This window comes from Streptomyces albicerus (assembly GCF_008905045.1).
Lineage (GTDB): Bacteria > Actinomycetota > Actinomycetes > Streptomycetales > Streptomycetaceae > Streptomyces > Streptomyces albicerus.
This window is the reverse complement of record NZ_VWMY01000077.1, coordinates 1-44024: the sequence shown is the minus strand read 5'-3', so window position 1 is coordinate 44024 and position 44024 is coordinate 1. Positions and strand designations below refer to the sequence as shown.

The 44024-nt window shown below is 69.8% G+C and carries 38 protein-coding genes, 1 tRNA gene and 1 riboswitch; of the genes, 21 read left to right on the top strand and 18 right to left on the bottom strand.

Annotated features, from left to right (window positions below; genetic code table 11):
• The first annotated feature begins 172 nt into the window (after positions 1–172).
• The 3 genes from cysS (at position 173) to GAS53_RS45355 (ending at position 4444) form a co-directional block, all read left to right on the top strand.
• The gene (gene cysS, locus GAS53_RS45365) at positions 173–1573 is read left to right on the top strand and encodes a cysteine--tRNA ligase (RefSeq protein ID WP_151483637.1); all 1401 of its coding nucleotides are present in this window, start codon (positions 173–175) and stop codon (positions 1571–1573) included.
• A gap of 111 nt (positions 1574–1684) precedes the next feature.
• Positions 1685–2629, top strand: a complete 945-nt coding sequence (gene rlmB, locus GAS53_RS45360; RefSeq protein WP_151483636.1) for a 23S rRNA (guanosine(2251)-2'-O)-methyltransferase RlmB — start codon at positions 1685–1687, stop codon at positions 2627–2629.
• Positions 2630–2779: 150 nt separating this feature from the next.
• The gene (locus GAS53_RS45355) at positions 2780–4444 is read left to right on the top strand and encodes a DoxX family protein (protein WP_151483635.1); all 1665 of its coding nucleotides are present in this window, start codon (positions 2780–2782) and stop codon (positions 4442–4444) included.
• A gap of 120 nt (positions 4445–4564) precedes the next feature.
• Here GAS53_RS45355 and GAS53_RS45350 read toward each other — a convergent pair whose 3' ends face one another.
• From GAS53_RS45350 to GAS53_RS45340, 3 genes are all read right to left on the bottom strand, one after another.
• On the bottom strand, positions 4565–5296 hold the full coding sequence (locus GAS53_RS45350) for a nucleotidyltransferase family protein (protein WP_151483634.1): 732 nt from the start codon (positions 5294–5296) through the stop codon (positions 4565–4567).
• A gap of 197 nt (positions 5297–5493) precedes the next feature.
• Positions 5494–5976 (bottom strand): hypothetical protein, encoded by a 483-nt coding sequence (locus GAS53_RS45345; RefSeq protein WP_404829412.1) that lies wholly within the window; start codon positions 5974–5976, stop codon positions 5494–5496.
• A 199-nt stretch (positions 5977–6175) separates the two neighbouring features.
• Positions 6176–7312 carry an ABC transporter ATP-binding protein gene (locus GAS53_RS45340; protein WP_151483633.1) on the bottom strand — a complete coding sequence of 379 codons (1137 nt, stop codon included), beginning with the start codon at positions 7310–7312 and terminating at the stop codon, positions 6176–6178.
• Between the two features lie 268 nt (positions 7313–7580).
• Between GAS53_RS45340 and GAS53_RS45335 the strand changes: the two genes are divergently transcribed.
• Positions 7581–7654, top strand: a tRNA-Thr gene (locus GAS53_RS45335).
• Positions 7655–7697: 43 nt separating this feature from the next.
• Here the strand turns inward: GAS53_RS45335 and GAS53_RS45330 are convergent.
• Positions 7698–8426, bottom strand: coding sequence for an alpha/beta hydrolase (locus GAS53_RS45330; RefSeq protein WP_151483632.1), 729 nt, complete (start codon positions 8424–8426; stop codon positions 7698–7700).
• Between the two features lie 15 nt (positions 8427–8441).
• Positions 8442–10052 (bottom strand): FAD-dependent oxidoreductase, encoded by a 1611-nt coding sequence (locus GAS53_RS45325; protein WP_225859504.1) that lies wholly within the window; start codon positions 10050–10052, stop codon positions 8442–8444.
• Positions 10053–10150: 98 nt separating this feature from the next.
• On the opposite strand from GAS53_RS45325, the gene GAS53_RS45320 reads away from it, so the two are divergent.
• Both GAS53_RS45320 and GAS53_RS45315 read left to right on the top strand, forming a co-directional pair.
• The gene (locus GAS53_RS45320) at positions 10151–10972 is read left to right on the top strand and encodes an aminoglycoside phosphotransferase family protein (RefSeq protein ID WP_151483631.1); all 822 of its coding nucleotides are present in this window, start codon (positions 10151–10153) and stop codon (positions 10970–10972) included.
• A 78-nt stretch (positions 10973–11050) separates the two neighbouring features.
• Positions 11051–11527 carry a GNAT family N-acetyltransferase gene (locus tag GAS53_RS45315; protein ID WP_151483630.1) on the top strand — a complete coding sequence of 159 codons (477 nt, stop codon included), beginning with the start codon at positions 11051–11053 and terminating at the stop codon, positions 11525–11527.
• 260 nt (positions 11528–11787) lie between these two features.
• Here GAS53_RS45315 and GAS53_RS45310 read toward each other — a convergent pair whose 3' ends face one another.
• The 3 genes from GAS53_RS45310 to GAS53_RS45300 form a co-directional block, all read right to left on the bottom strand.
• Positions 11788–12975, bottom strand: a complete 1188-nt coding sequence (locus tag GAS53_RS45310) for an RNA-guided endonuclease InsQ/TnpB family protein (protein WP_225859503.1) — start codon at positions 12973–12975, stop codon at positions 11788–11790.
• 111 nt (positions 12976–13086) lie between these two features.
• The gene (locus GAS53_RS45305; protein ID WP_151483629.1) at positions 13087–14079 is read right to left on the bottom strand and encodes a zinc-binding dehydrogenase; all 993 of its coding nucleotides are present in this window, start codon (positions 14077–14079) and stop codon (positions 13087–13089) included.
• Positions 14080–14265: 186 nt separating this feature from the next.
• Positions 14266–15438 (bottom strand): NAD(P)-binding protein, encoded by a 1173-nt coding sequence (locus GAS53_RS45300; protein ID WP_151483628.1) that lies wholly within the window; start codon positions 15436–15438, stop codon positions 14266–14268.
• A 192-nt stretch (positions 15439–15630) separates the two neighbouring features.
• Between GAS53_RS45300 and GAS53_RS45295 the strand changes: the two genes are divergently transcribed.
• On the top strand, positions 15631–16287 hold the full coding sequence (locus GAS53_RS45295) for a pentapeptide repeat-containing protein (RefSeq protein WP_151483640.1): 657 nt from the start codon (positions 15631–15633) through the stop codon (positions 16285–16287).
• A gap of 396 nt (positions 16288–16683) precedes the next feature.
• Here the strand turns inward: GAS53_RS45295 and GAS53_RS45290 are convergent, their stop codons facing one another.
• The gene (locus GAS53_RS45290; protein WP_151483627.1) at positions 16684–17184 is read right to left on the bottom strand and encodes a hypothetical protein; all 501 of its coding nucleotides are present in this window, start codon (positions 17182–17184) and stop codon (positions 16684–16686) included.
• Between the two features lie 7 nt (positions 17185–17191).
• On the opposite strand from GAS53_RS45290, the gene GAS53_RS45285 reads away from it, so the two are divergent.
• A complete protein-coding gene (locus GAS53_RS45285) occupies positions 17192–18625 on the top strand; it encodes a M1 family metallopeptidase (protein WP_151483639.1) in 1434 nt (477 codons plus the stop codon).
• A gap of 71 nt (positions 18626–18696) precedes the next feature.
• On the opposite strand, the gene GAS53_RS45280 is transcribed toward GAS53_RS45285, so the two are convergent.
• Together GAS53_RS45280 and GAS53_RS45275 are read right to left on the bottom strand one after the other, a co-directional pair.
• A complete protein-coding gene (locus tag GAS53_RS45280) occupies positions 18697–19209 on the bottom strand; it encodes a GNAT family N-acetyltransferase (protein ID WP_151483626.1) in 513 nt (170 codons plus the stop codon).
• A 176-nt stretch (positions 19210–19385) separates the two neighbouring features.
• Positions 19386–19961, bottom strand: a complete 576-nt coding sequence (locus tag GAS53_RS45275; protein WP_151483625.1) for a TerD family protein — start codon at positions 19959–19961, stop codon at positions 19386–19388.
• A gap of 274 nt (positions 19962–20235) precedes the next feature.
• On the opposite strand from GAS53_RS45275, the gene GAS53_RS45270 reads away from it, so the two are divergent.
• The 4 genes from GAS53_RS45270 (at position 20236) to GAS53_RS45255 (ending at position 23936) form a co-directional block, all read left to right on the top strand.
• Positions 20236–20931 (top strand): ABC transporter ATP-binding protein, encoded by a 696-nt coding sequence (locus GAS53_RS45270; RefSeq protein ID WP_151483624.1) that lies wholly within the window; start codon positions 20236–20238, stop codon positions 20929–20931.
• 40 nt (positions 20932–20971) lie between these two features.
• Positions 20972–22297, top strand: coding sequence for an ABC transporter permease (locus tag GAS53_RS45265; protein WP_151483623.1), 1326 nt, complete (start codon positions 20972–20974; stop codon positions 22295–22297).
• A 105-nt stretch (positions 22298–22402) separates the two neighbouring features.
• Positions 22403–22831: an alternative ribosome rescue aminoacyl-tRNA hydrolase ArfB gene (gene arfB, locus GAS53_RS45260; RefSeq protein WP_151483622.1), complete on the top strand. Its 429-nt coding sequence runs from the start codon at positions 22403–22405 to the stop codon at positions 22829–22831.
• A gap of 100 nt (positions 22832–22931) precedes the next feature.
• A complete protein-coding gene (locus GAS53_RS45255; protein WP_151483621.1) occupies positions 22932–23936 on the top strand; it encodes a sigma-70 family RNA polymerase sigma factor in 1005 nt (334 codons plus the stop codon).
• Between the two features lie 137 nt (positions 23937–24073).
• Here the strand turns inward: GAS53_RS45255 and GAS53_RS45250 are convergent, their stop codons facing one another.
• The gene (locus GAS53_RS45250) at positions 24074–24637 is read right to left on the bottom strand and encodes a flavin reductase family protein (RefSeq protein WP_151483620.1); all 564 of its coding nucleotides are present in this window, start codon (positions 24635–24637) and stop codon (positions 24074–24076) included.
• Positions 24638–25013: 376 nt separating this feature from the next.
• Here GAS53_RS45250 and cdgB point away from each other — a divergent pair, with 376 nt between their 5' ends.
• Together cdgB and GAS53_RS45240 are read left to right on the top strand one after the other, a co-directional pair.
• Positions 25014–26696 carry a diguanylate cyclase CdgB gene (gene cdgB / locus GAS53_RS45245; protein ID WP_151483619.1) on the top strand — a complete coding sequence of 561 codons (1683 nt, stop codon included), beginning with the start codon at positions 25014–25016 and terminating at the stop codon, positions 26694–26696.
• A gap of 117 nt (positions 26697–26813) precedes the next feature.
• On the top strand, positions 26814–27776 hold the full coding sequence (locus tag GAS53_RS45240; protein WP_151483618.1) for a CBM35 domain-containing protein: 963 nt from the start codon (positions 26814–26816) through the stop codon (positions 27774–27776).
• Positions 27777–27973: 197 nt separating this feature from the next.
• Here GAS53_RS45240 and GAS53_RS45235 read toward each other — a convergent pair whose 3' ends face one another.
• From GAS53_RS45235 to GAS53_RS45225, 3 genes are all read right to left on the bottom strand, one after another.
• Positions 27974–28903, bottom strand: a complete 930-nt coding sequence (locus GAS53_RS45235; RefSeq protein ID WP_151483617.1) for a 1-phosphofructokinase family hexose kinase — start codon at positions 28901–28903, stop codon at positions 27974–27976.
• Between the two features lie 161 nt (positions 28904–29064).
• Positions 29065–30210, bottom strand: coding sequence for an N-acetylglucosamine-6-phosphate deacetylase (gene nagA / locus GAS53_RS45230; protein ID WP_151483616.1), 1146 nt, complete (start codon positions 30208–30210; stop codon positions 29065–29067).
• Positions 30210–31160: an ROK family protein gene (locus GAS53_RS45225; RefSeq protein ID WP_151483615.1), complete on the bottom strand. Its 951-nt coding sequence runs from the start codon at positions 31158–31160 to the stop codon at positions 30210–30212. Before GAS53_RS45225 ends, nagA begins: the two co-directional genes overlap by 1 nt.
• A gap of 164 nt (positions 31161–31324) precedes the next feature.
• On the opposite strand from GAS53_RS45225, the gene GAS53_RS45220 reads away from it, so the two are divergent.
• The 3 genes from GAS53_RS45220 to otsB all read left to right on the top strand — a co-directional run bounded on the left by GAS53_RS45220 (position 31325) and on the right by otsB (position 33924).
• Positions 31325–32593, top strand: a complete 1269-nt coding sequence (locus GAS53_RS45220; RefSeq protein WP_450165138.1) for an ABC transporter substrate-binding protein — start codon at positions 31325–31327, stop codon at positions 32591–32593.
• Positions 32594–32723: 130 nt separating this feature from the next.
• A complete protein-coding gene (locus GAS53_RS45215; protein ID WP_151483614.1) occupies positions 32724–32963 on the top strand; it encodes a DUF3263 domain-containing protein in 240 nt (79 codons plus the stop codon).
• Between the two features lie 94 nt (positions 32964–33057).
• A complete protein-coding gene (gene otsB, locus GAS53_RS45210) occupies positions 33058–33924 on the top strand; it encodes a trehalose-phosphatase (protein WP_151483613.1) in 867 nt (288 codons plus the stop codon).
• A gap of 66 nt (positions 33925–33990) precedes the next feature.
• Here the strand turns inward: otsB and GAS53_RS45205 are convergent, their stop codons facing one another.
• Positions 33991–35397 carry an alpha,alpha-trehalose-phosphate synthase (UDP-forming) gene (locus GAS53_RS45205; RefSeq protein ID WP_151483612.1) on the bottom strand — a complete coding sequence of 469 codons (1407 nt, stop codon included), beginning with the start codon at positions 35395–35397 and terminating at the stop codon, positions 33991–33993.
• Positions 35398–35578: 181 nt separating this feature from the next.
• Positions 35579–36526, bottom strand: coding sequence for a glucosyl-3-phosphoglycerate synthase (locus GAS53_RS45200; protein WP_151483611.1), 948 nt, complete (start codon positions 36524–36526; stop codon positions 35579–35581).
• 235 nt (positions 36527–36761) lie between these two features.
• A riboswitch (SAM riboswitch) is annotated at positions 36762–36919 on the top strand.
• Positions 36920–36937: 18 nt separating this feature from the next.
• On the opposite strand from GAS53_RS45200, the gene thrC reads away from it, so the two are divergent.
• The 4 genes from thrC to groL all read left to right on the top strand — a co-directional run bounded on the left by thrC (position 36938) and on the right by groL (position 41178).
• Positions 36938–38239, top strand: coding sequence for a threonine synthase (gene thrC / locus GAS53_RS45195; protein ID WP_151483610.1), 1302 nt, complete (start codon positions 36938–36940; stop codon positions 38237–38239).
• Between the two features lie 106 nt (positions 38240–38345).
• A complete protein-coding gene (locus GAS53_RS45190; protein WP_151483609.1) occupies positions 38346–38621 on the top strand; it encodes a MoaD/ThiS family protein in 276 nt (91 codons plus the stop codon).
• Between the two features lie 430 nt (positions 38622–39051).
• Positions 39052–39258, top strand: coding sequence for a cold-shock protein (locus GAS53_RS45185; protein WP_007493268.1), 207 nt, complete (start codon positions 39052–39054; stop codon positions 39256–39258).
• 297 nt (positions 39259–39555) lie between these two features.
• Positions 39556–41178: a chaperonin GroEL gene (gene groL, locus GAS53_RS45180; protein WP_151483608.1), complete on the top strand. Its 1623-nt coding sequence runs from the start codon at positions 39556–39558 to the stop codon at positions 41176–41178.
• 123 nt (positions 41179–41301) lie between these two features.
• On the opposite strand, the gene GAS53_RS45175 is transcribed toward groL, so the two are convergent.
• Positions 41302–43797, bottom strand: a complete 2496-nt coding sequence (locus tag GAS53_RS45175) for a phospholipase D-like domain-containing protein (protein WP_151483607.1) — start codon at positions 43795–43797, stop codon at positions 41302–41304.
• Between the last annotated feature and the right edge of the window lie 227 nt (positions 43798–44024).

Below are 44024 nucleotides of genomic sequence, written 5' to 3'. Positions count from 1 at the left end.
GGCCCCCGAGAACGGGGTCTGGGGCGGAGCCCCAGAAGGATGGGACGGATAGGGGCGGCGGGGGCGAAACACGCCCGGACGGTGGCACCGTCGGCGCCCAGATGTCACGAATAAGTGGCCCATGTGCCAGAAGGGTCGCGGGGCACTGGTCACCGCCCACTACCCTGGAGTGGTGACCATTCGCCTGTACGACACCAGCGCCCGGCAGATCCGTGACTTCACCCCGCTCACGCCGGGTTGTGTCTCGATCTACCTGTGTGGCGCCACGGTGCAGGCGGCCCCGCACATCGGGCACATCCGGTCGGGGCTCAACTTCGACATCATGCGCCGCTGGTTGGAGTACCGCGGCTACGACGTGACGTTCGTCCGGAACGTGACGGACATCGACGACAAGATCATCAAGAAGGCGGCCGAGCAGAACAGGCCGTGGTGGTCGATCGGTTACGAGAACGAGCGCGCGTTCAGCGACGGCTACACGGCCCTGGGCTGCCTGCCGCCCACGTACGAGCCCCGCGCCACCGGCCATATCACCGAGATGGTCGAGATGATGCGCACGCTCATCGAGCGCGGGCATGCGTACGAGGCCGACGGCAACGTGTACTTCGACGTGCGCTCGCTGCCCGGGTATCTGTCGCTGTCCAACCAGGATCTGGACGATCTGCGCCAGCCGTCCGAGGACGGGGAGACCGGTAAGCGCGATCCACGGGACTTCGCGATGTGGAAGGCCGTCAAGCCCGGTGAGCCCTCCTGGGAGACGCCCTGGGGACGCGGCCGGCCGGGCTGGCACCTGGAGTGCAGTGCGATGGCGCACAAGTACCTGGGCTCCGCCTTCGACATCCACGGCGGCGGGATCGATCTGATCTTCCCGCACCACGAGAACGAGATCGCCCAGGCCCGGGGCTTCGGGGACGAGTTCGCCAAGTACTGGGTGCACAACGCCTGGGTCACCATGAGCGGCGAGAAGATGTCGAAGTCGCTCGGCAACTCGGTCCTCGTGTCCGAGATGGTCAAGCAGTGGCGGCCCATCGTGCTGCGCTACTACCTGGGCACCCCGCACTACCGCTCCACCATCGAGTACAGCGAAGAGGCGCTGCGCGAGGCCGAGTCGGCGTTCGCGCGGATCGAGGGCTTTGTGCAGCGGGTGATGGAGAAGGCCGGGGGCGTCGTCGAGCCCACGTCCGAGGTGCCGCCGGCGTTCGCTGAGGCGATGGACGACGACATGGGTGTGCCGCAGGCGCTGGCGATCGTGCACACGACGGTTCGCCAGGGCAACAGCGCGCTGGCCGCCGACGACAAGGAAGAGGCCGTGGCCCGGCTCGCCGAGGTCCGGGCCATGCTCGGCGTCCTCGGTCTCGACCCGCTCGACCCGCACTGGGCCGGCGAGTCCGACCGCGGCGACGATCTGCACGGGGTCGTCGACAGCCTCGTACGCCTGGTTCTCGACCAGCGTGAGGCGGCCCGGGCCCGTAAGGACTGGGCGACCGCCGACGCCATCCGCGACCAGCTCAACCAGTCCGGGCTCATCATCGAGGACGGCCCCCAGGGGCCGCGGTGGACGCTCGGCCCGCGCTGAGCATTCCTTGATCGATTGTGCCGCCCGGCTCTCCGGGCGGCACACTTCATAGAAGTACGCGTTCCAGAGTTCCAGAAGACATCAGCACGCTCTCACACAGACAGGTAGGTCATGGCCGCTAACAACCGCCGCATGTCCGGCAAGAAGGGCGCGCAGGTCGGCAGTGGCGGCCAGCGACGCCGGGGCCTGGAGGGCAAGGGCCCGACCCCGCCCGCCGAGGCGCGCAAGGGGCACAAGAAGAACCGAATCGCCACGTCCAAGGCGAAGCAGGCCGTGCGCCGCCCCGCACCGCGCGGCGGCCGGGGCGGCAAGGGCACGTCCGAGATGGTCGTCGGGCGCAACTCCGTCGTCGAGGCGCTGCGCGAGGGCGTGCCCGCCACGATGCTCTACGTGCAGCAGTTCATCGACAACGACGAGCGGGTGCGCGAGGCGCTCCAGCTCGCCGCGGACCGCGGCGGCATCCACCTCATGGAGGCCCCCCGCCCCGAGCTCGACCGCATGACCAACGGGCTCAACCACCAGGGCCTCGTCCTCCAGGTCCCGCCGTACGAGTACGCGCACCCCGAGGACCTCGCCGCCGCCGCGTACGACGAGGGCGTGGACCCGCTGATCGTCGCGCTCGACGGCGTGACGGACCCGCGCAACCTCGGTGCCGTCGTCCGGTCGGTCTCCGCGTTCGGCGGGCACGGTGTGGTCGTGCCCGAGCGCCGAGCCGCCGGTATGACCGCCGGCGCCTGGAAGACGTCCGCCGGCGCCGCGGCCCGTACGCCCGTCGCCCGCGCGTCCAACCTGACCCGGGCCCTCGAGGCCTACAAGAAGGCAGGCCTCGTCGTGGTCGGCCTCGCCGCGGACGGCGAAGCCGAGATCGGCGAACTGGAAGCCCTCGGCGGCCCGGTCGTCATCGTCGTCGGCAGCGAGGGCAAGGGCCTGTCCCGACTCGTGGGCGAGACCTGCGACTTCCGGGTGCGGATTCCGATGCCGGGTGGCACGGAGTCGCTGAACGCGGGTGTGGCGGCTGGTGTCGTGCTGTACGAGGCCTCTCGGCGGCGTGTCTGAGGGTGGTCCGGCGGGGACTGGGGGCGGTGTGAAATGCCGTCCCCGTAAGGCGCCTCCATAGGGCGATACGGACGGGCTGGGTGATCTTGACGCGGTCCGGACAGATCGGGGCGGTCAAAGCAGTGTCCTAAGCACACGCCGCTCGGTTAGATGAGTGTGGACACCAGAACACCCCGCACACCCACGGGGGACCGCTCGTTGGGATTCGACGACGCTCCCGCGCTGAGCATGGTGAAGGTGCCGAGCGATCCGGCGCAGGTCATCGTCAATCATGCGAGCTTCCGCGTGCAGCTGGGCACCGCCCCGCGGGCCCAGTCCCCGCGCGTCGCACGGTACTTGAGCTCGAGCGACGACACCGCGCGCATGCCCGTCGTCGGAACCGCCGCAGGAACCCGCCGCCGCGCGCCCGTCGTCTGGAGCGGGAGGTCCGCCCCCGACGACACCGGCGCCACCCGGCTGCTGCAGGCCGTGCGGAGCACGAGTCTGCGGCACGGCGCCGAGGAACCGGCGGGCGACGGCGGCGCGACCCAGGTCATCCCGCGCGTCGACGTGGGCGCCACCTCCGGGTTCGACATCGACGCCACCGTCGAGACGCCGAGCGTCCGCGGCCCCGGGACCCGCCTCCTGCCCCAGATGCGCAGCGCGGGCAGCGCGTACGAGGAGATCGACGACCCCCCGTACACGAGGGGCGATGTCGAGGACGACTCCTACGAGCGCGACTCCTACGAGCGCGACTCGTACCGGGACGAGGACGGCAGTGCTCCCAAGCGGCACGGCGCCGACCCCGTCCGGCACGGGTACTACCCCGGCCGCCGGATGAACCTCGGCGTCGTCCTGCTCCCGCTGCGCGTCTTCCTCGGCTTCATCTCCATCTACGCCGGCATGGGCAAGCTCTGCGACCCCGTCTACTTCGACGGCGGCAAGCGCGGCTCCATGGTCAAGTGGCTCAACTCGCTGCATCCCTGGGAACTCGCCGAGCCACTGCGCCAGTTCGCGCTCGAGCACCCCGTCGGTGCCGGACTCCTCATCGCCTTCTTCCAGGTGATCGTCGGCGTCCTCACCGTCCTGGGCCTGTGGCAGCGGGTGGCCGCGGTCGTCGGCGCGCTGCTGTCGGCGGCGCTTCTCCTCACCGTCAGCTGGAAGTCCGTCCCCGCCTACGACGCACCCGACATCATCTACCTCGCCGCCTGGTCCCCGCTGATCATCGCGGGCGCCCCCGTCTACTCCGTCGACGGCCGCCTCGCCGGTGAGGCCTGGCGCACGCTCGGGCCGCGCGTCGAGATCTGGGAGCTGCGCCGCCGGGTCCTGCGCCGCGGCGCGCTCGTCGCGACCGTCGTCGTCGGATTCACGCTGCTCTTCGGCTCGTTGCTCGGCGGCGCCGTCCGCGACGCCGACCGTGTGGTCGTCCCCGGCCCCGGCGAGGCCCCGCGCAACGAACTGCCCGGCTCCCCGCTCCCCGAGGAACCCGGCAAGCGCCGCCACAAGGAGAGCCCCTCGGCGGCCAACTCGCCCACGCAGGGCGCCACTTCGGCGAGCCCCTCGGGCGCCGCGACCACGCCTGGTGCGGCCCGCGAGACCGCCGGCGCCACTGCCGGTCAGCCCAGCCAGACACAGGGCACCGGCCAGGCCCCGCCCCAGCAGTCGGCCCCGCCCCAGGCGCCCAGCACCAGCGCGGGCCCGTCCTCCTCGGGCGGCAACAGCGGCGGTACGGGCTCGGGAGGCGGCTCCGGAGGTACCGGCGGCGGCGCGGGCGGAGGCTCGGGAGGCAGCGGCTCCGGAAGCTCGGACGGGCTCGTCGGCGGCCTGCTCGGCTGAGACAGCTCATTCGCCACGACGTCCGGTACGTGGATTTCGATACGACGATGGGGCCCGGCACCACTCAGGTGCCGGGCCCCATCGACGTACGGGACAAGTCGCTGGACCGAGGTGAGGTCCTCAACGCCCCAGCGCGGCCAGCTCCTTGGCCGCCTCCGTGAGGTCCTTCGCGGTGTCGATGGCGCGCCAGTAGGCGCCCTGCGGGATCGGATAGCCCGCCAGGCGGCGCTCGCGGGCCAGGCGCGGGAACGTGGTGCGCTCATGGTCGCCGAGGTCGGGGAGCAGGGCGGCGAACTCGGGCGAGAAGACGTACACGCCCGCGTTGATCCCGTACGCGGTCGGCGGGGACTCGATGAAGTCCGTGATGTGACCGAAGTCGTCGGTCTCGACGGCGCCCCACGGGATGCGCGGGCGGGCCAGCGCGAGGGTCGCCACCGCGTCGCGCTCGGTGTGGAAGTCCGCCATCTCACGCAGCGAGAAACGGGTCCAGATGTCGCCGTTCGTCGCGTACCAGGGGCGGTCCGGGTGGGGCAGGTGCTTGGCGGCGAACTTGAGGCCGCCGCCGCGGCCCAGCGGCTCCGTCTCGACCACGGTGGTCACGGAGACGGGCAGGTCGGTCGACTCCAGCCACTGCTGGAGGACCTCGGCGAGATGACCGCACGAGACGACGACGTCGGTGACGCCCTCCTCGGCGAGCCAGGCCAGCTGGTGGCCGATGATCGGGGTCCCGGTGCCGGGAATCTCGACCATCGGCTTGGGACGGTCGTCGGTGTAGGGACGCAGCCGGGAGCCCTGGCCGCCGGCCAGGACGACGGCTTGAACGGGGCGCGACGCGGCGTTCGGATCGGTCATGCCCGAACTGTACGTGGCGCCCCGCGGGGTGAGCGGGTGGGGATGTGCGGGCTGTGCGGGTGGGGGTGTGCGGGCCGCGCGGGGTGGGGATCTGCGGGTCCGTTGAGGCTGGTCGCGCCCACGCGGCGGAGCCGCACATTGTCCCAGCCCCGCGCCCCTTACGGGGCCGGAGGCCCCTGACGGGCCCGCCGGGCGGCTCAGGCGTGCTGGGCGGCTACGCCCGTGGCGAAGGATGTGTCGCAGACCGGGCGGGCGTATGACTGGGCGCGGGACGGGCCGTATGCGCGGACCGCTGCGCGGCCCAGGGCGCGGGCGATGGAGGCGCAGTGCCTGGCGAGCGACGGGCGGCCGTTCACGGCCTCCTGGAGGTGTGTGAGGGCCACGCCCGGGTTCTTCTCCTGGAGTTCGAGCAGGAGCTTGTCGCGCAGCACGTCCTGCGGGGCGCGGGACGGAGCGCGCCGGGAGACGTCCTCGGCGGATGCGGCGAGCACCGAGCCCGAGGAGCTGTTCCCGGACCAGTTGACTCGGGTCACCGCGAGCGTCCCGGAGAGCACCAGGACGACGGGCAGAACGAGGGCGAGAGTACGGCCGATCCGGCGGGCCGGACCGCGGCCGTGCTGTGTCGGTCGGCCGGCGGGGCCACGGCCGTGTCGCGTCGAGTGGTTAGTGGAGTGCTTCACGCGAGTGAGGGTAGCGCGGGGTGATGATTTGGCGACATTTAGTAATCAATTCGAGGGACGGGTAAACCGCCGTTTTCGAGTTTGATGTTGACGCACAGGTATCGAAATGACCGGTCTGCCGGGGTATTTGTCGACAACGAAGAAGGCCCCGCAGTGGCCTGCGGGGCCTTCTTCGTCAACCTGGGTGAAATCTCCGGGATTAGTCGGAGAGACGCTCACCGGTGGACGTCGAGAACACGTGGGTCTCGCCCGGGCGCGGTACGACGTGCAGCGTGGCGCCCTTCTCCGGGACCGCGCGGCCGCTGACACGGACGACCAGGTCCTTGAGGTCGTCGCCCATCTTGGAGCTGCCGTAGACGTAGCCGTCGGCGCCGAGCTCCTCGACGACGTTCACGGAGACGGCGAGGCCCGCCGGGGCGTCCTCGGTCTCCTTCGACAGGGAGTTGGCGGCGTCGCCGTTCGTCTCGACGATGTCGAAGTGCTCCGGGCGGACACCGACCGTGACGGTCGTGTCACCCTTGTCGGCGGCGGCCTTGAGGGCCTCGCGGTTGACGGGCACCACGGAGTTGCCGAACTTCACACCGCCGTCGGTGATCGGGACCTCGACGAGGTTCATCGCCGGGGAGCCGATGAAGCCGGCGACGAAGAGGTTGGCCGGGCGGTCGTACATGTGGCGCGGCGAGTCCACCTGCTGGAGCAGGCCGTCCTTGAGGACCGCGACCCGGTCGCCCATCGTCATGGCCTCGACCTGGTCGTGGGTGACGTAGACGGTGGTGATGCCGAGGCGGCGCTGCAGCGACGCGATCTGCGTACGGGTGGAGACGCGGAGCTTGGCGTCGAGGTTCGACAGCGGCTCGTCCATGAGGAACACCTGGGGCTCACGCACGATGGCGCGACCCATGGCGACACGCTGGCGCTGACCGCCGGACAGGGCCTTCGGCTTGCGGGCCAGGTAGTCGGTGAGGTCGAGGATCTTCGCCGCGTCCTCGACCTTCTGGCGGATCTCGGCCTTGTTGACGCCGGCGATCTTGAGCGCGAAGCCCATGTTGTCGGCGACCGTCATGTGCGGGTAGAGCGCGTAGTTCTGGAACACCATGGCGATGTCCCGGTCCTTGGGCGGCAGGTGCGTGACGTCGCGGTCACCGATGTGGATCGAGCCGGAGTTGACGTCCTCGAGACCCGCGAGCATGCGCAGGGAGGTGGACTTTCCGCAGCCGGAGGGACCGACGAGGACGAGGAACTCGCCGTCCGCGACATCGAGCTCGAGCTGGTCGACGGCGGGCTTGTCGCCACCCGGGTAGATGCGGGTCGCCTTGTTGAACGAGACAGTGGCCATGGTGAGGGGCCCCCTTCACCGGCAGGAACGTGCCGGACGATCCGTTGTAAAGGTGGTGAGCCACTACGGAACGGCCCGTAGTGGTGTAGTCCACACGAGCGGACTGGGTCAGGACGCTACCTCGCGTTCACGCGTTCTGTCAGTACTCCGGGGCTCATGAAGTTCGAGGAAATTTTCGACGGGACCCCGCTGTGACGTGGGTACACTGCACGGGCGCGCATGCGTGCACGCCCAGCGCACGTATGCCTGCAAGCACGCACGCGTGCAGGCCTCCTTAGCTCAGCTGGTCAGAGCAACGCTCTTGTAAAGCGTAGGTCGTCGGTTCGAATCCGACAGGGGGCTCCGACAGCACGGACAACCCGTCGTGCCGCATTGCAGGCCCAGGTCACCCGCTGACCTGGGCCTTTTGTGTGGGCAGGCCCGCTGCGCGAGCGATCAAGCGGGCCGTGCGGAGGCCTTCGCGGTGGGCGGAGCCGGAGTGGGCGGGGCGGCAGCGGCCGAGTTCGGAGGCGTACTCGGCCATGACCGCGCCCGAGTGGTCCGTGGTGAGTTCCGTGAGGGGGGCCGGGCGGCCGCAGGCGGCCAGGACGGCCTGGAACTCGCGGGCGTTGGCGAAGTCGCAGACCCGGTCCGCCGTGCCGTGCACCAGGTGGATGGGCAGCGGCGGGGCGGTGGCGCAGACGGCCATGGGGGAAGGGAGGCCGAGGAGCGGCTCGGGCTGGTTGTAGCGGGCGGCGATGCCGACCACGGCGGCCGGGCGCCAGCCCTCCGGGGGGTTCGGCTGCAGGGCCGTGGCCATGGCGGCGCGGCCGCCCAGGGACCAGCCGACGAGGATGATCTCGGCCGGGTCGCGTACGAAGTCCCAGGTGAAGCGGAGGGACGCCTCGAGGTGGGGGCGTCCGCCGTCGGGGGCGTCCGGGTGCCAGTCGGGGACTATGACCGTGGCGCCGAGGCGGGCGACCGTCGCGGCCAGGGCGCCGAGAACGTCCCGTTCGGCGGGGCCGCGGCCGTGCCACAGGAGGACCGTGGGGGCGTCGGGGGCGGCGGCGCGGTGGATGTCGAGGAGCTGACCGTCGGACGAGTAGCGGACGGTGTCCATGACTGCGGTGCTCATGAGGTTCCCCCTGTCTCAGCGGCCCGCGACCCGGTCGGCGATACGCGCGATCCGGGACGACTGTGCGGCATGGGTGGTGAGTTCGCGGCGGTCGGCGGCTCGATACGTCGCGTACATGCCGTGTACCCCGAGCCAGCGGAAAGGCTCGGGTTCCCACTTGCGGACCTTGTGTTCGACCCAGGGGAGGGCGGTGAGCTCGGTCGCGCCCGACTGGCCCGAGTCCCGCTGGATCAGGTCCCGGAGGGTGCGGGCGGCGAGGTTGGCAGTGGCGACTCCGGAGCCCACATAGCCGCCGGCCCAGCCGAGGCCGGTCGAGCGGTCGAGGGTGACCGTGGCGCACCAGTCGCGGGGGACGCCGAGGACGCCCGACCAGGCGTGGGTCACGGCGATGTCCGAGAGCTGCGGGAAGAAGCGGACGAGGATCTCCCGGAGCGCGTTGACCGTCGACGCCTGCGTACGGCCGTCGTTGTCCGTGCGCGAACCGAAGCGGTACGGAACTCCGCGGCCGCCGAGCGCGATGCGGTCGTCGGCGGTGCGCTGGGCGTACATGTAGGCGTGCGCCATGTCACCGAGTGTTTCGCGGCCTTCCCAGCCGACGGACTCCCATTGGGAGGCGGTCAGCGGCTCGGTGGCGATCATCGAGGAGTTCATGGGGAGCCAGGTGCGTTTCTGGCCCTTCAGGGAGGCCGTGAAGCCTTCCGTGCAGCGCAGGACGTAGGGGGCGCGAACCGTGCCGTACGGGGTGACGGCGTGCTTGGGTCTGATCTCGGTGACGGGCGTCGACTCGTGGATCGTGACGCCGAGTGCTTCGACGGCCGCCGCGAGGCCCTTGATGAGCTTGACGGGGTGCAGGCGGGCGCCGTGCGGGGTCCAGGTGGAGCCGACGGCGTCGGCGACGTGGATGCGGTCGGCGGTCTCGCGGGCGCCGTGGAGCTCGCGGTCCTTCTCGCCGTACGAGAGTTCCGTCTCGTGGAAGGCCTTCAGGCGGGCCAACTGGGCGGGTGTGTAGGCGACTTCGAGTACGCCGCCCCGGTGGATGTCCGCGTCGATGCCTTCTTCTTCGGTGGCGCGGACGACTTCGGCGACCGTCTCGTTCATGGCCTGCTGGAGGTGTACGGCGGCTTCGTGGCCGTGCAGGCGCGCGTAGCGGTCGCGGCCCGCGATGCCGTTGTAGAGCCAGCCGCCGTTGCGGCCGGAGGCGCCGTAGCCGCAGAACTTCTGCTCCAGGACGGTGATCCGCAGGAAAGGGGCGGCCTTCTTCAGGTAGTACGCGGTCCACAGGCCGGTGTAGCCGCCGCCGACGATCACGACATCGGCGCTCGCGTCGCCGGGGAGAGGCTCGCGGGGTGTGGGGAGGCCGTCCTGCGCGTACCAGAACGATATGCCGCCGTTGACGACGGTGCGGGGTGCGCCGGGCGTGCGGGCTGTCGGGGCCGGGTCGGTCGCGTCCGCCGTGCCTGGCGCGTCCGCCGTGCCTGGCGCGTCCGCCGTGCCTGGCGCGTCCGCCGTGCCTGGCGCGTCGGCCGCGCGCGGCGCGTCGGTGGCGCCTGTCGCGTCGGTGGCGTCCGGCGCGTCGGTCGTGCGGGTGGCGTCGCTGGTGCTGCCCGCGTTCTCCGTGCTGCTCATGCGCGGGACGTTAGCTTCTCGGAGTGGCGGGTGTCTCCTTCGGATTCCATGCTTTTCCACGGCCTTGGGCAAGCGCACGACTCATGGGGTGATGGTGAATGGTCCGGTACGCGCGGCTGCTGGAGCGGGGAGAGGAGTTCCTGGAGCGATGGGATCTGCGGCAGGAGGGGGCGCCGATGAGCGGGCGGGTCTCGGTCGTGCTGCCGGTCGTGCGCGCCGACGGAACACGGGCGGCGCTGAAGCTGCAGGACGTCGACGACGAGACGGCCGGCGAGGGGCTCGCGCTGCGGACCTGGGGCGGTGACGGGGTCGTACGGCTGCTGGACGAGGACGCGGAGACCGGCACGTTGCTGCTCGAACGGCTTGACGAGGGACGCCCGTTGGCCGCCGTACCGGATGTGATGAAGGCCACCGGAATCCTGGCGGAGTTGCTGGCGCGGCTCACGGCCGTGCCGGCGCCGGAGGGGATGCGGCGGCTGGGCGATATCGCCGCGGGCATGTTCGAGCGGCTGCCGCCGGTGCTCAAGTCCCTTGAGGACCAAGGCGATCGGCGGTTGCTGGAGGACTGTGCGGCGGCGGTGCGCGAGGTCGCGGGCGAGCCCGGGGACCGGCTGCTGCACTGGGATCTGCACTTCGAGAACGTCCTCGCGGCCGACCGTGAGCCGTGGCTCGTCATCGATCCGAAACCGCTCGCCGGGGACCCGTGCTTCGAGCTGCTGCCCGCGCTCTGGAACCGGTTCGAGGAGGGGCAGCTGCCGCGCCGCTTCGACCTGATGACGGAGGCGCTGGGCGTGGACCGGGAGGGGGCACGCGCCTGGACGCTGGGGCGGGTGCTGCAGAACTCGCTGTGGCTGGTGGAGGAGGGGGAGGGGCTGGACGCCGAACAGGCCGCCATCGCACGGCTGCTGCTGGGACGTTGATCCGGGTCGCCGGGCGGCGCTGCTGCTGGGGGTGGGTCTCGACCCGGTTTGCCCGGGTGGCTGTCGTAGCCTGCCCGCATGATTCGTACGGCAACTCCCGCTGATGTGCCCGTGATCCACTCCATGATCCGCGAACTGGCCGAGTACGAGAAAGCGTTGGAGGAGGTCAGGGCCACCGAGGAGCAGCTGTGCGAGGCGCTCTTCGGGGAACGGCCGGCCGCTTACGCGCACATCGCGGAGTCCGCGGAGGGCGAACCGGTCGGGTTCGCGCTGTGGTTCCTCAACTTCTCCACGTGGCGCGGGGTGCACGGGATCTATCTGGAGGACCTGTACGTACGGCCGCTTGCGCGCGGCGGTGGGTACGGGAAGGCGCTGCTGCGGGAGTTGGCGCGGATCTGTGTGGAGCGGGGGTACGAGCGGCTGGAGTGGGCCGTCCTCGACTGGAACCGGCCGTCGATCGACTTCTACGAGGCGCTGGGCGCGCGACCGCAGGACGAGTGGACGGTGTACCGGCTGACGGACGGGGCGCTCGCGCGGTTGGGGTCAGGGCACTGATTCGAGTATGGGCGTGTCTGCGGATACGTTGTGCTTTGGCGCCTTCGCCGTGACCATCACGCCCGTGATGAGTCCGGTGAACAGCCTGATCCCTGCGGTCCACCAGATGGCGACCGTTTGGCCCCCTCTCCCGCCAAGCGGCGGGAGATTCCTCCCTGTCCTCCGCCGAGCGGCGGTGGGGCTTGAGTTGGGTTCCTGCTTCGACGCGCTCTGCCCTGATTGCCGACCAGGGTCTGACGTGCGCTCCACAGGCGTTTACCTCACGCTGGGGTGAGGGCCCCCGGCCCGGGGGTGGGTGGTGCGGTTCGCTGGGTCGCGGCGCGGATGCGTCGGCCTTCGTTCTGGGTGTTTTTGGCCGCATTCCAGTCCCGGTCCTGGACTGTGCCGCACTCCGGGCAGGTCCAGATACGGATCTTCAGCGGTTTGGGTCCGTCCCGGTGTCCGCAGGCTGAGCACAGCTGACTGGAAGGGAAGTTGTGGGCTACGCGGGTGAAGCCACGGCCGTATCTGCGCGCCTTGTACTCGAGCATTGCGGTGAATTGCGCCCAGCCTGCGTCGTGGACCGCCTTTGCCAACCGGCCACGTGCGAGGCCTCTCACGTTCAGCGTCTCCACTGTGACCGTTTGGTTTTCACGGACCAGCTTGGTGGAGAGCTGATGGTGGAAGTCCTTGCGCGTATCGGCCACGGTCGCATGAGCGCGAGCCACTTTCAGTCGGGCCTTGTTCCAGTTCTTGCTGCCCTTCTGTTTTCGGTCCAGGTCACGCTGCCGTTTCTTCAGCTTCTTCTCCGCCCGTCGCAGAAACCGCGGCGATGCCACTCGCGAACCGTCGGCCAGGACAGCGAAGTGAGTCAGCCCTAGATCAATGCTTTGATCACCCTCGACGCTGGGGGAGGCAACCAAGTCCTCGATCGGGTTGGTGGTGACGACGAATGAGGCGAAGTACCTTCCGGCCGCATCCTTGATCACGGTGACGCTGGACGGGACCGAGGGAAGCGGCCGAGACCAGCGGACTGGGATCGTGCCGATCTTCGGGAGGCTGAGCTTTCCGTCTGGCGTGATCTTCCATTTAGCGTTCGCGGTGAACCGCACGCTCTGGCGGTGGTCCTTACGGGACTTGAACACCGGCTCGCTCATCTTCGGCCCTTTGCGGGTGCCCTTGAGTGAGCCGAAGAATGCCGTCCAGGCCGTGTCCTGGTCCCGCAGCACCTGCTGCAATGGCACGACTGACACATCGGCCAGCCACGCCCGCTCCTCGGTCCGCTTGGCCTGCGTGATCAGCAGCTTCGACAGCAGCCCGGTCTTCGGGAACGGCAGCTTCCGTTCGTGCGCGACCTTGCGTGCGGTAAGGGCGTCGTTCCACACCACCCGAGCACACCCGAACACTTTCGCCAGCGCCATCCGCGCACCGGGACCGGGCTCCAGGCGGAACGTGTAACGCAGCTCCACTCCGGCTCGACCTCCCTCTCGCGCGAACAGCAGCCCTGGTCGGGAACGACTGTTTCATCAGTCGCCTGGTGTAACGCCCCACGTGTGCGAAAGTCACGCAATCCTGCGAACTCACGGCTCCAGAACCACCTTGCCGATCGTTCCCCGGCTCTCCAGCGCTCGGTGCGCCGCCGCCGCCTCCGTGAGCGGGAAGCGCTGGACGGCTGGGACGAGGCGGCCCTCGGCGGCCTCCGCGAGGGCCCGGAGTTCCAGCGTACGGATGGGGTTGGGGCCGCCCGTCTTCTGCATCATCACGGGGCCGAGGACCGACTGGGATATGCCCTCGACCAGGTACGGAGTGCCGTCGTGCAGGCCGTCGCCGGACCAGCCGAAGACGAGGTGCTTCCCGCGCTCGCCGCCGGCGTTGTCGAGCAGGGCGACGGCTTCGCGGGCCGTGTCTCCGCCGACGCCGTCGAAGACGACCGTGGCCGGCCGGTCGCCGAGGAATCGTCTGACCTGGTCCGGCCAGCTCGGGTCCTTGTAGTCGACGGCGAGGTCGGCGCCGTTCTTCTCGACGCGTGCCACCTTCTCCGGGCCGCCCGCGAGGCCGATCACCGTGGCGCCCGCGTGTTTCGCGTACTGCACGAGGAGAGTGCCGATGCCGCCTGCTGCGGCGGGGATGACGGCCACGGAGTCGGGGGTGAGGTCGGCGAACTGGAGGATCCCCATCGTCGTACGGCCCGTGCCGATCATCGCGACAGCCTGCGCGAAGTCCAGGTTGCCGGGGATCTCGTGGACGCGGTCGACGTCCGTGACGGCCAGTTCGGCGTAACCCCCGGGGTTGTAGCCCAGGTGGGCCACGACGCGCTTGCCGAGCCACAGGTCGGCGACGCCCTCGCCGAGGGACTCGACGGTGCCGGCGACCTCGCGGCCGGGGACGGTCGGCAGGGCGGGCAGCTCCGGGAGCGGGCCCTTGATGCCCGACCGGATCGCGGTGTCGAGGAGGTGTACGCCGGCCGCGGCGACCGCGATACGGACCTGGCCGGGGGCCGGCTCGGGGTCCTGGACCGGCTCGTACGAGAGGTTCTCGGCCGGGCCGAAGGCGTGGAGGCGGATGGCGCGCATGGCGGGGCTCCTCGATCGGTTCTCATCGGTTCTGTGTGCCGCCACTGGTTCCGTCGGTACTGCGTGCCGCTACTGATTCCGTCGGATGTGTGGTCGCTTCTGGTTCCGTCAGTTCTGTGTGCCGCTACTGGTTCATCGGTTCGGCGGTGCGTTTCGGTTCGCTGTGGTGGAATCCAGCCTCCGACCTCAAGCCTGCTTGAGGTCAAGGCCCGCCCTGCTGCGGATGTTCAGTGCCAGGGACACCGCTTCCAGCGCGCTGTTGAAGGACACCTCGGAGAGCACGCCGGGGGCCGCCACCTGGTCGCCCGCGAGGTACACGCCGTCACCCCGGTCGACGCGTGGGCGGTCGCGCCAGCTCGTGCCGGGGAGGTCGACGGCGCCGGTGCGGCCGTTCGCGAGCGCCTCGCGGCGGTAGGTGACGCGGTCGCGCCAGCCCGCGAAGGCGAGGTCGAGCAGGTGCTCGGCGCGGGCGATGCCGTCCGCCCGGGACTCGCGGGGTGCGATCGGGATCTGGCCCTGGATGAGCTGCTCGCCGGCCGGGGCGAGGGAGCGGTCCTGGGCCGTGAACCGCTCGATCCAGCCCGGCGCGTCCAGGTCGGAGACGGCGAACGCGTCGCCCCTGCGCGTACGGACGGCCAGGTCGATCAGGGCCGTACGGCCGCTTGTCCAGGTCAGTGAGCTGTCCTTGAGGAGGAGGCGGGCCGCGTCGAGGGAGGTGGCCACGATGACCGGGCCGTGGTCGTCCGGGAGCGTGTCCACTCGGGCGAGCGTTTCGACGCGTACGCCCAGGTTCCAGGCGCGGGCCGCCATCCTGTCGATGACGCTGGCCCACCCGCCGCGCGGGTAGTGCGCCTCCGGCGGGAGCTTCGTGGCGCGGCGCAGGCGTTCCTGTACGAAGGCCGCGGAGAGGGTGCCCGGGTCGTGGTGGAAGAGGGCGACGGCGGAGTAGTGGGCTGCCGCGATGGCGCCCTCCTCTCCGGCGATGTCCGTCGCCCAGGTCATGAAGTCCTTGTCCACGGGCGCCTGTTCGGGCGTACGGCGCAGGAGTTTGAGCATGGCGAAGGGTGGGGTGCGGCGCAGGGTGCCCTTGTGGCGGAGGCGGAGGCGGGCGGCTTCCAGGGGTGGGAGCGGGGCGAGTTCGCCGATCAGGTCGCGTTGCTTGAGCCAGGTCCAGTGGGGGCCGCCTTTGTAGAGGGCGTGCGGGCCCTCGTTCGTCTTGTACGGGCCCTCGGCGGTGCGGGCGCGGCCGCCGAGGGTGTGGTGGGCCTCGTACACGGTGACCTTGGCGCCTGCTTCGGCGGCGGTGATGGCCGCGGTGAGGCCGGCGAAGCCGCCGCCGACGACGGTGATGCGGTGCATGGCTTTGGGTCTCCCTCTGCTCCGGGCCTGCGTTCGGTGTTCTGGGTGCCTGTGTTCCGTTGGTTTTCCTCTATGACTCTTTGAGGGCCTCGGAATGTGACATGGAGGGAGTTTTGGCTGGTCAGATGGGTTGTCGATGGGTTGTCAGTGGTGGGGTGCAGGATGGGGGGCATGGCGAGCAGAGCAGTAGGGGTGAAGGGGGCGCGGCGGCCTGAGGTGCGGTTGCCGCCGCTTGTGCCGTACGGGGGCGGTGAGCTGGAGCCGGACGGGGATTACGACGGGCTGCAGTTCAGTGACGTGGATTTTGTGGGGCAGGACGGTGGGGGTGCGCGGTTCATGGACTGTGCGCTGACGGGGTGCGCGGTGGATGAGACGCGGCTGCATCGGGCGCGCGTGCTGGATTCTGTGCTCACCGGGATACGGGGGGTTGGCACCGATCTCGGCTCGGCGACGCTCCGGGATGTGGAGTTGGTCGATGCGCGGCTGGGTGGGGTGCAGGTGCATGGGGCCGTGCTGGAGCGGGTGGTTGTTCGTGGGGGGAAGATCGACTATCTGAATCTGCGGGAGGCTCGGCTGAGGGACGTGGTGTTCGAGGGGTGCGTGCTCGTCGAGCCGGACTTCGGGGGTGCTCGGCTGGAGCGGGTGGAGTTTGTGGACTGCGTGCTGAAGAGGGCGGACTTCAGTGGGGTGTCGTTGGTGGATGTCGATCTGCGGAGGGCGGCGGAGGTCGACATCGCTCGGGGGGTTGATCGGTTGTCGGGGGCGGTGATCAGTCCGACTCAGTTGTTGGATCTGGCGGGGGTGTTTGCGGCGGAGATGGGGGTGCGGGTGGTGGGGCTGGGGGAGTGAGGTGGGGCGAGGTGGGCGAGGGTGCGCTTTTTGGCGGCCGCCTGTGGGTGGTTCGCCTGCCGTCTTGGGGGGCGGGGCCGTGCCGGTACGTCGAGTCCGCCACCACCGGGTATCCGGCTGTGGTTTTGGAGGGTGACGTTTCCTGGAGGAGCTCTACGTGGCGGACTGCGACGTACCGGCACGGCCCCTCCCGTGGGTGGGCGGCTGCGGGTGCGTTTCTTCAGCTGTCCGCCGCCGCGGCCCGGTGGCTCATGCCTGGGCTCTCGCGTTCACATTTGGGGTTCCGGGACCCACTTCCGTGGCCTTCGGCGGGCCCAGTGCAGGCATCTCCAGCCCGTCCGGTGATTTAGGACGAGGCGTTCAGGCCGATGCGGGGTCTGGGGGCGCCGGGCATGGTCAGGGCAGCCGGGGGAAGCGGGCCTCGAGGGTCCAGATTGCTGGGTTTTCGCGGAGCGTCTCGTGGAGGTCGGTCAGGTCGGCCAGGAGGTCGTGGAGGAAGTCGCGGGACTCGCGGCGGAGTTCGGAGTGGGAGAAGGTCAGGGGTGGTTCGGCCGGCGGCAGCCACTCCGCTTCGATGTCGACCCAGCCGAAGCGGCGCTCGAAGAGCATGCGGTCGGTGGACTCGGTGAAGTCCAGTTCGGCGTGCTGGGGGCGGGCGGCGCGGCTGCCGAGGGGGTCCTTGTCGAGTTGCTCGACGATGTCGCACAGGGCCCACGCGAAGTCGAGTACGGGCACCCATCCCCAGGCTGTGGACAACTCGCGGTCCGCCTTCGTGTCGGCGAGATACACGTCCCCGCAGAACAGGTCGTGCCGCAGCGCGTGGACGTCCGCGCGGCGGTAGTCGGTCTGCGGGGGGTCCGGGAAGCGGGAGGAGAGGGCGTAGCCGATGTCGAGCACGTGGGTGATGGTGTCACGTCGTTTTAGGATCACCAGCGTGCCCCGATCTGTGACTGTTGTGCCTGTCGCTGTCCTGCTCGTGTTCGCCCTCACAGCGTGCGACGGCGGGGTGCGGGGGAGCGCCGGGGCGTCCGGGGTGCGGGACCCGTATTTCCCGAAGTCGGGGAACGGGGGATACGACGTCACGCATTACGGGCTGACCCTCGGCTACGACCCTGGGGCGCGTCGGCTGATGGGGAAGGCGGAGGTGGCGGCGCGGGCTGAGCAGGATCTCAGTGCGTTCAACCTCGATCTCAAGGGGATGGACGTCAGCTCGGTCGAGGTCGAGGGGAAGGCTGCGCGCTTCAATCGCAGTGGTCAGGAGCTGACCGTCCGTCCGCATGACGACCTCGACAAGGGCGCGAGGTTCACCACGGTCGTCCGTTACTCCGGTGCTCCCGAGACGATCACCGATCCGGACGATTCGGAGGAGGGCTGGCTGCGGACGGCGGACGGGGCCCTCGCACTCGGCGAGCCCACCGGGTCGATGGCGTGGTTTCCCGGCAATCACCACCCGAGCGACAAGGCGACGTACGACATCACGATCACCGTGCCCGAGGGGCTGAAGGCCGTGTCGAACGGGGAGTTGAGGGGGGAGGTGACGCGGCGGGGGCGTTCCGAGTTCGACTGGCATGTCGGCGAGCCGATGGCGTCGTATGTGGCGACGGTCGCGGTCGGGAAGTACGAGACGCGTCGCTCGAAGACCGCGGACGGGCTGCCGGTGTACGTGGCCGTCGACCCGGAGCAGGCGAGGGCAAGTGCCGAGGTGCTGGCCCGAATCCCCGACATCGTGGAGTGGGCGGAGCTCAACTTCGGCCCGTACCCCTTCTCCTCGACCGGCGCCATCGTCGATCGCGAGGACGACGCGGGGTACGCCCTGGAGACCCAGAACCGGCCCGTCTTCCCCGGCGCCCCCGGCACCGACCTCCTGGTCCACGAACTGGTCCACCAGTGGTACGGGAACTCCGTCACTCCCAAGTCGTGGCGCGACATGTGGCTCAACGAGGGCTTCGCGACGTACGCGGAGTGGCTGTGGCAGGAGGACCACGGCGGCGACACGGCCCAGGACGTCTTCGATGCTCTGTATGAAGACGACTACTTCGACAGCCGGGAGGACAGCGACGCCGTCTGGGCCTTTCCGCCCGCGAAGCCGCCGAGCGCCGCGCACATCTCCGACAGCCCGGTGTACGAGCGGGGCGCCATGGTCCTCCACAAGATCCGCGAGACGGTCGGCGACGATGCTTTCTACGACATCGTCCAGGGCTGGGCCGCCGCCCACCGCCACGGCAACGCGGACACGGACGACTTCACGGCATACGTGGAGGGGAAGGCGCCGGACGAGGACTTCTCGGAGATCTGGGAGGACTGGCTGTACGGGGAAGGGAAGCCGGGGGAGTCCTGAGCGCTCCGCCGGCGCGCGCACCAGGTCGTCGCCTTCGGCGGAGTCGGCCCTGGTATCTCAGTACGCCCTGGTTATCTCAATACCTTGCGCAACACCGCGCAGGGGCGCCCCAGCTGACGATCCTTGCGGTGCCGGATGGCCTCGTACCCGAGAGCGGTCCAGAAGGCGAGGGCCTTGGGGTTGTTGTCGAGGGCGGCCAGGCGTACGGCGTGCCTTCCTGCCTTGTGGAAGCGCTCCTCGACGTGTGTCGCCAGCTCCCGCCCGTATCCCTTGCGTTGCTCGCTCGCGTCCACAAGGAGCAGGCCGATCCACGGGTCCGGATCGGCCGGATCCGGGTGGTGCGCGAGCGTGATCGCCATCCCGACCAGCCGCCCGGCACTCCGTGCGAGCAGCACCTCCACGTCCGGGTTGACGAACTCGTCGGCGAGAGCGGTGGCGACCTGCTCCGGGCGGATGTCGTCGGGGTCCGGGAAGTCACCGCTGAGCGCGTAGAACTCGTGGTTCGAGGCGTAGAGGGCGGTGAGTTCGGTGAGCAGCTCGCCCGGGAGGGCGCCGTCGACGGGGACGAGGGGTTCGAGAAGCATGGGCGCACGCTAGCCGTTGGCTGCCCGATGAGCCGGGGCACGGGCAGAGAGTCGGGGCACGGGCAGACGCGGGTATCGAAGAGCCCTCGGGTACGCGGGAGTGCGCGGACATCGAGGAGCCCCCGGTCCGGATGTGACCGGACCGGGGGCTCCTCGACTGCCGTTCGGAATCTGACTCAGACGCTGACGCCGAAGTCCTGCGCGATCCCCACGAGGCCCGACGCGTAGCCCTGGCCCACCGCGCGGAACTTCCACTCCGCGCCGTTGCGGTAGAGCTCGCCGAAGACCATGGCGGTCTCCGTGGCGGCGTCCTCCGAGAGGTCGTAGCGGGCGATCTCCACGCCGCCGGCCTGGTTCACGATGCGGATGTACGCGTTGCGGACCTGGCCGAAGTTCTGCGAGCGGTTCTCCGCGTCGTAGATGGAGACCGGGAAGACGATCTTCTCGACGTCGGCGGGGAGGCCCGCCAGGTTGACGTTGATCGCCTCGTCGTCGCCCTCGCCTTCGCCAGAGCGGTTGTCGCCGGTGTGGACGATGCTCTGGTCCGGGGTCTGCTTGTTGTTGAAGAAGACGAAGTGTCCGTCCGAGTAGACCTTGCCCTGGGGGTTGACCGCGATGGCCGAGGCGTCCAGGTCGAAGTCGGTGCCCGTGGTGGTGCGGACGTCCCAGCCGAGGCCCACGGTGACGGCGGTCAGGCCCGGAGCCTCCTTGGTGAGCGAGACGTTGCCACCCTTGGACAGGCTTACAGCCATTGTTGGGAGTCCTTCCCTCGTTTGACGTACGTACGGGTCGTGCGGTCCTGCGGTGCTGCGCGTCGGGCTTTGTACGGGACGAAGCTACCGGCACCCCTAAGAACGCCGAAGGGGGTCCCTAGGGTTCCGCACCCCTTTACTTTCTTTACCTGCGGCCCAGAGCCTAGTAGCGGCGGGGTTCGTCGAGGCGAAGACACGGGTACGGGAAACCGAACCGCGAAGCCGGGTGCCTGTCCCATCGTGCGCCCGACCTGCCGCTTCGTACCGTCGACTCATGAACACCGTCCTCGAACTGGAGCGGGTGAGCCGGACCTACGGCCGTGGACCGCACCCCGTGCACGCACTGCGCGAACTCGACGCACGGCTGTACGCCCAGTCCCTCACCGCCGTGACGGGCCCCTCCGGCTCCGGGAAGTCGACCCTGCTGCAGTGCGCGGCCGGGCTCGACCGGCCGACCTCCGGCACCGTACGGCTGGCCGGCCGGGAGATCAGCGCGATGGGGGAACGCGAGCTGACGCGGCTGCGGCGCGAGCGCATCGGTTTCGTCTTCCAGTCCTTCAACCTGCTGCCCACCCTCACCGCGCAGGAGAACGTCCTGCTCCCCCTGCGCCTCGCCGGCGAGCGCCGCGATCCGGCCCGGGCGCGCCGCATGCTGGCCCGGGTCGGTCTGGACGGGCGCGAGGACGCCCGGCCCGGGGAGCTGTCCGGCGGTCAGCAGCAGAGGGTGGCGATCGCCCGCGCGCTCGTCACCGAGCCGGACGTCGTCTTCGCGGACGAGCCCACCGGCTCGCTCGACCAGGAGACGGCGGCCGGGGTGCTCGGGCTGCTGCGGGAGGCGGTGAGCGCGTACGGGGCCACGGTGGTCGTCGTCACCCACGACCCGGCGGTCACCGCCCTCGCCGACCGCGTGCTGCGCCTCGCGGAGGGCCGACTCGTCACGGACACGGCGGAGGCGGGGATGCCCGTATGAGTCCGCGTCATCGCGTCACGGACAGGTCGGGGGCGCCCGTATGAGCTTCCTCGCCACCAACGGTCTCGCCACCGCATCCGTCAAGGCCCGTCCCTCCGCCTTCGCCGGGACCTTCGCCGCTCTCGTGTTCTCCGCGACCGTCGTCACCGCCTGCGTGGCCGTCGCGGTCTCCGCCGCCGGCGTGCCCGCGTCGGCCGAACAGGCGGAACTCTCCGACATGGGCGTGGCGTTCAGCCTGCTGACGGTCTACATGTCCGTCTTCGTCATCGGCCAGGTGATGTCCCTGGCCGTCGCCCAGCGCCGGCGGGAGAGCGCGCTGCTGCGGGCGGTCGGCGCCGGGCCGTGGCAGATCCGCCGCATGGTGGCGACCGAGGCGCTGTGGACGGCACTGCTGGCGCTGCCCGTCGGATACGGGCTCGGGGCGCTGCTGGCCCGCGTCTGGTACGACGGGATGGCGGGCCAGGGCATGATCCCGGACGGCATGGCGCTGCGCGTGGGACTGCCCCCGCTGTTCGCCGCCGCCGGGGTACTCGTCGTCTCTTCGCAGCTCGGCGGGATGATCGCGGCCTGGCGGGCGTCCCGTACCCGCCCGTGGGCGGCGCTCGCGGACACGACCGTGCAGGGCGGCGAACGGCCGGGCCGCGTGCGCGGGTTCGCCTCCCTGGTCTTCCTCGTCGGCGCCGGGGCACTCACGGTCGCCGCGGGCGCGGGCTCCGCCGAGGACGCCGCCTCCGAGATCCCGCTCGTGCTGCTGGCGTACCTCGTCTCCATCGGCCTCGCCGGTCCCTGGATCGGGCGGCTGGCCACGGCGGTCGCCGCACCGCTGCTGCGCGGACTCGGTGGCGTGGCGGGGGAGTTGGCGGTCGCGGGCTGCCGGGCCCGCTCGCGCCGGCTGTCCGCGGCGATCACGCCGATCGCACTGGTGACGGCGTTCGCGGTGGCCAAGTTCGTGTCGCTGACCGGGGCCGGAGACCCCGACTGGATGGAGATCTTCGGGACGCTCCTGTACGCCGGATTCGCGGGCCTCGTGGCCGCGAACACGCTGGTCATGCTGACGCTGGAACGGCTGCGCGAGTTCTCCCTGCTGCGCACGGTCGGTGCCGGGAAGCAGCAGGTCGTCGCCGTGGTGGCGGCGGAGGGCGCGGTCACGGCGCTTGCGGGGCTCGGCACGGGCGCGCTCGCCGCCTGCGCGGTGATGGTCCCGCTGGGCGGCAAGACCGGCACGCCCATCGGAGGGCTGCCCTGGTGGGCCTGGGCCGCCATCGCGGTCTGCGGGTTCGTCCTCGTGTGGGGGGCGTCCTGTGCGCCCCTGTGCCGCATGCTGCGCGTACGCCCGATCGACGGTGTGACGCGGCGCAGCAGTTGAGGGCGGCCGCCATCACCAGCTCCTGCGCCCCCGAAAGCACTGCGCCCCCCAATGGCCTCGAAAAAGCGGGTGACGTGGACCGGACACACACGCGACCATGGAGCCATGTCCGGTCCTTACGTCATCCGTGGCTCCGTCTCGCTGCCCGAGGCCGAGCTCATGTGGCGTTTCTCGCGGTCCTCCGGGCCGGGCGGGCAGCACGTGAACACGTCCGACTCGCAGGTCGAACTGCGCTTCGACCTCGCGAAGACCGAGGCGTTGCCGCCGGTCTGGAAGGAGCGGGCCCTCGACAAGCTGGCCGGGCGGCTCGTCGACGGAGTCGTCAGCGTGCGCGCCTCCGAGCACCGCTCCCAGTGGCGCAACCGGGAGACCGCGGCCGTCCGACTCGCCTCGCTGCTCGCCGAGGCCAGCGCCCCGCCGCCCAGGCCCCGCCGGGCCACCCGTATTCCCCGCGGGATCAACGAACGCCGACTGCGCGAGAAGAAGCAGCGGGGCGACACGAAGCGTGGACGCTCCGGGCGCGACTGGGGGTAGGCCACGGCCACCGTCCCCACCCCTCTGTCACATCCGTCTTCCGTGATCCGTCAACCCATTGACGGACCGTGGCAGAGGAGCGGCAGAGGAGATGCGGCACATGAGCGGGGACGAATTCCTGACGCCGGAAGAAAAGCTTCAAGAAGAAGCCGAAGGAAAGCCGACGGGCGCAGAATCGGCAGCCGAAGAGACACAGTCGGCAGCCGAAGACACACAATCGGCCGCCCAAGAGAACGTCAGCGACAAGGAATTCCTCGCCGAGCGGTTCGAAGCGCACCGCACCCGTCTCCGCGCCGTCGCCTACCGCATGCTCGGCTCGCTCTCCGAAGCCGACGACGCCGTTCAGGAAGCCTGGTTCAAGCTCAGCCGCTCGGACACCAGCGCGGTCGAGAACCTCGGCGGCTGGCTGACCACCGTGGTCGGCCGGGTCTGCCTCGACATGCTGCGCTCCCGCCGGGCGCGCGCCGAGCAGCCACTGGACGAGCCGGGCGTACGCATGCCGGAGCCGGTCCTCGCCCCCGTCACCGGTGTCGACCCCGAGCAGGAGGCCCTGCTCGCCGACTCCGTGGGCCTCGCCCTGCTCGTCGTACTCGAGACCCTGAGCCCCGCCGAACGGCTCGCCTTCGTGCTGCACGACCTGTTCGCCGTGCCCTTCGAGGAGGTCGCGACCATCGTGGGGCGTACGCCGGTCGCGGCCCGTCAGCTCGCCAGCCGGGCCCGGCGGCGGGTTCAGGGCGGCGCTCCCGCCCCCGATCCCGACCTCGACCGGCAGCGGAAGGCCGTCGACGCCTTCCTGGCCGCCTCGCGTGACGGTGACTTCGACGCGCTCGTCGCCGTGCTCGACCCGGACGTGGTGGTACGGACGGAGGCCGGTGTGACGACCGGCGCGACAGCCGTTGCTTCGGGTGCGCTGGCCTTCCGGCACTTCGCCGGGTTCGCGCGGCCCGCCCTCGTCAACGGAGCCGCCGGTGTCGTGGTGGTCCACGAAGGGCGCCTGGTCAGCGTGGTGGCCTTCACAGTCGTACACGGCCGGATCGCCGTCATCGACATCCTCAGGGACCTGGAGCGCCTGACGGGGCTCGACGTCACGTTCCTTGACGACTGACAACCAGCACTGACAACCAACAAGTGGCAGCTGACAGATGACAGATAACAACTGACAGATAACAGATGACAGAAAACCAATAACCAATCCAGCCATACCGGGCCTGACCGACAGGCGACCCGCGACCGTAAGCCCCACTACCCCAACTGCCGGTACCGCCCCCGGAAGTACGCCAGCGGCCCCCCGTCCGCGCTCGGCAGCGACGACGTCAGTACCCGCCCGATGACCAGCGTGTGATCCCCCGCCGTCACCCGCTGTTCGGTCCGGCACTCCAGGGTCGCCAGGGCGCCGCTCACCAGCAGCGCTCCGGACGCCTTTCCGCGTACGTACGGGATGTCCTCGAAGAGGAGGCGGTCGGAGATGCGGCCCTTCATGGCGAAGCGGCCCGCGATGTGGCGCTGGCTCTCGGAGAGGACGGAGACCGCCCACAGGGGCTGCTCGTCGAGCAGGTCGTCCATGCGGGAGCCCTCGCGCAGGCCGATCAGGACGAGTGGCGGGTCCAGGGACACGGACATGAAGGAGGTCGCCGTCATGCCGACGTCCTCGCCGCTCGGGCCGTCCGGGTCCGACTGTGCCTCGTGCGCGGTCACCAGCACCACGCCCGCGGCCAGCCGGGACATGGCGGCACGGAACTCGTCGTTGCTCACCCCCTCAGCATGCACGGGTGGGACGGGAGGAGCGGCAGAGGGAGTGTTCAGCACGGGAAGACGCTATTCTCCGCCCTCCGGGCGGCACATCGGACCAGCGCCCGAACCGGGTCCTAGGACCCGGGTCCGACTCTGCCGCGCACTTTGGCAGGAGCCCGCACATGTCCCACCAATTTGCGTTCAGTAAACGCACGGCGAAAACACAGAAACTCTACTCAATTGTTCATCTTCTTCTGTGACTTGAGTCACAGGTGCCATATTTTGTTGACCCTGTGTACCGAGTGGGCAGCGCGCTGTGATTCAGTGGCGGGGACGCTGCGAGCAGTAGGCGATCAGTAGGCAAGATCAGCGAGTGATCAGTAAGCGATGAGTACCGACGAGAAGCCTGGATAACTCTGGAGTTGCTGTCGAGGTCTCGGGGAGAGCGAGCATGGAGACCGAGTCGGAGCCGTACGTCCGTCTTGCGACCCTGCGGCAGCTGCATCAGGTCATGGCGGACATGAACACGGCCCGCAGCCTGGCCGACACGCTGCAGACCGTCGCCGACGGAGTCGTGACCGGACTTGGCTACGAACTTGCCTGCGTCAACCTCGTACGTCCCGACGGCGACCTCGTCGTCGCCGCGCTCGCCGGGAACTCCGCCGCCGAGGCCCTCATCACCGGACGCGTGGGCTCCCGCGCCTCCTGGGACCGCCGGCTGAACATGGGCGAGGCGTGGGGCGACCTGCGCTTCATACCGCACACCGAAGGCTGGGTCCTCGACGAGGACGACGTCCCGCAGTGGTACACCGACGGGCCCGCACCGCGCTTCGAGGACGAGTGGCACCCCGCCGACCGCCTCTTCGCGCCCATGTACACCCCGGGCGTCCCCGGCGGCTCCTGCGGCGAACTGATCGGCGTCCTGTCCGTGGACCGCCCGCGCAACGGCCGCCGGCCCGGCGCGTGGGGCCGCGAGGCGTTGCAGATGTACGCGTTCCAGGCCGCCATCGCGATCAGCAACGCGCGTCTACGAGCCAACATGCAGCGCGCGCTCGTCCGCCTCGAGCGGGAGCAGCAGGCACTGCGCGCCAGTGAAGAGAGCTTTCGGCAGGCCTTCGAGTACGCCCCGTCCGGCATGGCCATCGCCGAGATGGGCGGCGACCAGCACGGCCGGATCCTGCGGACGAACGACGCGCTGTGCCGGCTGCTCGGCCGCCCCGCCTCTTCGATGCGCCGCTACTCCTTCTCCGACCTCGTCCACCCCGAGGACATCGGCACACTGCTGAGGACCTCAGCGGAGGGCGGGCGGGCCGAGCTGAGGCTCTGCCGCCGCGACGGTACGTATGTGTGGGTGTCGCTGCGCAACAGCGTGGTCGCGGACGCCGCCGACGGGCCGCGCTTCCTGCTCACCCACGTCGAGGACATCGAGGAGCGCAAGCGCCGCGAGCTCCAGCTCGCCCACCGCGCCTCGCACGACTCGCTCACCGGCCTGCCGAACTCCGCCGAGCTGCGCGCCCGGCTCGGTTCCCGGCTCTGTGCGCGGCCCGCGGCGACGGAGCACGGCGACGTCGCCACGATCGACGCGGCGTATGGGAACGCGGTGGCCGAGCACGGCGCGAGCGGCGTGTACGACATGAACGGGCACGGCTTCGACTACCGGCCGGGACCCGAGGCGTTCGACGCCTACGACCACCATGTGCACACGATCGCCCCCGAGGGGGAGCGGGACGACGGCACGAAGGGGCTCGCGGTCCTCTTCTGCGACCTCGACGGCTTCAAGTCGATCAACGACCGTTTCGGGCACAACGCCGGCGACGCCGTGCTGATCGAGGTGGCCCGGCGCCTCAGCGGTGCCGTGCGGGACGGGGACACGGTCGCGCGGCTTGGCGGTGACGAGTTCGTGGTGCTCGCCGACGGGCTCGGGCGGGCCGACGCGCAGGACCTCGCGGTACGGCTGCGGAACGAGATCATCCAGCCGATCCGGGTCGACGGCCGCGCCATGCGGGTCGGTGCCAGCTTCGGTATTGGGTGGGCACATTGCGGCATGACGGCGGACGAGGTCTTGCAGTCCGCTGACGAGCGGATGTACGTAGAGAAACGGTCTCGTCCCAAAGCGCACAGGCGTGCGGGCTGATCCGCAGGTCAGCGGGGTGATGCGATCCGAGTCACCCGTTTGGGGCAGCGGAAGCGGGTAGGCTCGCCTTTCGATCCCCGTACCGCATCTGTACCGCACCCGCTAGGAGACCAAGGGATGACGCCCGGCAACAACGGCGCGAGCACGCCCGAGGACGACGACCCGTTCGGCTATCTGTACGCCGACGGGCAGGCCGCCGGAGCCCAGCCGCCGAGTGGCGGCGGTGGCTACGGCTACCCCGGCTCGGTCAACCGGGTGCGGCCCGTAGGCGAGCGCCAGTACGGCCAGCCCGCCCAGCCCACCGCCCCGACCGCGCAGTACGGGCAGCAGGTGCCCCCGCAGCAGGGGACGTACGGCCAGCCGAACGCGACCTACGCCGCGCCCGAGGCCTTCACCGGTGGCGCGCCCACCACGTACCAGCCGCTGCCCGACAGCGGTGGCGGTGGCGGCCGTGGTCGTGGCCCCAACACCAAGGGCCTCCTCATCGGTGCCGTCGCCGTCGTGGCGGCCGTCGTGATCGGCATCGGCATCGCCATGCTCGGCGGCGACTCGGACAAGGACAAGGGCGACGACGCGGCGGGCCCGGCCCCGTCGGCCGGCGAGAGCGTCGAGCCGAGCCAGTCGGCGACCAAGGGGGCCGCGGAGCCGGCCGAGCTGCCGAAGATCGACGCGAAGGCCCTGAAGCTGGGTCCCGGCGTGACGACGGCTGCGGACATCTCCGGCGCGAAAGCCGCGGGCGGTGTCTATGTGACGGGCTTCAACCAGGTCGGCGCGTCCGTCACCTGGAGCGTCAGCGACATCCCGAAGAGCGGCAAGTACACGCTGTTCGTCAACTACGGCGTGCCCGGCAAGGACGCGAACGCCACGCTCACGATCAACGGCGAGGCACAGACCCGCCCGCTCAACCTGGCGAACTTCGCGAAGGGTCCCGAGGGCGACTACGAGAAGGGCTGGACGAACACATACGCGAACATCCAGCTCAACAAGGGCACCAACACCATCGCCATCTCCTGCGCCCAAGGCAACCAGTGCGACGCCAACCTCGACCAGCTCTACCTGGAAAAGGGCTGGAAGAACTAGACCACTGAGGAATCCGCCCCTTAAGGGGCGCAGACCTGTGAAAATGCGCGCCCCCACCACGCCCCGTAAGGGGCGCGGGGAACGGCGCGATCAACCCCCACGATCCCGCACCCGACACTCAGCCCATCAAGGGGCGCGGGGAACGGCGCAAACAGCCCCACCAACCCGCACCCAACCCAAGCCCCCAAGCGGAGCGCTCACGCTGCGGCGGCCACCCCCGTAACCGACACCCGCCCCACCAACTCCTCGTACGCCGGCCGGTCGAACTCGCCCGCCACCGGCGCGAGGACGGTCGCCGCGGACAGGGCCACCGCGCGGGCCAGGCGGTCCGGCCAGGGCAGATGTTCCACGAGGCCGGAGAGAAGGCCCGCGACCGCGGAGTCGCCGGCGCCCGTCGGGTTGCCGTGGACCCGGCGCGGCGGAGTGGCACGCCAGTCGCCCTCGGGCGTACGGGCGAGGAGCCCCTCGGCACCCAGCGAGGCCACGACCGCGTGGGCCCCGCGCCGCCGCGCGTCACGCGTGGCCTGCGACGGCTCGTGGGCGCCGGTGAGTTCGGCCAGTTCGTCGGCGTTCGGCTTGACCATGTCGGGGCGGGCGGCGACGCCCCGGCGCAGGGGTTCGCCGCTGGTGTCGAGGAGCACCGGGACCGCCGACGCCCGTGCGGCGCGGATGAGTTGGGCATACGCCCCGACCGGCACGCCGGGCGGCAGACTGCCGCACAGGGCCACCGCCGAGGAGGAGCGCAGCAGGTCCTCGTACGCCTCCTGGAAGGCGGACCACTCGGTGGGGGCGATCGACGGGCCGGGTTCGTTGAGTTGAGTCGTGTCACCTGTCGCCGTGTCGACCACCGCGATGGTGCGGCGGGTCGAGCCCGTCACCGGGACCAGCGCGTCCACGACGCCCGGTGTGTGCGTGAGCTGGTCCTGGAGGGCCCGCCCGGTCGCACCGCCCGCGAAGCCCGTCACGGTCACCTCGTGGCCGAGGGCCGCGAGTACCCGGGCCACGTTCAGGCCCTTTCCGCCGGGCCGTTCGGTCACCTCGGTGACGCGGTGCGAGGCGTGCGGGCGCAGACCCGGTACGCGATAGGTGATGTCGAGAGCGGTGTTCAGTGTGACCGTGAGGATCACCTGGGCCGGCCTCCCTCGAAGAGATTCATCAAGAAGACGCGTCGAAAACGCTTGTTGGTCGAAAACGCTTGCTGGTTGTTCCGGAGGCCTGATCATGCCAAAGAGAACGGCGGTCGGCCCAGTCCTCCAGGCCAACCGCCGTACGGCAACAACGGGGTGAATCAGCCCAGTTGGGGATCCACCACCCATTCGCCCCGGCGCATCACGCCCTTGAGACCGAACTCCGCGTCCAGCACCACGAGGTCGGCGTCCTTGCACGGCTCGAGCGAGCCCACCCGGTCGTAAAGGCCCAGTACACGGGCCGGATTGGCGGAGATGGCCGCGACCACGTCCTCGACCGGCAGCCGGTCCACGGTCACCGCCCGCTTGAACGCCCGGTCCAGCGTGAGCGTCGAGCCCGCGATCGAGCCGCCGTCCACCAGGCGCGCCACTCCCTCGCTGACCTCGACCTCCAGCGGGCCGAGCATGTACCGGCCGTCGCCGAAGCCCGCCGCGTCCATCGCGTCCGTGATGAACGCCACCCGGTCGCCGCCCGCGTGATGGAACGCCAGCTGGAGGGAGGCGGGGTGCAGATGCGTACCGTCGTTGATCAGCTCGACCGTGATCCGCTCGTCCTCGAGGAGAGCGGCGATCGGGCCGGGGGAGCGGTGTCCGAGTGTGGGCATCGCGTTGTAGAGGTGCGTCGCCACGGTCGCGCCCGCCTCGATGGCCTCCACGGTCTGCTCGTACGTCGCGTCCGTGTGCCCGATCGCCGCGATGACGCCGTGCTCGGCGAGGAGGCGTACGGAGTCGATGCCGCCCGGCAGTTCGGTGGCGAGCGTGACCATTTTGGCCCGGCCGCGGGCCGCGTCGATCAGCTTGCGGACCTCCGCCGGGTCCGGGTCGCGCAGCAGTTCCTCGGAGTGCGCGCCCTTGCGGCACGGGGAGATGAACGGGCCCTCGAAGTGGATGCCCGCGATGTCGCCCTGCTCGGCCAGTTCGGAGAGCAGTCCGGCGCGCTGGGCGAGGCCGTCCATGTCGCCGGTGACGGTGGAGGCGACGAGGGTCGTGGTGCCGTGCAGACGGTGGGTGTGGATGCCCTTGAGGATCTCCTCGACGGATCCGGAGGTGAAGGACGCGCCGCCGCCGCCGTGGTTGTGCATGTCGACGAAGCCGGGGACCACCCAGTGGTTCCTGAGATCCACGGCCGGGGCGTCCATGGGCGCGCTGCCGGCGATCCGTGCGCCGTCGACGATCACGCGGCCGCCGTCCACGATCCCGGTGGGCAGTACCACCCTGGCACCGGCGAGCACTTGGCTAGTGGCCATCAGGTGGTTACCTCCGAGGGGGCAGTAGGTGCGGTGGACAGCAGGTCCCAGGCCAGCAGTCCGGCGCCGAGGCAGCCGGCCGTGTCGCCGAGGGCTGCCGGGACGATGGTGGGCAGCTTCTGGAAGGTGACGCGTCGCTCGACCGCCGCCCGCAGCGGTGTGAACAAGGTTTCCCCGGCTTCGGCGAGACCGCCACCGATGATCAGCGTGCGCGGGTCCAGCAGAGTGAGCGCGGTGACGAGTCCGTCGGCGAGCGCGTCCACGGCCTCCTGCCAGACGGTCAGTGCCCGCGGGTCCCCGGACTCGACGGCCTTCGCGCAGTCCGCCGCGTCCGCGTCCGGGGCGCCGGACGCCTCGGCCCAGGCCTCGCTGACCGCCGCCGCGGACGCGAACCGCTCCAGACAGCCGCGCTGCCCGCACGGACACGGGATGCCCCCGGGGCGTACGACGATGTGGCCGATCTCGCCCGCGAAGCCGTGCGCGCCCGCCTCCACACGGCCGTCGATACCGATCGCGCCCGCGATGCCGGTGCCGAGCGGTACGAACAGGAAACGGTCCGCGCCCCGGCCCGCACCGATCCGGCCCTCGGCGAGCCCGCCGGTGCGCACGTCGTGGCCGAGGGCGACCGGGACCCCGTTCAGCCGCTCGCTGAGCAGGTCCCGCAGGGGTACGTCGCGCCAGCCGAGGTTGGCCGAGTACGCCGCGATGCCGCGGTCGGCGTCCACGATGCCGGGCACGGCCACGCCGGCGGCCGCCGCGGGCTCGCCGAAGTGGCGCTCGCCGTGCGCGCGCAGGTCGGCCGCGAAGGCGAGGATCGACTCGACGACGGAGTCGGGGCCGCGCTCCCGGCCTGTTGCGCGGCGGGCCTGGTGCAGCAGCTCGCCGTCCGCCCCTACGAGGGCGGCCTTCATCCCGGTGCCGCCCACGTCCAGGGCGATGACATGTCTCACGGGGACAGTGTCGCCCCTGACCCCATGAGAGGTCTAGTCCACTTACGTGGTGTAGACCTTAGAGCGAAATTGCGAATCGGAAGCGGGGGATCGCACTAGTGAACCGGCCATGCCCATCGGCCGTGTGAACCAAGGTGCGAGACGACAAGGTTGGGGCGACAGCGGTGCAGCGGCGAGTGACAGGTCTGATCGCGGTGGTGTCCGCGCTGGGCATGACGGCGGTCCTCGGGGGCTGCGGCGGCGGCTCAGCCGGATCCGGGAACGTCACGCTGAGACTGGTCGCGGCCGACTACGGCGACTCCAAGGCGAACAGCTCCCAAAAGTACTGGGACAAGCTCACCAAGGCGTACGAGGCTGAGCACCCCGGCATCGAGATCGAGGTCGACGTCTACTCCTGGAACGACGTGGACGCCAAGGTCAAGAAGATGGTCGCCGAGGGCGACGCGCCCGACATGGCGCAGATCGGCGCGTACGCCGACTACGCCGCCAAGGGCCAGCTCTACAAGGTCGAGGAGCTGCTCTCCATCGACACCCAGTCCGACTTCGTGTCGCGGCTCTCCGAGGCGGGTGAGGTCGACCGGACGCAGTACGGCATGCCGTTCGCCTCCTCGACGCGGCTGCTCTTCTACAACAAGAAGCTCTTCTCCGACGCTGGCCTCACCCCGCCGGAGAGCTGGAGCGACCTCGCGGCCGACGCGAAGGTTCTCAAGTCCCGTGGCGTGAAGTACCCGTACGCGCTGCCGCTCGGGCCCGAGGAGGCGCAGGCCGAGACCATGATGTGGCTGCTCAGCGGCGGCGAGGGGTACACGGACGCGGTCGGTTCGTACGGCATCGACTCCGAGCAGAACATCGACACCTTCACCTGGCTCAAGGAGGAGCTGGTCGAGAAGGGGCTCACCGGTCCTGTCGCACCCGCGAAGCTCAACCGGGCGCAGGCCTTCGCGGCGTTCACGCGCGGCGAGGTCGGGATGCTGAACGGCCACCCCACGCTGATGAAGGCCGCCGAGGCGAAGGGTGTGAAGTTCGGCATGGTGCCGATGCCCGGGGTCAACGGGCGGTCCAAGGCCACGATGGGTGTCGCCGACTGGATGATGGCGTTCAAGAAGAACGGGCACGCCGAGCAGATCGGGGACTTCCTCGACTACGTGTACAGCGACAAGAACGTGCTCGACTTCTCGCACGAGTACGACCTGCTGCCGGTGACGACCTCCGCTTCCGACGCGATGGCGGCCGACAAGGACGACGCGCATCTCCTCGAGTTCCTCGAGGAACTGCCCAATGCCGAGCTGTATCCCGTGGCCCAGACGTCCTGGGCGTCGGTGAGCGCGGACATCAAGAAGCAGATCGGCAAGGCCGTGAGTCCTGAGGGGAATCCTGCCGCGATTCTCGGCCAGCTGCAGCGGAGCGCTGCCGCGCGGGAGAACGCGTCGTAGGTCTGCGGGCCGGTTCGTTGCGTGCGGGTCCGTTGTGGCTGATCGCGCCCACGCGGCGGAGCCGCAAAATGTCACAGCCCCGCGCCCCTATAGGGGCGCCTTGTCGGTGGCAGCGGCTACCGTGCGGGGCATGGACGACGAGGAGCTGACCCCGCAGGAGCGCGCCGTCCTCGCGCTGGAGCGGCGTGGGTGGCCCACGCCGGGTGCCAAGGAGCGTGCGATACGGGAGGAACTGGGCCTGGCCCCGGTCCGCTACTACCAGCTCCTGAACGCCCTCCTGGACGCGCCGCGGGCCCTGGCCCACGATCCGGTCACCGTCAACCGGCTGCGGCGGGTGAGGGATGTGCGCCGGGCCGAGAGGGAGGGCTGAGGGGGCGACTGCATCCAGCTGAGGGGGCGACTGCATCTTTGAGCGCCTTCGCCGCGGGCCCCACCCCGTCCCCCTCCGCGGATAAGGTCACACCATGGCCAGTCAACCCGACTCATCGTCGATGCCGACCCCCGTGACCCAGGCGGGCCGAGACGGTCTCGATGCCATCCTCGCGCGGCCCGAGAGGGCCGTACTCGCCTTCGACTTCGACGGCACGCTCGCCCCGATCGTCCCGGACCCGGAGCAGGCCAGGGCGCACCCGGACGCGGTACCGGCGCTGGCAGCGCTGGCACCGAAGGTGGCGTCCGTCGCCGTGGTCACCGGCCGCCCGGCCGGCGTCGCGGTCCGGTACGGCGGCTTCGCCGGCGTCCCCGGGCTGGAGCACCTCGTCGTGCTCGGCCACTACGGCGCCGAACGCTGGGACGCCGTCACCAGCACGGTCAACGCCCCCGCTCCCCACCCCGGCGTGGCCGCGGCCCGCGCCGAACTCCCCGGCTTCCTCGACGCCATCGGCGCCTGGCAGGGCACCTGGATCGAGGAGAAGGGAAGGGCCGTCGCGGTCCACACCCGCCGCGCCCAGGACCCCCAGGCCGCCTTCGAGGCCCTCCGCGAACCCCTCACCGAGCTCGCCGGGAAGCACGGCCTGATCGTCGAACCGGGCCGCATGGTCCTCGAGCTCCGCCCACCGGGCATGGACAAGGGCGTCGCCCTCAGCGAGTACGCACGCGACATCGCCGCCGAGTCGGTCATGTACTGCGGCGACGACCTGGGCGACCTCCCCGCCTTCGCCGCCGTGGAAAAGCTCCGCTCCGACGGCGTACCGGGCCTCCTCGTATGCAGCGGCAGCAACGAGGTAACAGAACTCGCCGACCGCGCAGACCTGGTGGTCGACGGCCCGGAGGGAGTAGTACGCCTCCTCGGATCACTGGCAACTGAGCTGGCCCACAAGCGCGCCCCGTAAGGGGCGCGGGGAACTGCGCGACCAGCCACAACGAACCCGCAGCGTTCGAACGGCCCCGCGGTAGCGCTACGCGTCCAGCGCGTGCAACTGGTCCAGGAACCACTGGGCCGGGGGCAGCGCGGTCGCCGCGGCAGCGAGCCGCTTGGTCCTCTCGGCCCGCTCGTCCAACGGCATCGTCAGCGCCTCGTGCAGCGCGCGGGCGGTGCCACAGACGTCGTACGGGTTCACCGTGATCGCGTCCTCGCCCAGCTCCTCGTACGCCCCCGCCTCCCGGGACAGCACCAGCACGCACCCGTCGTCCGACACGACGGGGACTTCCTTGGCGACGAGGTTCATGCCGTCCCGGATGGGGTTGACGAGGGCGACGTCCGCCAGCCGGTACGCGGCCAGCGAGCGTGCGAAGTCGTCCTTCAGATGCAGCAGGACCGGTGTCCAACCGGGCGTGCCATAACGGGAGTTGATGTCGTCGGCGACCCGCTGCACCTCGTCCATGTAGTCCCGGTAGATCTTGAGGTCCTGCCGCGAGGGGTACGCGAGAGCCACGTGCACCACTCGTTCACGCCACTCCGGCCGGTCCTCCAGCAGCTGCCTGTACGCCAGCAGCCCGCGCACGATGTTCTTCGACAGCTCGGTCCGGTCCACCCGCACGATCGTCTTCCGGGCGCCGCCGTCGGGAGCCGCGCCGATCTGCTCCCGCAGTGCCGCCATCCGCTCGTCGACGTCCGGCCGGTGCGAGCGCTCGCGCAGGAAGTCCGCGTCCGCCCCGAGACCGTGCACGCCGATCCGCGTGCCCGACGGGATGCCGGGGCCCAGCACGGCGTGACAGCAGTCCGTGAACGCATCCGCCCACCGCTGCGTCAGGAACGCGGCCCGGTCGGCACCCAGGATGCCGCCGAGCACCTGCGCCGCGATGTCGTCCGGCAGCAGCCGGAAGTAGTCCGGCGGGGCCCACGGCGTGTGCGAGAAGTGCCCGATCCGCAGGTCGGGGCGCAGCTCGCGGAGCATCCGCGGCACCAGTGTCAGGTGGTAGTCCTGGACGAGGACGGCGGCACCCTCCGCCGACTCCTCGGCCAGCGCCTGGGCGAAGGCGTGGTTGTACGTCTCGTACGCCGCCCACTGTCGCCGGAACTCCGCGTCGAAGACCGGCTCCAGGGGCGTCTGGTACAGCATGTGGTGGACGAACCACAGCGCGGAGTTGGCGATGCCGTTGTACGCGTCCGCGTGCACGTCGGCGTCGATGTCCAGCATCCGTACGCCCTCTTCGCCGACGCCCCGCCGCACCGCTTCGCGGTCGCCGTCGCCGAGGGCCGAGCACACCCACAGGGCGCCCGCCTCGGGCCCGATGGCGGAGAGCCCGGAGACCAGGCCGCCACCGCCGCGCTTGGCGGTGAGCGCCCCGGTCTCGTCCAGGGCGTACGAGACCGGGCCGCGGTTGGAGGCGACGAGGATGTGGGCACCGTGCGTGGAAGCCATGCCTCGAAATCTAGCCCAGCCTCTATACGCTCAAACGTTCCCACCGGCCGTATACAGGAGGTCGTGGGACGCCAGCGGGGCGGCGGGGACGGGCGCGGCCCCGGGCGGAGCCGCAAATGTCACAGCCCCGCGCCCCTGACGGGGCGCTGTTACGTGGCCTTGTGCTTACGTGGGCTTGCGCTTACGCGGCCTTGCGTTCCACGTACTCCTCGATCTCCGCCATCGGCGGCCGCTCCTCCGTGTCCACCGAGTACGTGCGCGGCTCGAAGCCGGCGTCCCCCCGCTCGAACTGGGTCAGCGACGGGCGGATCATGTGGCCCCTGGCCAGCCGCAGCTGGGCCGTGCGGTAGATCGCGGCGGACATGCGGCCCAGGGCCTGGCCGTCCTGGTGGCGGTGCTTGCGGACGCCGACGTCCACCTGCGCGAGGGCGTCCAGGCCCACCAGGTGCAGGGCGTCGACCAGCATGCCCAGCTCGACGCCGTATCCGACGGGGAAGGGCAGCTGTTCCAGGAGGGAGCGGCGGGCTGCGTACTCCCCGCCCAGCGGCTGGACGAAGCCGGCCAGCTGCGGCCAGTGCATGTTCAGCAGCGGGCGGGCCATGAGTTCCGTGACTCGGCCGCCCTGGCCTGCGGCGCCGCCCAGCGGGCGGTCGTACATCGCCTTGACGAGGTCGACGCCCGGGTCGGTGAGCAGCGGTCCGACGATCCCGGAGACGAAGTCGGCCGAGAACTCCTTCAGGTCCGCGTCGATGAAGGCGACGATGTCCCCGCTGGTGACGAGCAGCGAGCGCCACAGCACCTCGCCCTTGCCGGGGACGGTCGGGATGCGGGGCAGGATCTCGTCCCGGTGCACGACGCGGGCGCCCGCGTCGGCGGCGACCTCGGAGGTACGGTCCGTCGAGCCCGAGTCGATCACCACGATCTCGTCGACGAGCGGCACCTTCCTGGTCATCAGCTCACGGCGGATCACGGCGACGATCTCGCCGACGGTCTCCTCCTCGTTGAGCGCGGGCAGTACGACGCTCACCGCGGAGCCGGTGGCACGCTTCGCGGCGATGAGTTTCTTGAGCGGGCGGTCCTCGACGGACCAGGAGCGCGTGCTCAGCCAGCGCTCGACGTCTTCCAGCACGTGCGGCTCTCCCTTGCGTTCATTGGGATGCGTGTGCCCGCCGCTCGGCAGTGTCGGGTGCGTCACTGTCATCTCGCGGTTCGGACGGCTCTCTCCACCATCCAGGCCTTCGGTTACAGTCTTGAACAACGCTGATGACCATCGCATGTCGGGGGCCATCGACGTGTTTCACAGTTCAACAAGAGATCAGCAAGCGATCAACCAAGAGATCAGCAAGCGATCAACAACCGAATAGCGCTCATCCAGAGGGGCAGAGGGATACGGCCCGTTGAAGCCCCGGCAACCCTCCAGCCGGTCTCGTCCTGATCATCGTCGATCAGCGCGGCGAGGCTCCCGGCTAGGGAAGGTGCCAAATCCGTCTCACGGCGAAGTGCGTCGTGAGGAAGATGAGGAGAAAGGGCCTCGCCTCCAATGGCTGCGCAGACAGTTGCAAGCACCACGAACTCCACCACCGCCGCGAACTCCGTCGACCTCGGCCCTGCCGCGGCGCTTTCCTGCCGCGAGTGCGGACACCGCGTTCCGCTCGGCCCGGTCTTCGCCTGCGAGGAGTGTTTCGGCCCGCTGGAGATCGCGTACGACTTCTCGGCCTACGACACCGAGGAACTCCGTAAGAAGATCGAGGCGGGACCCGCGAACGTCTGGCGGTACGCGCCGCTTCTGCCCGTCCCCGCGGACGTGGCCGACAAGCCCAACATCAACCCCGGCTGGACCAAGCTCGTCAAGGCCGACAACCTCGCGCGCGAGCTGGGCGTCGATCCCGGCAAGCTCTTCGTGAAGGACGACTCCGGCAACCCGACGCACTCCTTCAAGGACCGTGTCGTCGCGCAGGCCATCGAGGCCGCCCGCGTCTTCGGCTTCACCACGCTCTCCTGCTCCTCCACCGGCAACCTCGCCGGTGCAGTGGGCGCGGCCGCCGCCCGCGCCGGCTTCCGTTCCTGCGTGTTCATCCCGCACGACCTGGAGCAGGGCAAGGTCGTCATGGCCGCGGTCTACGGCGGCGAGCTCGTCGGCATCGAGGGCAACTACGACGACGTGAACCGCTTCTGCTCCGAGCTGATCGGCGACCCGGCCGGCGAGGGCTGGGGCTTCGTCAACGTCAACCTGCGGCCGTACTACGCGGAGGGCTCCAAGACCCTCGCGTACGAGATCTGCGAGCAGCTCGGCTGGCAGCTCCCCGACCAGCTGGTCGTGCCCATCGCCTCCGGCTCCCAGCTCACGAAGATCGACAAGGGTCTGCAGGAGCTGATCAAGCTCGGGCTCGTCGAGGACAAGCCGTACAAGATCTTCGGCGCCCAGGCCGAGGGCTGCTCGCCGGTGTCCGTTGCGTACAAGGCCGGACACGACGTCGTACGGCCGCAGAAGCCGAACACGATCGCGAAGTCGCTCGCCATCGGGAACCCGGCGGATGGGCCGTACGTGCTGGATATCGCGCGGCGTACCGGTGGGGCTGTGGAGGACGTGAACGACGAGCAGATCGTCGATGCGATCAAGTTGCTTGCGCGGACCGAGGGGATCTTTGCGGAGACCGCCGGTGGTGTGACCGTCGGGGTTACCAAGAAGCTGATCGAGAACGGGCTGCTGGATCCGACGCTCACGACTGTCGTCCTCAACACGGGTGATGGCCTTAAGACTCTCGACGCGGTGGCCGGCACCGGCCTGACCGCAACGATCCGACCCAGCCTGGACTCTTTCCGAGAGGCCGGCCTCGCTTAGGCGCCTCGCGGGAAAGGCTGTATTCAAGCTGCAGGCCGGTGGGGGCTGGTCGCGCAGTTCCCCGCGCCCCTTACGGGGCCACCCACTCCGACGGAGGTCTTACCCCATGAGCGTCAACGTTCGTATCCCCACCATCCTGCGCACCTACACGGGCGGAAAGGCCGAGGTCGCTGCCGAAGGCTCGACCCTTGCCGAGGTCATCGCCGATCTGGAGAAGAACCACGCCGGGATCGCCGCCCGGGTCCTGGACGACCAGGGGAAGCTGCGGCGGTTCGTCAACGTGTACGTGAACGACGACGACGTCCGGTTCGAGCAGGGGCTGGAGACGGCGACGCCGGACGGGGCCGGGGTCTCGATCATTCCGGCCGTCGCCGGCGGCTGATCATTACCGACGGTAACGGTAGTTACCGAGAGTTCATCGAATTGCCCTCTCCGTGAGAGAAACGGAGGGGGCAATTCTGTATGGTTGAGCGCGGTACAGTTGGGGAACCTGCTTCGCTCCGCATGCCGGGCGCATATGAGTTCGCGCCCGAAGCCCGACAAGAAGCAGCCAAAGTGTCCTACCTTTTTAAGCCGTTCATGGCTTTTGTGGGGCCCGACTTGCCCTGAATCTTCGTGAATTCTTCACATATTCCCGATCGGCCGTGCCCAGAATTCTCGTCGGATTGACCTGTTGCAGACGGCAGTTGGACAGATACATTCAGCCGCGGTCGACGCGTTCCGGCGCACACCCCCAACCGTTGGGGGGTGAGGTCTGACCCGGATCCGCGAAGTGCGGATCTGTGCAAGGGCCAGTAATAGGGGAGTTAGGCATGGCTCAGGGCACCGTCAAGTGGTTCAACGCGGAGAAGGGGTACGGCTTCATCGCGGTCGACGGTGGTGCGGATGTTTTCGTCCACTACAGCGCGATTCAGATGGACGGCTACCGCACCCTGGAAGAGGGTCAGCGGGTCGATTTTGAGATCTCGCAGGGCCAGAAGGGGCCGCAGGCGGACATGGTCCGACTGGCGACCGGCTGAAGCACGCGCCGACTTACTGCAGCGACGTTCTTCTTCCGAAGGGCTCGTACCCCATGGGGTGCGGGCCCTTCGGCATGCCCCGGGCGGGGAGCCCAGAACCCGAGAGCCGCTTGCACTCGTATGGGTCGAGTGCTAATCATTGGCGTTAGCACTCTGAAGGTGAGAGTGACAACGAGGACCGGGTCGGTGAGGCCCGCAGGCCGGGTGGGGCAAGGAACCACGAGGTCGGTAGGCCGTCCGTCGCGGGCGCGGGCGCGGTCCTGGAGATCCCACCCCAGTCCGGGAGGACCACTTCACATGGCCAAGATCATCGCGTTCGACGAGGAGGCACGGCGCGGTCTCGAGCGCGGGATGAACCAGCTCGCCGACGCCGTCAAGGTCACCCTTGGCCCCAAGGGCCGCAACGTCGTCCTCGAGAAGAAGTGGGGCGCCCCCACGATCACCAACGACGGTGTTTCCATCGCCAAGGAGATCGAGCTCGAGGACCCGTACGAGAAGATCGGCGCCGAGCTGGTCAAGGAAGTCGCGAAGAAGACGGACGACGTCGCCGGTGACGGCACGACGACCGCGACCGTCCTGGCCCAGGCGCTGGTCAAGGAAGGCCTCCGCAACGTCGCCGCGGGCGCCAACCCGATGGCTCTGAAGCGCGGTATCGAGAAGGCCGTCGAGGCCGTCTCCGGTGCCCTGCTGGAGCAGGCGAAGGATGTCGAGACCAAGGAGCAGATCGCTTCGACGGCCTCCATCTCCGCCGCCGACACCCAGATCGGCGAGCTCATCGCCGAGGCGATGGACAAGGTCGGCAAGGAAGGCGTCATCACCGTCGAGGAGTCCCAGACCTTCGGTCTGGAGCTGGAGCTCACCGAGGGTATGCGCTTCGACAAGGGCTACATCTCGGCGTACTTCGCCACCGACATGGAGCGTATGGAGGCCGTCCTCGACGACCCGTACATCCTGATCGCCAACTCGAAGATCAGCAACGTCAAGGACCTGCTGCCGCTTCTCGAGAAGGTCATGCAGTCCGGCAAGCCGCTGCTGATCATCGCCGAGGACGTCGAGGGCGAGGCCCTGTCGACCCTGGTCGTCAACAAGATCCGTGGCACCTTCAAGTCCGTCGCCGTCAAGGCTCCGGGCTTCGGTGACCGCCGCAAGGCCATGCTCGGCGATATCGCCATCCTCACGGGCGGCGAGGTCATCTCCGAGGAGGTCGGCCTCAAGCTGGAGAACGCGGGTCTGGACCTGCTGGGCCGTGCCCGCAAGGTCGTCATCACCAAGGACGAGACGACGATCGTCGACGGCTCGGGCTCGGCGGACCAGGTTGCCGGTCGCGTCAACCAGATCCGTGCCGAGATCGAGAACTCGGACTCGGACTACGACCGCGAGAAGCTCCAGGAGCGTCTGGCGAAGCTGGCCGGCGGCGTGGCCGTCATCAAGGCCGGTGCCGCCACCGAGGTCGAGCTCAAGGAGCGCAAGCACCGCATCGAGGACGCCGTTCGCAACGCGAAGGCGGCCGTCGAGGAGGGCATCGTCGCCGGTGGTGGCGTGGCCCTGCTCCAGGCCTCCGCGGTGTTCGAGAAGCTCGAGCTGTCGGGTGACGAGGCGACCGGCGCCAACGCCGTGAAGCTCGCCCTGGAGGCCCCGCTCAAGCAGATCGCCGTCAACGGCGGTCTCGAGGGTGGCGTCGTCGTGGAGAAGGTCCGCAACCTCACCGTGGGCTGGGGCCTGAACGCCGCGACGGGTGAGTACGTCGACATGATCGCCGAGGGCATCATCGACCCGGCGAAGGTGACCCGCTCTGCTCTGCAGAACGCCGCCTCCATCGCCGCGCTGTTCCTCACCACCGAGGCCGTCATCGCCGACAAGCCGGAGAAGGCGTCCGCGCCCGCCGGCGGCGGCATGCCGGGCGGTGACATGGACTTCTGAGCCCCGGCTCGGTAGTTCATCGCAGTACGCAGTCGCAGCACGCGAACGAGGGCGGCACCCCACTCCAGGGGTGCCGCCCTCGGGCGTTCGCGCCGGCGGGTCCGTGGTCCCGTCGGACCGTGGTCAGACGTTCTTGAACGCGTCCCGCAGTCGCATCTCGTTGAAGCCGTTGCCGTCGTAGTCGTCCGAGTACGTCAGCGCGAGACGGCCGTTCGCGGCGAGGGCCACGGCCGCGCCGCCCTGGCCTCCGCCGGTCACCACGTTCATCCGGGTGGGGATGAGCCGGCCGGTCGTCGTTCCGTCCGCGTTGAAGCCGCGGGCCCAGACGTCGTCCTGGCCGGGGCGCAGGGTCGCGGGGTTGCCGACGAGCACGTCGAAGGCCTCCTTCCACGCCACGATGAAGCTGCCGTCGTCGGCGACCGCCACATCGGCGTCGGCCTGGTCGGAGATCGGCCGCTTGGCGTCGACATAGGGGCCGGTCTCCGTGGCGTCCTCGGTGGTCCGCCGGTCCGCCGCCGCGGGGGTGCCGGTCGCCGAGAAGACGCGGTGCTGGATCCGCTGGGGCCGGACCAGCGTGCCGGTGCCCGTGGTGTACTCGTCCGTCCACGCCACGACGAACCGGCCGTCACCGGCGGACGCCACCGCGGGCTTGCTCTGCTGCCCGTCCGTGAGGGAGTTGGCCACCTTGCGGGCCACGGCGAAGCCGCCCGCGGAGTTCAGTTTCGCCACACCGATGTTGAGTCCGCCGTTGCCGTCCGCGTCCTCCTCCCAGGTGACCACGGTGTTCCCGGCGTCGTCGATCGCCGCGTCGGGCCGGCGGTTGGATCCGGCCGCCCCCGAGTTGATCGTGCTGACCTGGACGTCCTGGTAGCGCGCGGCACCGGTCGGCGACCAGCTGCTCGCGTACACCTGGTTGAGCGTCGAGCCGTCGGCCGTGCTCTCCCAGGCGACGCTGTAGGAGCCGTCACCGGCCACCGCGACCGTCGGCCGCAGCTGGTCCCCGTCACCGGAGGCGTGCGGGCGCGGCAGGGTGGTCACCGTGCCGTCCGGGGTCACCTTGCGCACGGCGATGTCGGCGTACTTGTTGCCGTCGTCGTCCTTGGCCCAGACGATGATCGCGTTGCCCTGGTCGTCCACGCCGACGTCGGGCTTCTGGTGCGACCAGGTCGTACCGGTCCCGCTGTTGCTCAGCAGCTTCTCGTCCCACAGGGGAACGCCGTCCTTGTACAGGCGGACGTACACGTCGGTGCCCAGCTCGGTGTCCGAGGCGTCGTGCCGGTCGCCCTGCTCGTACGCGACCGCCGTGTACACCGAGGAGGTGCCGCCGGAGGCGACGGCGCTGTAGTGCTGGTCGCCGTTCGCGTTCACGTTGACGCGGGAGTAGTGCTGGGACGTCGAGCCGTACTTCGTGGCGTCGATGTCGACCACGAGGGCGCGGGCCTTGTTGAAGTTGGCGACGAATGCCTGGTAGGTGCCCGCGTCGTCGATGCGCAGGATCGTCTCGTCGTTGGTCTTCAGCGAGCCCGCGGTCCAGTTGTGGGAGCCCGTGTACACATGCTGGACCTGGGTGCCGTCGGCCTTCTTCCACTCCGTCAGCAGGTACTTGGAGTGCACGGTGCCGCGGTTGCAGGACGACGTGGCCGAGGCCTTGTAGCGGCAGCCGCCGGGGCGGTTGCCGTAGGCCGGGATGTCGAGGCCGGCGAGTTCGTTGATGCCGTTGTTGCCGCCGCCGTCGCTGAGGTCGCGGGCGTTCGCCTCGATGCCGCAGCCCTGGGCCCGCTTGGCCTCCAGGGCCTCGTAGACGGCGGGGCGGGTGGAGCGCTGGTCGAGCTCGGCCGCCGAGATCCTGATCTTGCCGTCGCGTGCGCAGTCGACCTGGTCGATGAACGAGGCCAGGATGTCGGCGTTGCCGTAGTGCGCGGCGTCCGAGGCCGTGTCGCGCGGGGAGAAGTACGCCTCGACCGGGGACGTCGGGTCGCCCGTGGTGTGGTCGTACGTCGTGTGCAGGCTGTCGCCGGCGTGCGCGACCTGGTCGTTGAAGTGGTTGCGGTAACGGGTGGCGAGCGTCGCGTTGCCCGCCACGACGACGGCGTTGTTGATCTCGCCGTCCTGGCCGCCCGCGAGGTTCTGCGAGCTCTGCCAGACGACGTTCTTGCGGCCGTCGGTGAGCGCGTCGAGCACCATGTACTTGTCGTGGTTGATCGCCCTTGTGTCACCCGAGCCGTTGCCCAGGCAACTGTTGCTGCACCACGTGAGGGTCGAGCCGCCCGTCAGCGTCAGCTGGTCCAGGTCGCTGGAGCCCCGGTTCGCCCCTTCCGCGACGATGCGCAGCTTCACCCCGCGCTCCTGGGCGGCGGTGAGCTTCGCGCGCAGGTCCGAGCTGTTGAACCAGTACATCCCCATGTACAGGGTCGAACCGGGTGCGGCGAGATCGATCAGTTCGCCCGCGCCGGTGCTGATCGAGTAGTCGTAGGCGCTCGTGGGCCTCGGGTAGTTGAAGACCGAGGTGTAGTTCCCGGAGACGACCGTTTCCGCCTGGGCGGTGGTCGGAGCGAGCAGCGTCGCTCCGAGGGCGAGGGGGACGGCGAGAGCCGCCGTCCACCGTATCTGTCTACCCATCTGTTCCCTTGCGTTCGGATGGTGTTGATGGCCACCACACCTTATAGATCCTTTACGCGAATGGATCACTCCTGATCGCTTGTGGAGGTGTGGCCGGGATCACGGGAGGGTGAGGGCGGGGCGGCGGAATGCGCGGGACAGCTAGGGCCTGTGTGGCGTTGTGATCAGCCGGTTGCCTTCAGAAGGTCGTTGATCCAGATCATCGAGGCGCGGAGGTGGAGGCCGGC

What these genes read in the sequence shown, in the direction of transcription:
- GAS53_RS45350 (WP_151483634.1), bottom strand. Translation starts at nt 5,296, where the DNA reads ATGACCGATCCGAACGCCGCGTCGCGCCCCGTTCAAGCCGTCGTCCTG.
- GAS53_RS45280 (WP_151483626.1), bottom strand. Translation starts at nt 19,209, where the DNA reads ATGCTTCTCGAACCCCTCGTCCCCGTCGACGGCGCCCTCCCGGGCGAG.
- GAS53_RS45330 (WP_151483632.1), bottom strand. Translation starts at nt 8,426, where the DNA reads ATGAGCACCGCAGTCATGGACACCGTCCGCTACTCGTCCGACGGTCAG.
- GAS53_RS45340 (WP_151483633.1), bottom strand. Translation starts at nt 7,312, where the DNA reads ATGGCCACTGTCTCGTTCAACAAGGCGACCCGCATCTACCCGGGTGGC.
- GAS53_RS45185 (WP_007493268.1), top strand. Translation starts at nt 39,052, where the DNA reads ATGGCTCAGGGCACCGTCAAGTGGTTCAACGCGGAGAAGGGGTACGGC.
- GAS53_RS45270 (WP_151483624.1), top strand. Translation starts at nt 20,236, where the DNA reads ATGAACACCGTCCTCGAACTGGAGCGGGTGAGCCGGACCTACGGCCGT.
- otsB (WP_151483613.1), top strand. Translation starts at nt 33,058, where the DNA reads ATGGCCAGTCAACCCGACTCATCGTCGATGCCGACCCCCGTGACCCAG.
- cdgB (WP_151483619.1), top strand. Translation starts at nt 25,014, where the DNA reads ATGGAGACCGAGTCGGAGCCGTACGTCCGTCTTGCGACCCTGCGGCAG.
- GAS53_RS45255 (WP_151483621.1), top strand. Translation starts at nt 22,932, where the DNA reads ATGAGCGGGGACGAATTCCTGACGCCGGAAGAAAAGCTTCAAGAAGAA.
- arfB (WP_151483622.1), top strand. Translation starts at nt 22,403, where the DNA reads ATGTCCGGTCCTTACGTCATCCGTGGCTCCGTCTCGCTGCCCGAGGCC.
- GAS53_RS45215 (WP_151483614.1), top strand. Translation starts at nt 32,724, where the DNA reads ATGGACGACGAGGAGCTGACCCCGCAGGAGCGCGCCGTCCTCGCGCTG.
- GAS53_RS45275 (WP_151483625.1), bottom strand. Translation starts at nt 19,961, where the DNA reads ATGGCTGTAAGCCTGTCCAAGGGTGGCAACGTCTCGCTCACCAAGGAG.
- rlmB (WP_151483636.1), top strand. Translation starts at nt 1,685, where the DNA reads ATGGCCGCTAACAACCGCCGCATGTCCGGCAAGAAGGGCGCGCAGGTC.
- GAS53_RS45315 (WP_151483630.1), top strand. Translation starts at nt 11,051, where the DNA reads ATGATTCGTACGGCAACTCCCGCTGATGTGCCCGTGATCCACTCCATG.
- GAS53_RS45285 (WP_151483639.1), top strand. Translation starts at nt 17,192, where the DNA reads ATGGTGTCACGTCGTTTTAGGATCACCAGCGTGCCCCGATCTGTGACT.
- GAS53_RS45355 (WP_151483635.1), top strand. Translation starts at nt 2,780, where the DNA reads ATGAGTGTGGACACCAGAACACCCCGCACACCCACGGGGGACCGCTCG.
- GAS53_RS45190 (WP_151483609.1), top strand. Translation starts at nt 38,346, where the DNA reads ATGAGCGTCAACGTTCGTATCCCCACCATCCTGCGCACCTACACGGGC.
- GAS53_RS45265 (WP_151483623.1), top strand. Translation starts at nt 20,972, where the DNA reads ATGAGCTTCCTCGCCACCAACGGTCTCGCCACCGCATCCGTCAAGGCC.
- GAS53_RS45300 (WP_151483628.1), bottom strand. Translation starts at nt 15,438, where the DNA reads ATGCACCGCATCACCGTCGTCGGCGGCGGCTTCGCCGGCCTCACCGCG.
- GAS53_RS45175 (WP_151483607.1), bottom strand. Translation starts at nt 43,797, where the DNA reads ATGGGTAGACAGATACGGTGGACGGCGGCTCTCGCCGTCCCCCTCGCC.
- GAS53_RS45320 (WP_151483631.1), top strand. Translation starts at nt 10,151, where the DNA reads ATGGTCCGGTACGCGCGGCTGCTGGAGCGGGGAGAGGAGTTCCTGGAG.
- groL (WP_151483608.1), top strand. Translation starts at nt 39,556, where the DNA reads ATGGCCAAGATCATCGCGTTCGACGAGGAGGCACGGCGCGGTCTCGAG.
- thrC (WP_151483610.1), top strand. Translation starts at nt 36,938, where the DNA reads ATGGCTGCGCAGACAGTTGCAAGCACCACGAACTCCACCACCGCCGCG.
- GAS53_RS45205 (WP_151483612.1), bottom strand. Translation starts at nt 35,397, where the DNA reads ATGGCTTCCACGCACGGTGCCCACATCCTCGTCGCCTCCAACCGCGGC.
- GAS53_RS45240 (WP_151483618.1), top strand. Translation starts at nt 26,814, where the DNA reads ATGACGCCCGGCAACAACGGCGCGAGCACGCCCGAGGACGACGACCCG.
- nagA (WP_151483616.1), bottom strand. Translation starts at nt 30,210, where the DNA reads ATGGCCACTAGCCAAGTGCTCGCCGGTGCCAGGGTGGTACTGCCCACC.
- GAS53_RS45325 (WP_225859504.1), bottom strand. Translation starts at nt 10,052, where the DNA reads ATGAGCAGCACGGAGAACGCGGGCAGCACCAGCGACGCCACCCGCACG.
- GAS53_RS45305 (WP_151483629.1), bottom strand. Translation starts at nt 14,079, where the DNA reads ATGCGCGCCATCCGCCTCCACGCCTTCGGCCCGGCCGAGAACCTCTCG.